At 56.7% G+C, this 57,671-nt stretch carries 48 protein-coding genes and 2 tRNA genes (1 of these 50 only partly in view); 31 read left to right on the forward strand and 19 right to left on the reverse strand.

All coding sequences use genetic code 11. From position 1 onward, the window contains the following. The first annotated feature begins 464 nt into the window (after positions 1 to 464). Both G536_RS32330 and G536_RS0122165 read left to right on the forward strand, forming a co-directional pair. Positions 465 to 857: a hypothetical protein gene (locus G536_RS32330; RefSeq protein ID WP_157530848.1), complete on the forward strand. Its 393-nt coding sequence runs from the start codon at positions 465 to 467 to the stop codon at positions 855 to 857. A gap of 223 nt (positions 858 to 1,080) precedes the next feature. After that, positions 1,081 to 1,992, forward strand: a complete 912-nt coding sequence (locus tag G536_RS0122165) for a YitT family protein (protein WP_022825800.1) — start codon at positions 1,081 to 1,083, stop codon at positions 1,990 to 1,992. Positions 1,993 to 2,249: 257 nt separating this feature from the next. Here G536_RS0122165 and G536_RS0122170 read toward each other — a convergent pair. Further along, a tRNA-Pro gene (locus tag G536_RS0122170) sits at positions 2,250 to 2,323 on the reverse strand. 598 nt (positions 2,324 to 2,921) lie between these two features. Here G536_RS0122170 and G536_RS0122175 point away from each other — a divergent pair. Then, on the forward strand, positions 2,922 to 3,467 hold the full coding sequence (locus tag G536_RS0122175) for a T9SS type A sorting domain-containing protein (RefSeq protein WP_169515143.1): 546 nt from the start codon (positions 2,922 to 2,924) through the stop codon (positions 3,465 to 3,467). A 156-nt stretch (positions 3,468 to 3,623) separates the two neighbouring features. On the opposite strand, the gene G536_RS0122180 is transcribed toward G536_RS0122175, so the two are convergent. After that, positions 3,624 to 5,411 carry an ABC transporter ATP-binding protein gene (locus tag G536_RS0122180; protein ID WP_022825802.1) on the reverse strand — a complete coding sequence of 596 codons (1,788 nt, stop codon included), beginning with the start codon at positions 5,409 to 5,411 and terminating at the stop codon, positions 3,624 to 3,626. Between the two features lie 212 nt (positions 5,412 to 5,623). Here G536_RS0122180 and G536_RS0122185 point away from each other — a divergent pair, with 212 nt between their 5' ends. The 8 genes from G536_RS0122185 (at position 5,624) to coaE (ending at position 12,618) form a co-directional block, all read left to right on the forward strand. After that, positions 5,624 to 6,715: a Glu/Leu/Phe/Val dehydrogenase dimerization domain-containing protein gene (locus G536_RS0122185; RefSeq protein ID WP_022825803.1), complete on the forward strand. Its 1,092-nt coding sequence runs from the start codon at positions 5,624 to 5,626 to the stop codon at positions 6,713 to 6,715. Positions 6,716 to 6,833: 118 nt separating this feature from the next. Further along, positions 6,834 to 8,018 carry a transcription antitermination factor NusB gene (gene nusB / locus G536_RS0122190; protein ID WP_022825804.1) on the forward strand — a complete coding sequence of 395 codons (1,185 nt, stop codon included), beginning with the start codon at positions 6,834 to 6,836 and terminating at the stop codon, positions 8,016 to 8,018. Positions 8,019 to 8,200: 182 nt separating this feature from the next. Beyond that, positions 8,201 to 8,512, forward strand: coding sequence for a YtxH domain-containing protein (locus G536_RS0122195; protein ID WP_022825805.1), 312 nt, complete (start codon positions 8,201 to 8,203; stop codon positions 8,510 to 8,512). Between the two features lie 183 nt (positions 8,513 to 8,695). Continuing rightward, entirely contained in the window at positions 8,696 to 9,700 is a 1,005-nt protein-coding gene (locus tag G536_RS0122200; protein WP_022825806.1) for an isocitrate/isopropylmalate dehydrogenase family protein, read from the forward strand. Positions 9,701 to 9,875: 175 nt separating this feature from the next. Beyond that, entirely contained in the window at positions 9,876 to 10,406 is a 531-nt protein-coding gene (locus G536_RS0122205) for a DUF1573 domain-containing protein (RefSeq protein WP_022825807.1), read from the forward strand. Positions 10,407 to 10,543: 137 nt separating this feature from the next. Then, positions 10,544 to 10,861 (forward strand): preprotein translocase subunit YajC, encoded by a 318-nt coding sequence (gene yajC, locus G536_RS0122210; protein WP_022825808.1) that lies wholly within the window; start codon positions 10,544 to 10,546, stop codon positions 10,859 to 10,861. Between the two features lie 102 nt (positions 10,862 to 10,963). Continuing rightward, on the forward strand, positions 10,964 to 11,926 hold the full coding sequence (locus G536_RS0122215) for a YbbR-like domain-containing protein (RefSeq protein WP_022825809.1): 963 nt from the start codon (positions 10,964 to 10,966) through the stop codon (positions 11,924 to 11,926). A gap of 95 nt (positions 11,927 to 12,021) precedes the next feature. Further along, a complete protein-coding gene (gene coaE, locus G536_RS0122220) occupies positions 12,022 to 12,618 on the forward strand; it encodes a dephospho-CoA kinase (protein WP_022825810.1) in 597 nt (198 codons plus the stop codon). A gap of 86 nt (positions 12,619 to 12,704) precedes the next feature. Here the strand turns inward: coaE and G536_RS0122225 are convergent, their stop codons facing one another. The 3 genes from G536_RS0122225 to G536_RS0122235 form a co-directional block, all read right to left on the reverse strand. Continuing rightward, positions 12,705 to 13,877, reverse strand: coding sequence for a GNAT family N-acetyltransferase (locus G536_RS0122225; RefSeq protein WP_022825811.1), 1,173 nt, complete (start codon positions 13,875 to 13,877; stop codon positions 12,705 to 12,707). Between the two features lie 101 nt (positions 13,878 to 13,978). Beyond that, positions 13,979 to 15,664 carry a glycosyltransferase family 39 protein gene (locus G536_RS0122230; protein WP_157530852.1) on the reverse strand — a complete coding sequence of 562 codons (1,686 nt, stop codon included), beginning with the start codon at positions 15,662 to 15,664 and terminating at the stop codon, positions 13,979 to 13,981. A gap of 117 nt (positions 15,665 to 15,781) precedes the next feature. Further along, positions 15,782 to 15,856: transfer RNA gene (locus tag G536_RS0122235), tRNA-Val, on the reverse strand. Between the two features lie 142 nt (positions 15,857 to 15,998). Here G536_RS0122235 and G536_RS0122240 point away from each other — a divergent pair. Next, positions 15,999 to 18,569 carry an AsmA-like C-terminal region-containing protein gene (locus G536_RS0122240; protein WP_022825813.1) on the forward strand — a complete coding sequence of 857 codons (2,571 nt, stop codon included), beginning with the start codon at positions 15,999 to 16,001 and terminating at the stop codon, positions 18,567 to 18,569. 157 nt (positions 18,570 to 18,726) lie between these two features. After that, a complete protein-coding gene (locus G536_RS0122245) occupies positions 18,727 to 19,617 on the forward strand; it encodes a TerB family tellurite resistance protein (RefSeq protein WP_022825814.1) in 891 nt (296 codons plus the stop codon). Between the two features lie 77 nt (positions 19,618 to 19,694). Here the strand turns inward: G536_RS0122245 and G536_RS0122250 are convergent, their stop codons facing one another. Then, positions 19,695 to 20,828, reverse strand: a complete 1,134-nt coding sequence (locus G536_RS0122250; protein ID WP_022825815.1) for a mechanosensitive ion channel family protein — start codon at positions 20,826 to 20,828, stop codon at positions 19,695 to 19,697. Between the two features lie 193 nt (positions 20,829 to 21,021). Beyond that, positions 21,022 to 22,251, reverse strand: coding sequence for a Glu/Leu/Phe/Val dehydrogenase dimerization domain-containing protein (locus G536_RS0122255; protein WP_022825816.1), 1,230 nt, complete (start codon positions 22,249 to 22,251; stop codon positions 21,022 to 21,024). Positions 22,252 to 22,548: 297 nt separating this feature from the next. Between G536_RS0122255 and G536_RS0122260 the strand changes: the two genes are divergently transcribed. Continuing rightward, complete coding sequence (locus tag G536_RS0122260) at positions 22,549 to 22,803, forward strand: ArsR/SmtB family transcription factor (protein WP_242582784.1); 255 nt, start codon at positions 22,549 to 22,551, stop codon at positions 22,801 to 22,803. 160 nt (positions 22,804 to 22,963) lie between these two features. Here the strand turns inward: G536_RS0122260 and hemA are convergent, their stop codons facing one another. Continuing rightward, positions 22,964 to 24,235 (reverse strand): glutamyl-tRNA reductase, encoded by a 1,272-nt coding sequence (hemA, locus tag G536_RS0122265; protein WP_022825818.1) that lies wholly within the window; start codon positions 24,233 to 24,235, stop codon positions 22,964 to 22,966. A gap of 315 nt (positions 24,236 to 24,550) precedes the next feature. On the opposite strand from hemA, the gene G536_RS0122270 reads away from it, so the two are divergent. Beyond that, on the forward strand, positions 24,551 to 25,729 hold the full coding sequence (locus G536_RS0122270) for an ATP-binding protein (protein WP_022825819.1): 1,179 nt from the start codon (positions 24,551 to 24,553) through the stop codon (positions 25,727 to 25,729). A gap of 88 nt (positions 25,730 to 25,817) precedes the next feature. On the opposite strand, the gene G536_RS0122275 is transcribed toward G536_RS0122270, so the two are convergent. From G536_RS0122275 to G536_RS0122295, 5 genes are all read right to left on the reverse strand, one after another. Continuing rightward, positions 25,818 to 26,933, reverse strand: coding sequence for a lipocalin family protein (locus G536_RS0122275; RefSeq protein WP_022825820.1), 1,116 nt, complete (start codon positions 26,931 to 26,933; stop codon positions 25,818 to 25,820). A gap of 489 nt (positions 26,934 to 27,422) precedes the next feature. Continuing rightward, a complete protein-coding gene (locus tag G536_RS0122280) occupies positions 27,423 to 27,716 on the reverse strand; it encodes a hypothetical protein (RefSeq protein WP_157530856.1) in 294 nt (97 codons plus the stop codon). 89 nt (positions 27,717 to 27,805) lie between these two features. After that, positions 27,806 to 28,474 (reverse strand): peptidase associated/transthyretin-like domain-containing protein, encoded by a 669-nt coding sequence (locus G536_RS0122285; protein ID WP_022825822.1) that lies wholly within the window; start codon positions 28,472 to 28,474, stop codon positions 27,806 to 27,808. 194 nt (positions 28,475 to 28,668) lie between these two features. After that, positions 28,669 to 29,367, reverse strand: coding sequence for a carboxypeptidase-like regulatory domain-containing protein (locus G536_RS0122290; protein ID WP_022825823.1), 699 nt, complete (start codon positions 29,365 to 29,367; stop codon positions 28,669 to 28,671). A gap of 77 nt (positions 29,368 to 29,444) precedes the next feature. Continuing rightward, positions 29,445 to 30,155, reverse strand: coding sequence for a peptidase associated/transthyretin-like domain-containing protein (locus tag G536_RS0122295; RefSeq protein ID WP_022825824.1), 711 nt, complete (start codon positions 30,153 to 30,155; stop codon positions 29,445 to 29,447). A gap of 86 nt (positions 30,156 to 30,241) precedes the next feature. On the opposite strand from G536_RS0122295, the gene G536_RS0122300 reads away from it, so the two are divergent. Both G536_RS0122300 and G536_RS0122305 read left to right on the forward strand, forming a co-directional pair. Further along, positions 30,242 to 32,005: an amino acid permease gene (locus tag G536_RS0122300; protein WP_022825825.1), complete on the forward strand. Its 1,764-nt coding sequence runs from the start codon at positions 30,242 to 30,244 to the stop codon at positions 32,003 to 32,005. A gap of 112 nt (positions 32,006 to 32,117) precedes the next feature. After that, positions 32,118 to 36,935: a DUF3320 domain-containing protein gene (locus tag G536_RS0122305; protein WP_022825826.1), complete on the forward strand. Its 4,818-nt coding sequence runs from the start codon at positions 32,118 to 32,120 to the stop codon at positions 36,933 to 36,935. Between the two features lie 3 nt (positions 36,936 to 36,938). Here G536_RS0122305 and G536_RS0122310 read toward each other — a convergent pair whose 3' ends face one another. Both G536_RS0122310 and dusB read right to left on the reverse strand, forming a co-directional pair. Then, complete coding sequence (locus G536_RS0122310; RefSeq protein WP_022825827.1) at positions 36,939 to 37,898, reverse strand: DMT family transporter; 960 nt, start codon at positions 37,896 to 37,898, stop codon at positions 36,939 to 36,941. A 147-nt stretch (positions 37,899 to 38,045) separates the two neighbouring features. Continuing rightward, a complete protein-coding gene (dusB, locus tag G536_RS0122315) occupies positions 38,046 to 39,035 on the reverse strand; it encodes a tRNA dihydrouridine synthase DusB (protein WP_022825828.1) in 990 nt (329 codons plus the stop codon). Between the two features lie 172 nt (positions 39,036 to 39,207). Between dusB and G536_RS29380 the strand changes: the two genes are divergently transcribed. From G536_RS29380 to G536_RS0122340, 5 genes are all read left to right on the forward strand, one after another. Next, the gene (locus tag G536_RS29380) at positions 39,208 to 40,233 is read left to right on the forward strand and encodes a CPBP family intramembrane glutamic endopeptidase (RefSeq protein ID WP_169515144.1); all 1,026 of its coding nucleotides are present in this window, start codon (positions 39,208 to 39,210) and stop codon (positions 40,231 to 40,233) included. A gap of 75 nt (positions 40,234 to 40,308) precedes the next feature. Then, positions 40,309 to 41,247, forward strand: a complete 939-nt coding sequence (locus G536_RS0122325; RefSeq protein ID WP_157530858.1) for a phosphatidate cytidylyltransferase — start codon at positions 40,309 to 40,311, stop codon at positions 41,245 to 41,247. Positions 41,248 to 41,524: 277 nt separating this feature from the next. Beyond that, positions 41,525 to 42,814: a Glu/Leu/Phe/Val family dehydrogenase gene (locus G536_RS0122330; RefSeq protein ID WP_022825831.1), complete on the forward strand. Its 1,290-nt coding sequence runs from the start codon at positions 41,525 to 41,527 to the stop codon at positions 42,812 to 42,814. A 252-nt stretch (positions 42,815 to 43,066) separates the two neighbouring features. Next, positions 43,067 to 43,747 carry a phosphatidylserine decarboxylase family protein gene (locus tag G536_RS0122335; RefSeq protein WP_026880490.1) on the forward strand — a complete coding sequence of 227 codons (681 nt, stop codon included), beginning with the start codon at positions 43,067 to 43,069 and terminating at the stop codon, positions 43,745 to 43,747. 69 nt (positions 43,748 to 43,816) lie between these two features. Next, positions 43,817 to 44,431 carry a hypothetical protein gene (locus G536_RS0122340; protein WP_022825833.1) on the forward strand — a complete coding sequence of 205 codons (615 nt, stop codon included), beginning with the start codon at positions 43,817 to 43,819 and terminating at the stop codon, positions 44,429 to 44,431. 8 nt (positions 44,432 to 44,439) lie between these two features. On the opposite strand, the gene G536_RS0122345 is transcribed toward G536_RS0122340, so the two are convergent. Beyond that, the gene (locus G536_RS0122345) at positions 44,440 to 44,922 is read right to left on the reverse strand and encodes a GAF domain-containing protein (protein WP_022825834.1); all 483 of its coding nucleotides are present in this window, start codon (positions 44,920 to 44,922) and stop codon (positions 44,440 to 44,442) included. A 117-nt stretch (positions 44,923 to 45,039) separates the two neighbouring features. Continuing rightward, positions 45,040 to 46,089 carry a bifunctional diaminohydroxyphosphoribosylaminopyrimidine deaminase/5-amino-6-(5-phosphoribosylamino)uracil reductase RibD gene (gene ribD, locus G536_RS0122350; protein WP_022825835.1) on the reverse strand — a complete coding sequence of 350 codons (1,050 nt, stop codon included), beginning with the start codon at positions 46,087 to 46,089 and terminating at the stop codon, positions 45,040 to 45,042. A 150-nt stretch (positions 46,090 to 46,239) separates the two neighbouring features. On the opposite strand from ribD, the gene prmC reads away from it, so the two are divergent. The 7 genes from prmC (at position 46,240) to rfbA (ending at position 53,502) form a co-directional block, all read left to right on the forward strand. Further along, positions 46,240 to 47,106 carry a peptide chain release factor N(5)-glutamine methyltransferase gene (prmC, locus tag G536_RS0122355; protein ID WP_022825836.1) on the forward strand — a complete coding sequence of 289 codons (867 nt, stop codon included), beginning with the start codon at positions 46,240 to 46,242 and terminating at the stop codon, positions 47,104 to 47,106. 162 nt (positions 47,107 to 47,268) lie between these two features. Next, positions 47,269 to 47,859, forward strand: a complete 591-nt coding sequence (locus G536_RS0122365; RefSeq protein ID WP_022825837.1) for an acyltransferase — start codon at positions 47,269 to 47,271, stop codon at positions 47,857 to 47,859. A 70-nt stretch (positions 47,860 to 47,929) separates the two neighbouring features. Continuing rightward, complete coding sequence (locus G536_RS0122370; RefSeq protein ID WP_022825838.1) at positions 47,930 to 49,225, forward strand: nucleotide sugar dehydrogenase; 1,296 nt, start codon at positions 47,930 to 47,932, stop codon at positions 49,223 to 49,225. A 116-nt stretch (positions 49,226 to 49,341) separates the two neighbouring features. Beyond that, positions 49,342 to 50,358 (forward strand): UDP-glucose 4-epimerase GalE, encoded by a 1,017-nt coding sequence (gene galE / locus G536_RS0122375; protein ID WP_022825839.1) that lies wholly within the window; start codon positions 49,342 to 49,344, stop codon positions 50,356 to 50,358. Between the two features lie 98 nt (positions 50,359 to 50,456). After that, the gene (gene rfbB, locus G536_RS0122380) at positions 50,457 to 51,512 is read left to right on the forward strand and encodes a dTDP-glucose 4,6-dehydratase (RefSeq protein WP_022825840.1); all 1,056 of its coding nucleotides are present in this window, start codon (positions 50,457 to 50,459) and stop codon (positions 51,510 to 51,512) included. A 22-nt stretch (positions 51,513 to 51,534) separates the two neighbouring features. Further along, positions 51,535 to 52,542, forward strand: a complete 1,008-nt coding sequence (locus G536_RS0122385; protein ID WP_022825841.1) for an SDR family oxidoreductase — start codon at positions 51,535 to 51,537, stop codon at positions 52,540 to 52,542. An 81-nt stretch (positions 52,543 to 52,623) separates the two neighbouring features. Beyond that, positions 52,624 to 53,502 carry a glucose-1-phosphate thymidylyltransferase RfbA gene (gene rfbA, locus G536_RS0122390; protein WP_022825842.1) on the forward strand — a complete coding sequence of 293 codons (879 nt, stop codon included), beginning with the start codon at positions 52,624 to 52,626 and terminating at the stop codon, positions 53,500 to 53,502. Between the two features lie 65 nt (positions 53,503 to 53,567). Here rfbA and chrA read toward each other — a convergent pair whose 3' ends face one another. Both chrA and G536_RS0122400 read right to left on the reverse strand, forming a co-directional pair. Beyond that, positions 53,568 to 54,731: a chromate efflux transporter gene (gene chrA, locus G536_RS0122395; protein ID WP_022825843.1), complete on the reverse strand. Its 1,164-nt coding sequence runs from the start codon at positions 54,729 to 54,731 to the stop codon at positions 53,568 to 53,570. Positions 54,732 to 54,955: 224 nt separating this feature from the next. Continuing rightward, entirely contained in the window at positions 54,956 to 55,933 is a 978-nt protein-coding gene (locus G536_RS0122400) for an isopenicillin N synthase family dioxygenase (protein ID WP_022825844.1), read from the reverse strand. A gap of 151 nt (positions 55,934 to 56,084) precedes the next feature. Here G536_RS0122400 and G536_RS0122405 point away from each other — a divergent pair, with 151 nt between their 5' ends. Then, positions 56,085 to 56,921: a hypothetical protein gene (locus G536_RS0122405; RefSeq protein ID WP_022825845.1), complete on the forward strand. Its 837-nt coding sequence runs from the start codon at positions 56,085 to 56,087 to the stop codon at positions 56,919 to 56,921. Positions 56,922 to 57,072: 151 nt separating this feature from the next. Beyond that, positions 57,073 to 57,671 carry the beginning of a circadian clock protein KaiC gene (gene kaiC / locus G536_RS29385; protein WP_022825846.1) on the forward strand. The gene runs 1,141 nt beyond the window's last position, so only the first 599 of its 1,740 coding nucleotides appear in the window; the start codon lies at positions 57,073 to 57,075; its stop codon lies off the right edge, out of view.

Consider the following 57,671-nt stretch of genomic DNA (forward strand, 5'->3'; position numbering starts at 1 on the left):
CATCCACCAATAAAAGGCAGTAGCCTATAAGTCGGCCTTTCCTGTATCGATAGAAGCAGGGCGCAATTTGTCTTAAGCATTAATAAAGCGGCTACTATATTTCTCGGACTTAGTGAGCAAACAAAGCCCAAGTAAGAAGGCACTCTGTGAGTTGAGAAGTCACTCGATACACACTTAGTAAGTAAAGGATGAATGCCTGTTGCTAGGGCATGAACAAGCCGCTCAAAAAAATAAATCACAATACTTATATATTAACAAAGTAGATAGTGTGTTGTAGCTAATTTTTGGCTTAATATTATGATTTTAAGGTGTTTGAGGATTGAAAATAGCAGAATGCTCTGAAGTGCTACGTGTCCAGCAACACTCTGTAAAACCTGTCTGGTAAGGGTGCCGGGAACATGGCTAGTGCCTAGCCCGTTGAATAAAGACCAGCGCTTTACCATTTTTGCGCTAGCCTTTCCTCTATGTCTCGTTCTGTTTCCTCAGTTGTATCGTCGCACTGGCGCCTTAGTTGGCTGCTGGCGGCACTGCTGTGCGTTATAGAGCTGAAGCCTGCAATGGCTATCATCCGGTATGCTAGCATTAATGCTGTTGAGCGAACTGGTAGCACACGCATTAGTGTAACGCCCGCAACTGAGTTAATAGAGCAGCGCACTACCTGTTGGGAAGCCATTGCTCCTGCCGAAGCGGATGCCGGCAGCTGGCTACCAGTAAGCACAGCGTTGCTACCACAGCTTAATTGGGAGCTTACGAATGCGCTTATATGGCCCATCTGTCTGGATTGGCGGGGTGAGGTGCTGCCAGTCCTGTTTCGGCAGCGTCAGTTTTTAGTTGCTGTATTGCCCAACGCTCCTTAGCTACTGTTGCGGCGCATCATTGGGTCGTAATGAAAGCCCTGAAAGCCGGGTAAACCACCTACTTACTTATTAACAATCTGCTGCTTGTTGCCTATCTGCCAAGCCATTCGGCGTAGCTGAAACCCGCGCAAGCAGCAAACTCACTGTGTTCATGCTTCTTCAACAATCTATACTTCAGCGCCTTCGAGAAATGGTAGGCGCAAGTACTTTATCTTCTTCACCAGTGCCAACTGCAGCCGTTGCGGCTACGGTAGACGAACCAGCCAAGTCCGATGAACGGGAATTTGGCCAATACATCCGCCAGGCAATTTTCATTGTGTTGGGTATCATGTCGGCGGCGCTTGGCTTGAAAGGGTTCTTGCTGCCCAATGAGTTTATTGATGGGGGGGTAACAGGTATCTCATTGCTTACCAGCCAACTGACAGGTATTTCGTTGTCGTTGCTGATTGTGGTTATCAACATTCCGTTTGTGGTGCTGGGCTACTACCAGATGGGCCGCGGCTTTGCCCTCAAAACTCTGATGGCTATTATGGGCTTGGCTCTGGCCTTGCTGGTGGTATCGTTTCCCACGCTTACCCAAGACAAGCTGCTAATTGCTGTTTTCGGCGGTTTCTTTCTTGGGGCCGGTATCGGCCTGACGGTGCGCGGCGGTGCCGTACTCGACGGTACGGAGGTACTGGCCGTATACCTGAGCAAGAAAACGGCCCTCTCCGTCGGCGATGTAATTCTGCTCATCAACTTGGTGATCTTTGGCGCGGCGGCCTACCTGCTATCCATCGAAACCGCGTTGTACTCTATCCTGGCTTACCTGTCGGCTGCCAAGACTATCGACTTCATTATCGAAGGCATTGAGGAATATACCGGTGTAACCATCGTATCGGCGCAGAGCGAGCAAATCCGGCAGATGTTAACCGAGAAACTCGGTCGTGGGGCCACCGTTTACGCGGGCAAGCGCGGCTACGGCTCGCACGGCCACCAGCGCGCCGCCATCGACATCATCTTTACCGTAACCACCCGCCTAGAGGTCACGCAACTGAAAACTGAAATCGAAAAAATTGACCCCCAGGCTTTCGTAGTGATGCATAGCGTGCGCGAAACCAAGGGCGGCATGGTGAAAAAACGACCGTTGCACTAAACTGCTGTTTGGCGCATTTTTAGCGGCAGCCACCAAAAAGCACCATAAAAAAACCGCTGAACGAAGGTTCAGCGGTTTTTTTATGGCTTAGCAGAAAGTTGGGGTAGCAGGGTTCGAACCTTCGTCCTCAACGACGCATGCTACCGGGCTACGCTACCCCTGAAAGGGGCCTTACTTACCTAATAACCGAACGGAAAGAGCCAAAAAAAGCCTCTGGGTGGGGTTCCCAGAGGCTTTTCAGACAATAAATTCTTCAGTCGGAGTGGCAGGATTCGAACCTACGACCTCCAGCACCCCATGCTGGCGCGATACCAGGCTACGCTACACCCCGAGGAATTATGGCACAAAGGTAACCCAGAAATTGAATGTTGCGCAATGTATTGGCAACAAAATTCGGTTGCCTAGTGCCGCTGTATGGCTAACGGAACAAGTTTTCCGCAGATTTTTCCTGCCTTTACGTCACGACTGGTCTCACTATCTGCGTCTTGGCTTTTACCCCATATTCATTGAATTACTTATGCTGCGTGTAGTTGCCAGCAATTGAATTTTGTAGCTACCTAATCAGCAGCGAATAGGTTTCAGCTGAAAGGCGTCGGTAAGGCAAGATAGGGTTGGGCAGATGCAGGCTTCGATTACTTGCGTCTTTCGGTCGCCTCACTGGTCTAGCTATACTGCTAAGCTTCTTGGGATAGTAACTTCTCCTAGCCAAACAGATACCGTACTAGCTTTAGACTGCCCGCTGAGCCAGGTTTGTTGACTCACGTAATTAGCACTGCAACTGGGTTGCGTTTATAGCAGCAAACGGTGATTATGACAATCGGTAGAAGATATTGGGTATTAGTACTTTCTGATGAATTGTGATTTTAGAGGCGTATATTTGAGTAATTTTACAAGAAATCTGGGTAGCTCACGTTGTCATAGATATGCGTATGAAATCTGTACTTTCTCTTGTTGCTGTGCTTTTTACTTTGGGGTTGTTGAATCCTGTGCAGGCCCAAACCAAAGGAGTTGCTCCCAAGCCCGCCGCTAAGGCTCCGGTGAAAGCAGCGGTGCCGGCCGCTAAGAAACCCGCCCCAGCCACGGCGGCTAAGCCAGCTACACCGGTGGCCAAACCCGGAGTGCCATCGGCCAAGCCGGGTACTGCCACTCCGAAGCCTGCTGCTTCTGCGGCGCCGGTGGCCCCCGTAGCCCTCGTTACCGACAAAATGGTGGTGCCGGCTGTGAATACGTCGTTGCTGAAGGTGCAGGCTAGTGCCAACCCTGTAACCGGCCGGCTCACGGTGCGCACTAACTCGCCGAATCCTACTCGCGTGGAAATCAACGGTCCTGATGGCCGTCCGGTTATCACCCGCGACTTAATCAGCAGTTCGGAAACGGCCGTACTCGATGTTCGTAACCTGCCGCCTGGCGCCTATATCGTGCAGTGTACCTCGGGTGAGCGGCGTGGCATTAAGCGCGTGATGGTAGGACAGTAACCACGCTTTAACGCATTATAAAAACGCCCATCTGGTAGGCCAGATGGGCGTTTTGTGTTTTACTAACTACTATTTGCATTAGGTAAGCTAAGTTCAGGTCAAGGTAGAAACAAGATGCCCGAACTAGCTACTCAAGGAAAACACTAGGCTATCAGTCTATGCGGCGTCTTCGCTTTGCAGCTGCCGCTCGTAGAGGGCGCGGTACAGCCCGTCAGCGTCCTGCATTAGCACTTCGTGGGTGCCGTGCTGCACAATTACGCCGTCGTCGAGCACCAGGATTTCGTCGGCTAGCTTCACGGAACTCACGCGGTGTGAGATGATGAGGCTGGTGCGGTTGTGCATGATGCGCTGCAAGGCGTCGAGGATGGCGTTTTCGGTGTTGGTATCTACGGCCGAGAGGGAGTCGTCGAGGATCAGAATTTTCGGCTCTTTCACTAGGGCACGGGCAATGCTGACGCGCTGCTTCTGGCCGCCGGAGAGGGTAATACCCCGCTCGCCGAGCTTGGTATCGAAGCCTTCCGGGAAGCGAATGATGTTGTCGTAGACGTTGGCGTCTTTAGCGGCTTGCTGCATCCGCTCCTCGGTTGGGTTGTTGAGGCCGAAGTTGATGTTGTTGCGGATGGAGTCCGAGAACAGGAACACGTCCTGGGGTACGTACCCGATTTGCTCGCGCAGGGAGTTCAGGGAATAGTCGCGCACGTCCACGCCGTCGATGCGGATGGTGCCGGTCGTCACGTCGAAGAGGCGGCAGAGCAGCACGGCCACGGTGCTTTTGCCCGAGCCAGTGTTACCGATAACCGCCAAGGTCTGGCCCGGCCGGATGTGGAAGCTCACGTTTTTCAGTGCTTGGATGCCGGTATCGGGGTAGGTGAACGAGACGTTGTCGAACACAATGTCGCCGGCCATTTCCTGCTCGATATTCTTCTGCGAAACGATGTCGGTTTTCTGGTCCAAGAACTCGTTGATGCGGGCCTGCGAGGCTTCGGCGCGCTGCACGAGGCTACTGGTCCAGCCCAGCGCCGTTACGGGCCAGGTGAGCAGGTTCACGTAAATCAGGAACTCGGCAATGCTACCCGTGGTGATGGTGCCCCGGATAACCTCCTGCCCGCCCACGTACACCGTAACAATGGTGCTGAGGCCAACCAGAAACATAATCAGCGGGAAAAACAGCGAGTTCACGAAGTTCAAACTCAACGACTTCTCCTTGTACTCATTGGAAGCCACCGCAAACTGCTGGTGCGAATCCTGCTCCCGCACAAACGACTTCAGCACCCGAATCCCCGAAAACGCCTCCTGTACGAACGTGGTCATGCCCGAGAGGCTGCGCTGGATTTCGTCGGACTTCTTCTCAATCAGGTTGTTGACGTAGAAAATGCTGACGCTCAGGATGGGCAGCGGCAGCAGCGTGTAAATCGTCAGCTTCACGTTCACCATGAACATGAGTGGCACGATGAGCACGAATAGCAGCACCAACTGCATGAAATACATGATGGCCGGCCCGAAGTACATGCGCACCCGCCCCACATCCTCACTGATGCGCGACATTAGGTCGCCGGTGCTGTGGCGGCGGTAGAAGGCTAGCGGTAAGCTTTGGTAGTGCTGGTAGATTTCGTTTTTCTGGTCGTTTTCGATGTGCCGGCTCATCACGATGAGCGTTTGGCGCATGAAGAACAGGAAGATTCCCCGCAGCAAGGCCAGTACAATAATCAGGATACCGTACAGCAGCACGTTGCGCCCGAACAGAGAATACACTTCGCCCTGCGACGACGTGCCCGCAAATAAGTGGTACAGGTCGATGCCCTCACTTACCAAATCGAAGGCGTAGCGCACAATCTGGGCCGGGAAAATGGCCAGCAACGTGCTGAGCGCCACGAACAGCACACCGCCGATGAAATGCCATTTGTAGCGAAATAGGTACTTATTGGTAGCAGAAAGAGCGGACACAGGAGAGTGAAGTGGAGACGAGAAAACAGCGGCTTGGCTGGCTCCGTAAAGAGCTTAACCAATGGCCGGAACCGGAAATTGGGTTACTTTTGCACCCGAATTGCGAACCATAACGCCCGATTGCCAGGTGGCGTTGCGGTTTGCAAAGATACAACAAGCAAGTCCCGCTCTTTCCTTTCCCAAATCCCACCCACCCTTTCATCCCTTCCCAAATGGTTGAATTTCACGAGACGACCGATACGTCGGTCTTTGGTCAAATTGCCGAGTTCCAACACGAGCAAGTGGTGTTCTGCCACGACCACGAAACGGGCTTGCGCGCCATTATTGGCATTCACAACACGGTGCTGGGTCCGGCACTGGGGGGAACCCGCATGTGGCACTACGCCTCCGATGCTGATGCCCTGCACGATGTACTGCGTCTTTCGCGCGGCATGAGCTACAAGGCCGCCATTTCGGGTTTGAACCTAGGCGGCGGTAAGGCCGTCATCATCGGGGATGCCCGCACTATGAAGACCGAAGCCCTGTTGCGCAAGTTCGGGCGCTTCGTGCAGAACCTGAATGGTAAGTACATCACCGCCGAAGATGTGAACATGACCACCAAGGACATGGAGTACATTCGAATGGAAACCAAGCACGTAGCAGGCTTGCCTGAAAGCATGGGCGGCTCCGGCGACCCATCACCAGTAACGGCTTACGGCACCTACATGGGCATGAAGGCCGCCGCTAAAAAGGCGTTTGGCTCCGAGAGCCTGGCCGGTAAGCGCATTGCGGTGCAAGGCGTGGGCCACGTAGGCACCTACCTGATGGAGTATTTGCAGAAGGAAGGCGCCAAGCTGGTGCTCACCGACTACTACGAAGACCGCGCGCTGGAAGCCGCTGCCCGTTTCGGGGCGGTAGCCGTGGGCCTCGACGAAATCTACGACCAGGAGGTGGATATCTACTCGCCGTGCGCGCTGGGTGCCACCATCAACGACGATACCATTGAGCGGTTGAAGTGCCGGGTAATTGCCGGTTGCGCCAACAACCAGCTGGAAAATGAGAACGTGCATGGCCCCGCCCTCGTGGACCGTGGCATCGTGTACGCCCCCGATTTTCTGATCAATGCCGGCGGCCTCATCAACGTTTACTCCGAAGTAATTGGGGGCAGCCGCCAGTCAGCCCTCACTCAAACCGAGAAAATTTTCGATTACACCACTCAAGTACTTCTCAAAGCCGACGAGGAGGGCACGCATCCCCAGGCCGCTGCCATCCGGCAAGCCGAGGAGCGCATTGCCGCCATCGGCAAAGTCAAATCCACTTACTAGCGGTGATTTAGTGATTTAGCGACTTAGTGAGTTTGACGTTCTAACAGTGCACGTTGAGCAACCAGAACGTCAAACTCACTAAGTCGCTAAATCACTAAATCACTAAATCACACAAAGAATGCTCAACCGTCGCACGCTTCGCATCAAGGTCATGCAGGCCCTGTACGCCTACCATCAGGCCGTGGGGTCTGATTTTTTATTGGCTAATGACCGGATTGTGGATGCCTTCGCGCCCGACCTGACTTCGCCCGAACCCCAGGACAAACGCCTGCTGAAGGGCCAGCAGAAAATGGCCGAGCTGACCTTCAAGGAATGGCACAAGTCGGGCCAGGAGCCGGAGAAAAGCGACGATGCCGACGTGCAAGACGCCGTGCAGGACGCCATGAAGTACTACCGGAAAGCCGTTGCCAAGGACGCCACGTTCTATGCCGGCCAGATGGTGCACGCCGCCGAAAGCATCCACGACCAATACCTGCACCTGCTCAATATTCCGGAAGTTCTGCTTCAGATTATCGAGGAGGAGAAAACCCGCGAAGCCCGCAAGCACCTGGCTTCCAAGGAGCCCATGCTCGACACCACCCGGCTGGAACAAAACCCCGTGATTGAGAAGCTGCGGAGCAACCTGCAACTGCTCGACCTCACCATTCGCCGCGGCCAGCAGTGGAAAGGCGAAGACGAGCGGGAAGCCCTGCGCCTCGCTTGGCGCAACGAAATGCGCAACGACCCCGAGCTGCACAGCTACCTGGCGGCCCCGGCCGGCAACTACGCCGAGGACCAGGAGATGCTGAAGTATCTCTACAAAACCTACGTGTTCAAGGGCGAGAACCTGCCGCGTTACATCGAGGAAGACGACCTGAACTGGGAAGAAAACCGGCCCATCGTCAAGAACCTCGTGCTGAAAACGGTGAAGATGCTCGACGAAGCTGCCGACGAGAAGTTGGAGTTGATGTCGTTGTCGGCTAACTGGCAGGAGGACAAGGAGTTTGCCGAAAGCCTCTACAAGCAAACCCTCGAAGAAGACGATAAGTACGAGAAGCTCATTGCCGAATCGACCCAGAACTGGGACGTGGAACGCGTGGCCCTCACCGACAAGATTCTGCTGAAAATGGCGCTTTGTGAGATGCACATCTTCCGCGGTATTCCCGTGAAAGTGACCATCAACGAGTACATCGAAATCAGCAAGATTTACAGTACGCCTAAGAGCAAGCAGTTCGTGAACGGGATTCTAGATAAATTGGCCCAGGATCTGACGGCTAGCGGTGCCATCCGCAAGTCGGGCCGCGGCCTGCTGGACAACCAGTAGCAAGTAAGTATCAAGTAATTAGTAGCGAGTAGGTAGTAACAAGATTGGTCACCCGTCATGGTACTACTTACTCAATACCAAATACTCTATACTCCCTTCCTATACCTCAACTGGTAGTTCTGCGTACTAAGGCTCACTTTCCCTGTTCTAATACTCACTAGTTCATACTCACTCTTCATACAATGAGTAGCAAAACTCTCACCGGCATTCTTTGCTTTGCCGGCGGCGCCGTCACCGGAGCCGCTATCGGCCTGTTATACGCCCCCGAAACCGGCCGCGAAACGCGGAGCTGGTTGAGCTATCAGCTGGAGAAATACCGCGAAGCGCTGGCCGACATCACCGAGAACCTGGTAACCAGCCGGTCGGATATCGGCCCATCGTCGGCCAAAAGCGAAGGCCAACGCGTGATTCAGGACGCCAAGAGCAAGGCCGAGCAGCTCCTTGGCGACGTGGACCAGCTCATCAACCAAATCAACTCGCGCAAGACCCTCTAGCGGCCCGCGCGAGCACCGGAAATGTGCTGATGTGCTGATTTGCAGAGGTGTTGCTTCACCGTCGCAAACCAGCACATCAGCACATTTTTCATTATAAGCACATTCTGGCGTGGTACCTTTGCGGCACGATACCTGGCTCCGGCTGGGCCCGTTTCCCCATCCCTTCACTTCATTCACTTCTTGATGCACCTCATCACCCTCATCCCCGGCGACGGCATTGGCCCCGAAATCACGAAAGCGGTAACTGATATTTTTGCGGCGGCGCAGGTACCCGTGCAGTGGGAAGAGCAGAACGCCGGCCAAACCACCTTCGACCAGTCGGGAGAGCTGATTCCGCAGGCGCTCTTGTCGTCGTTGGAGAAAAACCGGGTGGCATTGAAAGGCCCAATTACCACGCCCGTAGGCAAGGGTTTCCGCAGCATCAACGTGACGCTGCGCCAGAAGTACGACCTCTACCAGAACGTGCGCCCCTCCAAAACCACGGAAGGCATCAAAACCCGCTACGAAGGCATTGATTTGGTGCTGTTCCGCGAAAACACCGAGGGCCTGTACTCGGGCTTGGAAGTGTGGGACGAACGTCTTGGCATTGCCGATTCCATTGCCCGCATCACGGTGGCGGGCTCGCGCAAAATATGCCGCGCCGCCTTTGCCTACGCCGCCAAGCATGGCCGCAAGAAAGTAACCCTGGCCCATAAGGCCAATATCATCAAGATGGCCGGTACCGTCATGCTGAACGCCTGTAAGGAAGCCGCTACCGAGTTTCCGCAGATTGTGTTCGAGGATAAGATCATCGACAACATGTGCATGCAGCTCGTAAACAAGCCCGAGCAGTTTGATGTGATTGTGACCACTAATCTGTTTGGCGACCTCCTCTCTGACCTGTGCGCGGGCCTAGTAGGCGGCCTGGGCGTGGTAGCCGGCGCCAACATCGGCGACAACATGGCCATCTTTGAAGCGGTACACGGCTCGGCTCCGGACATTGCCGGCCAAGGCAAAGCCAACCCCACGGCTCTGCTCCGCTCGGCCCTGATGATGCTGCATCACCTTGGTGAGCACCAGTACGCTGATACCATTGAAAAAGCGCTGGAAGCCACCCTCAAAGATCAGGAGAAGTGCACCGGCGACTTAGGCGGCAAAGCTTCTACCAGCGAGTTTGCGCAAGCTATTATCAGCAACCTGAACAAGTAAGCTGCTGAGAAATAGTGCGAAGAAGACCTTTTTACGGCGGAGCGGCAAAACAATGGCCCGTTCTGTCGTAAAAAGGTCTTTGCTATTAAACCGTGCGCCGCGGCCCACGAATAAACCGTAATTTTACGGGAAACTTTTACACCGTACCCGCACGCGTACGGCTCCTGCTACTCATATGAAACGTACTCTTTTTTCCGCTTTCCTGCTGTCCGGCGTACTGCTGACCGGCGCTTGCAACTCCGACAAAACCAGCGAAGTAGGTGCTGAAGGCATGAATGCCGCCGCCACCGAAGCCAGCGAGGCTGCCGCTAACCCAACCGTCGATAACCCGAATGTGGTGTCGGATACGGAAGTGCCTAATCCGAATGCGCCGGTTATGACCTTCGCGCAAACCGAACACGACTTCGGCGACATTCAGCCAGGTGCAGTGGTGAAGCACACCTTCGAGTTCACCAACACTGGCAAGTCGCCGCTGCTGATTGAAAACGCTACCGCTTCATGCGGCTGTACCACTCCCAACTGGACCAAGGAGCCGATTGCACCCGGCGCCAAAGGCACCATCGACGTGCAGTTCGACAGCCACGGTAAGTCGGGCATCCAGAGCAAAGAGGTAGCTGTGCGCGGCAATACGTCGCCAAGCATCACCAAAATCAATATCAAGGCCAACATTTTGCCCGACGGTTCACAAGGCCCAGTAGCGCAATAAGGTGAATTTGCGAAGTGGTGAAATGGTGAGTTGATGACCTCTGGCCGCAGCCTACTTGAGTGTGCTGCCGAGAGTAATGACCTCACCTTTTCACCACTTCAGAATTTCACAATTTCACCACTCCACAACTTCACCATATGTTGCTTACGCTTCTCTTACAAGCCCGCCCGGCTGGCGAAAGCTGGGTTTCCTTTCTGCCGCTGATTGGTATTGCGGTGGTGATGTACTTCTTTATGATCCGGCCGCAGCAGCGCAAAGCCGCCGACGCCAAGAAGTTTCGCGAATCCATTGCTAAAGGCTCTACCATCGTCACGATTGGTGGCCTACATGGCAAAGTGCTGGACCTGAACGACGAATCAGTGACGATTGAAGTGGACAAGGGTACGCGCCTGAAGTTCGACCGCTCGGCCATTGCCCGCGAGGTGAAGCCCGCCAAAGAGGTAGTGAAAGAGTAAGGGCGGAAGGGTAGGGGCTGCGGATAATACAGGAAAGGCGAAGCAGTCTTTAATTGCCTACTTTGTCTTTCGGTTGTGTCCTCTTGTCCTCATTACTGACCCATGTTTTTCAACCGTTCCATCCGTTTGCTGCGCTGGTTTACCAGCCCATTCTACGGGCAGGGACGTAGCTATTGGCAGGCGGTAACGGCTTGTTTCTTGGTAGCGAGCACATTTTGGCTGCTAAATGCGTTGAGCAAAACCTACACCACCCGCATCCTGTACCCGCTGGCGTGGCGCTACAACGAAGCCCGCTACATTCCGGTGCAGCCGCTCCCTACGGAGGTGGCTGTAAACGTAACAGGCCGCGGCTGGAAGCTGCTACGCAAGCAGTTAATGCTGGACGTAAAGCCCGCCGAAATATCCTTGCAGCGCGGCATGCCCGCCACCCGCTACGTAACCGGCGCGGCGGTGCGGCCAGCGTTGCAGACGGCTATGGAGGGCTTGCAGTTCAATTACCTTATCAGCGACACGCTGTGGGTGAGCTTTGATAGGCTTGTGAAGCGGCAACTGCCACTGGCACTTAGTCCTGCTGCCGACGGGTCGGCGCTGCCTTATGCGGCTGTTTTCGAGCCGAAAAGCGTGGTATTCAAGGGGCCGGCCGAACAAGTGGAAGCTCTGGCCGACCCCTACCCAGTGCATCTGCCCCAGGCACCCGCTAGCAGTACCAACGGTACCTTGCGCGTACCGATTGGTGGCCCCGAACTGGTGGTTACCAACGTGCCCGAAGTGAAAGTGCGCCTGCAACCCCGGCCGCTGGTGGTAGTGGCCATGCAAGTGGTGCCCGAGCTGGTAGGGTTTCCAGCCGGCGTAAACTACGAGCTTCAGCCGGCCACAGTGCGCGTGCGGGTGCAGTGCTTTCAGGAGGACACTGCCCGCCTCGACCGGAGCCAAGTGCACGTGCAGCTTCGGTTCGGCTCCTTCATTGGCCCCGATTCCACCCTGCAACCCATCCTGACCGATATGCCCGATGTGGTGCGCGGCAGCCGGGTGGTAACGCCCGCTGTTCGCATCGCCCGGAAATAAGTTTTCGTTATTGGCTGTTCGTTTTTCGATAGTTGGACTGATTGCGAAAACCCGGCCCGAAAAACAAAAACCAATAACGTAAAGCCAACACGAATATGATGCGCATCGGAATTACGGGCGGAATCGGGTCGGGTAAGAGCATCGTTTGCCGCCTGTTCCAGGTGTTGGGTACACCCATCTATGATTCCGACGCGCGAGCCAAGTGGCTGATGGGCCACGACGCGCAGCTGCGCGACCAGCTAACGGCCGCCTTCGGACCCCAGACCTTTAATGAAGGAGGCCAACTCGACCGAGTGTACTTGGCGCGGGTGGCTTTTGCCGAACCTGCTCAACTTGCCCGCCTTAATACCTTGGTGCACCCCGCCGTCGGGCGCGACTTCGAGGTGTGGTCGACGGCCCAGCAAACCGCCGGATACTCGTATATCCTCAAAGAAGCCGCGCTGCTGTACGAGTCAGGCGCGTACCGGCAACTCGACCAAATTATCACCGTGTTTGCGCCCCAAGAGGTGCGCCAAGCCCGCGTGTTGCGCCGCGACCCGCACCGCACCCCCGACGATATCCTGGCCATCATCGGCAAGCAGATGAGCGAGGAGGAAAAAGTGCAGCGTGCCAACCACGTCATTCACAACGACGACCAACACCTACTTATCCCGCAAGTGCTGGCGCTACATGGTGAAATTGTGAAGTGGTGAAATCGTGAGTTTGCTGTTCTAATGTTACCGCTTACATGGATTGCGCAGGTTGAAGATGCAACTCACGATTTCACCACTTCACAATTTCACCTAATGATAGGGCTGCGCTCGAAGGGCCGTTCCCGGTCGAAGAGGAAACGGTAGGTGACGTGCGTTTTGTAGATGCGGGCCCCGATAGAGCGAGTTAGAGCCAGCATCCGTGGGTTGAAGTCGCCAATCCAGTTCATTTCGATTTCCGAATAGCCGGCCTGCATGAATTGGGCGCGGGCGTGCACCATCAGGGCACTTTCTACGCCCTTGCCCTGCCACTCCGGTACCACCCCGAAAATGACGCCGAACAGCTTCTTGTCGGTGCGCTGCTCGTATTTCCGCTTTTCCCACAGAAAGCGCAGCTTGTTCCAGAGGTTGAAATTGCGGCCGACGTGCTTGAAAATTTGGTTTAGCTCGGGCAGGCTCACAAAGAAGGCTACGGGTTCATCGTTGTGGTACGCAAACCAAAGTAGCCGCTCATCTAGCACTGGCTTCATCTGCTTCACCAAATCCCGCGCCTTTTCCAGCGACATAGCCGCAATGCCGCTGTGGTTGGCCCACGCCAGATTGTACACGTGGTGAAAATCACGGGCTAGCTTCTCGGCCTTGCGCTTGTTGGCGTGCCGAAACTGAAAGGTTGGATATTGCTCGGCGTACCGCACCGCCGCGTTGCTGAAGCTAGGGTGCAGTTGCATGGCTACGTCGCGGTGGCAGGTGTACTGCTTGAAATACAGCTGAAACCCGTAGTTCTCGAACAGCTGCTGATAATACGGCGGGTGGTAGAACATACCGTAGTTAGGCTCGGTGAAGCCCGAAACCAGCAAGCCCCAAAACCGGTCCCGCTCCCCAAAATTGATGGGCCCATCCATAGCCTCCATTCCTTGCGCCAGCAGCCAGTTCCGGCAAGCCTCAAACAGCGTGTCGGCGGCCTGTTGGTCGTCAATGCACTCAAAGAAACCCATGCCCCCGGTAGGCAGCGTGGCATCGGCGTGGGCGGTAGCTGGGTTCACGAAAGCCGCCACCCGGCCAATGGTTGCTCCGGTAGCATCGGTCAGAATCCAGCGAATAACGTCACCAGTGGCTAGGTTAGGATTCCGCTTCGGGTCGAATACCACTTCTATTTCGTGGTCGAGGGGCGAAATCCAGTTGGGATGGTTGCGGTAGATGCGCGAGGGCAGGTCCAGGAACTGCCGGACCAGGGCGGGCGTGGTAACTTCGAGCAGAGGCATGAAAGCGGCGAAGAAAAGGGTATGGCTGGCAAACAGAAAAAGCGTCCCAAAGATTACGGTTTTCTACCGGTAAGCCCTGAGTAGCCAGTGTAGGCAGATGCTCACCAGAGTCGATAAGCTGGCGAAACAGTTTGAGGGTCAATGCTATTCACTGGCGGGTGTACGTTGCGAGCAGGCTTATTAGGATCCTGCCTGAATACCGACAGCACCTTCACGCCGCCCGCCCGAATAACGTGCACTTCTGTCCCCAACGAATCGAGGTAGGACTGCGGGTGCCAGCGGTAACCGGCTAGGTAGTAGCGTGCGGTGCTATCAGGAGTATAGCGGAGCCGGGCGCGCTGCTCTGGTTTCAAAATCAGGGTGTTGTTGTAGAGCGGGTAATGCCAGAACGCATTTACCGTTACCGTCGGAGCCGAATCGTGCGCCAGCACCCATTCCAGACCCTGCCGATAGGATAGGCACCAATAGTCGCGCTCAAACAAACGCTCGGCTATCGAGCCCGGCAAAAAGCTGAAATAAACGTTGGCGTGCGGGTGCATTTGGACCATGCGTACGGCCGTGTGAGCTGTTTCGAGTGTCGCCAGCCCCAGCATGGCCAGTGCCAGTACTTGGCGGCCGGGTTGCTGGGCCTGTTGCACCACCAGCTGGCACCCACGTACTGCCCACAGCACCAGCGCCGGATAGATGTAGTAGAGGTGGCGCCAGCCTTCGTACACCACTGTATGCGTGGTCATGACAACGGCCAAGGGCGCCAGTAGCCACAAGGCCAACAGCACATCCAGACGGCCCGCCGCCGTGCGCAGGTAACCGCTAATGCCTGTCCGCCACCACGTACGCAGTGCTGCCAGCAGACCCAGGCCAGCCGCCACCGAGTAAGGCACCGGAATAGTGACCAGCATCCAGACCGGAACGTAATGCCAGGGTAGCTGGATAGTAAGCAGATGCTGGCCCAAGTAGAAATTGGTAAAGCCCCAGGGGTACCGCACCGCATGGGAAGCCACGGCCAGCAGCTCCGGCACGCTCCAGGCCCAAAGATACGGCCAGCCCGCCACCACGCCTACCGCTACCGTGCCGGCATAGATGCTTCCTATCTGCCTGAAACGGCGCCAAGGCAGCACAGTAGCGGCGTTGAAACGCAGTTCCAGCAACAGGCCTATTAGGGTGAACAGCACCAGTTGTAAGCCTTGCACCCGCACGTCCACCGCCAGCGCAGTTGCTAGCCCGTGCAGCACCACACGTTGCCAGCTTGGCTGGGCCAGCAGACGTAGCAGCGTGAGCATAGCCAACGCAAAAAACGCCAGGTACACCACGTCTTTGCCGTTGTAGGAAGCTTCCACGAAGAACCGGGGCGAAAGCACAAGCAGCCCGGCCCCCAGCAAGCCCCAACGCCAGTCCCGGAACCTTTGCGCCCCAATCTGGTACAGCGCCCACACGCCCAGCACGAATATGCTGAATATCAGCGAGTGACGCATTAGGTAGTATGACCGGGAGTCGTGGTCGGTGAAGAGGTAGCTGAGCAGGATAGCCGAAACTTCGAATACCGGGCCGTGGTGCGCATCCGGAAAGTTGCGGATGTCGGGGGTAGTAGCGGCGGCCGGGAAACGCTGCATCTGCTCGGCCGAAAGCACTAGGCTCGCCACGTATTTCAAGTTAACCAAGCCGTTGAGGTGGTTGTTTGGCTCATCCCACGATACGCCGTAGTCCCGCACTAGCAATAGGCCCACCCCAAGTAGCAAGCTAAAGAATACCGCTACGCTGCGCCTGCGAAGTGAGTGAGAAGCGGGCATAGAACGAGCTTAACCGAAAAGGGTAGGAGGGAAAGCAATAGAACTTCCAGCCACGAAGAAACCCGGAAAAGCCAGAAAACAAAAAAGGACAACCGCTAGCGGTTGGCACTATAAAGGTGGGAGATACTGGGTTCGAACCAGTGACCCTCTGCTTGTAAGGCAGATGCTCTGAACCAGCTGAGCTAATCTCCCGAAAAGGCGGCACCGTTTAGGATTGCAAATATGCAGGGTCATTTTCGATTACGCAACTCTTTGTGCGAACTTTACAGTCACAATTTTCTTTGGAGGAGAGATAAATTTGCCCAACTCTTTTAGAGTCAGAAATTTTACCGGATTGAAAAAGCTGCGGCGCTACGTACTTTATTTTTTGCTCGGGGCAGTTTTGCTACTCGGTGGGGCCGTAGCGGGCGTGTGGCTGGGGCAGGACCGCATCATCGCGCTGTTCGTGCAGGAAGTAAATCAGTACCTGCGCACGCCGGTGAAAGTGGGCAAGATGGAAGTGTCGCTGCTCGACCAGTTTCCGCGGGTGTCCATCACGCTGACCAACGTGGTAGTGAGTGGCTCACTGCCCCAGGATACCGTACCGCTGGCTCGCGTCCGGCGCCTCTATTGTGCCTTCGATGCCTGGGACTTGTGGCGCGGACACTACCGCATCCGGGCCGTTACGCTCGCCGACGGTCAAGTATACGTGGGCCACGACCAGCAGGGTCGCCCCAACTACGAGGTGATTCGCTATGACACCACTGCAGCGCCTACTGATAAACCACTGGCGTTCGGGCTTGAAAACATCCGGCTCTCCCGCATCCATACCACTTACCACGACCAGCTTCGGGGGCAGCGCTACACGTTGCAGGTGAAAGACGCGAGGGCGCAGTTAGATGTGAATGACATGCTGGTGGATATCGAAACCCGCGGCGACACGCACATTGAGGCCATTCAGCTGGGGCCAGATGCTTACTTCCGTAACAAGGACCTAGCGCTCAGTACCAAGCTGCGCGTAGACCGCACCGCCCGGCTGGTAACTATTCAGCCCTCGGAGCTAAAAGTGGGGGCGGCGGCCTACAACGTGGCCGGCACTATTAGGTACGCCCAGGACACCAACCTCGACCTGAAGCTGGACGGACGTAATACCGATGCGCAGTCGGTGCTGGCGCTGCTGCCGGCGCGGGTGGTGCGCCGCCTGAGTGCCTACCGCAGCCACGGCGACGTGTACTTTGGCGGCACGGTACGCGGTACGTTGTCCGGGCCAGCCAATCCGCGCCTGGATTTCCGGTTTGGCTGCCGCGACGCTTCGTTTTACCACCCTGACTACAAACAGGCGGTGGAGCATGTATTCCTGACGGGCACATTTAGCAATGGTAGTTTGAAATCGGCGCGTACGTCGCAGCTAGAGCTGCGCGACGTGCGGGGCACCTTGCACGGTAAGCCTTTCAGTGGCAGCCTGCGTTACGCGAACTTCCAAAACCCCGACCTGGCCCTAACCCTACAAGCCGATTTTGACGTGGCGCGGGTATTGCAATTCTATCCGCTGGCGGCCGTGCCCAGTGGCAGTGGTACCGCCCAGCTGCAAGTGTCGTTTGCGGGTAACCTGCGCGAGTTTCAGGCCAGCCCGGCCACGGCCAAGGTGCAGTCGGCGGGCGTGCTGGCGTTGCGGGGCGTGCAGCTCCGTTTCCGCGACGTGGCACAGCCTTTTACCAACCTGAACGGCAGCTTTCAGCTTCGCCGCAACGATGTAGCCATCAACAGTTTCTCCGGGCGGGTTGGAAATTCCGACTTCCGCATGGGCGGCACATTACGCAATGCCTTGGGTTGGCTGCTGGTGCCCCGGCAGCAACTTTTGGTGGAAGCTAGTCTTGACTCCCGACTACTGGACCTCAACCAACTACTTAGTCTCAAGCAGTCGGCTGGTTCGGGTGGGGCTGGCCCGGTCGGCTCTGCTTCTCAAGGATACGCGTTTCGGCTGGCGCCTACGCTGGCTTTGGATGTGCAGGCGCGGGTGCAGCGGGTACGGTTTCGGCGGTTTCGGGGGCAAGAGCTACGGGGTACGTTCCGGTTACGCAATCAGGTGCTGAGTGCGCAGGCGCTGTCGGTGGCGGCGGCGGGCGGGCGAGCTAGTTTCCGTGGCACCCTCGATGCCCGACAGCCTAACCTGCTGCACCTGAGCTCCAGTGCTAGCTGCCAGCAGCTGCCGCTCGACAGCCTGTTTTACGTGTTTGAAAACTTCGGCCAGCAGTTTATCACCAACCGGCACCTGCGCGGTACCCTCACGGCCTCGGCTGAGTCGGATGTGTATTTCACGAAAGCGCTGGACCCGCTCACCGACAAGCTGGAAGCTGAAGTGAAACTGACAGTGCGCAACGGTGAGCTAAACAACTTCATGCCCCTGCAAAAGCTTTCGATGATAGCTGGGCGGGAGCGGCTGCGGCACCTGCGGTTCGCGCAGCTTACTACGCCGGTGTACATCCAGAGCCGCACAGTGTATTTGCCGGAAATGGAAATCCGCTCCAATGTGCGTGCCGCCTCCCTGATTCGCGTCAGTGGCACCCACACCTTCGACCAGCAGATGGACTATCACCTCAGCATCCCGATTCTGCCGGGTTTACTCTCGAAGGTGACACCAGCTGGAAGCACCGGCCCTAGTCTGCTGCTGGCCATCAGGGGGGATGAAGACAACTTCAGCGTAACCTACGACCGGGCCCGGACACAGGTAGCGGGCCCGGCGGCAGGCAACCCGGCTCCCGCCCGGCGGCCGGGCTTACTCGACGGCTTGCTGAACCCAGCTACGGCCGCGCCGGCGGCCCCAAATCGGCCCGCATCCTCGGCGGAGCCACGCAAGCCATTTGAGCTGAAGAAGCCGGAGAAAAAGGCGGCCCAACCCCAGACCGGCGAGTATTTCGAGTTCTGATGGTAACTGGAAACAGCCGGTACGCCACCCCAGGAGCCCGTCCAGCCAATTCGGAATCATGTGGTTGCGGCCGGCCGGACAGTGGTGGCTAACCTAATTGCGGTGGGTGCGTTAAGGTCATCAGCTACGTATTCCCTTCCTTCCAAACCTCTCCACCATGAACGAAAACCAGCTTCTCCAGAACTACTCCGAGCCGGAGAAAACAGCCTACCTGAGCGTAATTGCGAGCTTGGCTTCTGCTGACCGCGAAGCCTCCGCGGCTGAAACGGAGTTTTTGCAAGCCCTTGCGCAACAAGCTGGCCTCTCGGGGGGCGCTACGCAGCAAGTGCTGGCCGCCGCCAAAGACTCGACCAACCAAACCGTGCAAGCCAACCTGGACACCCTGCGCGGCAGTGACCTACGCTTTTCACTGGTTACCGACCTCATCAGCTTTGCCCGCGCCGATGGTGCGTACTCCAACGATGAGGAAGCCATGGTGAACAAAATTTCCACTTATCTGGGTATCAATCAGCAACAGACGCAAGCGCTAGAGCAGGTGGTAGACCAAGCTTCCAAGGTACCGCACGATGCCAGTGACCCAGCCAAACAAGGCTTCCTGGGTGGCGTCACCGACAAGCTCTCAAGTGTAGGTATCCCAAAAGGGGCACTGATGGCTGGCCTGTTAGGTGTAGTGGCCCCTATGGTGATTTCAAAAGTAATGGGTGGCCGCAACCAGAGCAGCGGTGGCGGTATGATGGGTGGCTCGATGGGCGGTCTGCTCGGCGGCGCTATGGGGGGCAATTCGATGGGCGGCCTTCTGGGTGGTCTGCTCGGCGGCGGCTTGCTAAGCGGGGTGCTGGGCGGCGGAAACCAGAGTGCAGCCAATCTGCCGCAGCAAGGCTCCCACATGGGTAGCGGTGGCTTAGGCTCGTTGATGTCGGTGCTGGGCGGCCTGGGTGGTCAGCCCAACTCGGCGCCGCGTAGCGCGGGCGGCGGCGGCCTGGGCAGCTTGCTGGGGGGTAGCGGCTCGATAGGTGGCCTGCTTGGCGGCTTGCTCGGCGGCCGGTAACGGACACCACATACCCGATAAAAAGGAGGAGGCCCCGCAGATGCGGGGCCTCCTCCTTTTTATCGGGTATGTGGTGTTTAGCTAGGATTGGCCGGGTCGAGGCTGTCGGTGGGCGAGGCCAGCTGCACGATGGTGGTGCCGGCATTGGCGAACTGGCCGCCGTGCTGCTCTACCACTTCAATCAGGCGGTAGTTCAGATCCTCTTTCACGTTTAGGTACTCGTCGTAGTTGTTGGTGCTTACAAAGTACTGCACGGTTACTTCTTTGGCCGTGGGCGTAAGGGCCGAGAACTTCACCTCAGCGGCAGAATCCACTAGGTCGTGGGCTTCGATGGCGGTGCGGCTTTCCTGCACAATGGCGCGGAGTTGCTCGCTGGTGGTAGCCTGGCTGAGGCTGAGTGTGAAACTGACCCGACGGGCCGTGCGCAACGAGAGGTTGTCGAGGGGCTTATCAATCATGCTCTTATTGGGCACCGTAACGTAGCTTTTTTCTGCAGTGCGCAGGCGCGTGCTCCGGAATCCCACTTTCTCCACGGTGCCCGTAATGCCACCCACTGTCACTAGCTCGCCCACGGCAAAAGGGCGGTCGAGGAAAATGGTGAACGAGGCAATAAGGTTTTCCAGGCTTTCTTTGGCGGCAAAGGCCACCGCTAATCCCCCAATGCCCAGGCCACCAATCAGGGCCGTTACATTCACGCCAAATACCCGGCTCAGCATTACTAAGAAAGTGAGGGTGATGACCAGCACCTTCAGCAAATCCTTGGCAAACGGAATCAGCTGGTTGTTGAGGTGGGAAGGGGTGGCCTCGGCCCGCCGACGGAACACCGCCACCAGAAAGTCGATGATGCGCAAGGCAATCCAGCCTACCCCCGAAAATACCGCCAATTGATACAGCCGGAAGAAAAACACCTTCAGGGCTGGCTCGTTGCGGGTTATTTCCGAGCTACGTACCGGGTAATCGAGCACCTGGAACGCAAAGTAAGTGGTAACCAAGAAAATAACCACCGACAGCGGCTGAATCAGCAAATCCTGAAAGTGCTGCTCGCCTACGTCTTCGGTCTTGTTGCGGATAAACCGAAACAGAAGCTTGGACAGCAGCTTAGATAGCAGCGTTTTGAAGGCAAAGCCAAACAGCAGAATACCTGCGCACCACAGGTAGGCCTCCACATTGTTGCCCAGAAAACGCTGGTTCAGAAATTCGTTGAAGGTCATTGAGGGGTAGGAGCTTGGAGGCTTGAGAGCTTAAGGTCTTGGTTACCATTCTGATTCTTTCTAACGCGGATTGTGCGGTTTTATGAGAAGCATAGAAAGGCAGGTTTCGCAATGGCAATGAACGAAACCAAGGGTGCATGGTTCAGATAGAACTTCAGCCAAGCTCCCAAGACCCTAAGCCCCCAAGTACCTACTACACTAGCTGCCGCAGCGCCATTTCAAACGACTTCTGCGCCAGCCCAGTGGAGGTGTCGCCTTGTTGGCGGGTGCGGGCTAGAGCTTGCCGAATTACGCGCGAGGTATCGGCGAAGATGGCTTGGTCGGTGATTTCGGCGTTGGTTTCCATGAGGTAGGCAAACACCCGCGCCATGCCGCAGTTGGCAATAAAATCGGGTATTACCGAAGTATGGCTGTCGGCAAACTCGCCAGTGGGGCCGAAAAAGATTTCCGGGTCTTGGAACGGCACGTTGGCCCCGCACGAAATAACCTCTAGGCCGCCGGCAATCAGCTGCTCTACTTGCTCGCGCGTAACCAGCCGCGAAGAAGCCGCCGGAATGAAAATTTCGGCTCCCGAATTCCAGATGCGTTGGTTGATTTCTTCAAACGGCAGCAAGTTACTGGCCATGAGCGTATTGCCTTCCCGTCCCAGAAATAGCGCCCGGATTTCTTCCAGCGTAAAGCCCTCTGGTTTCAGCAAGCCTCCGGCCCGGTCGATAATGCCGGTGATGCGCGCACCTTGGCTGGCTAAGTAGTAAGCTGCCGCTGCGCCCACATTGCCCCAGCCCTGAATGATGGCCCGTTTGCCAGCCACCTGCCGGCTGCCCCATAGCTCGTAGTAGTGGTGCACGGCCTCGGCCACGCCGTAGCCCGTTATTAGGTCGGCCACGGTGTATTTACGGCGCAGGTCGGGCGTGAAGCTGGCGTCTTCCAGCACTTTCACCACGCCTTGGCGCAATTGCCCTAGCTTCTGAATCTTCTGGGGCTCGGTGGCGCGGTAGTGGCCGTTTACAATGCCTTCCTGCGGGTGCCAGAGGCCGTAGTCTTCAGTAATCGGAATGACGTCGTGGATTTCGTCCACGTTCAGGTCGCCGCCGGTGCCGTAGTAGTTTTTCAGCAGCGGAATTACGGCCCGGTACCACCGCTCTAGCACGCCCCGTTTGCGCGGGTCCTGCGGATCGAAGTTGATGCCCGACTTTGCCCCGCCAATAGCTGGCCCTGAAACGGTGAATTTCACTTCCATTGTTTTGGCTAGGCTTTCCACTTCGCGCTTGTCGAGGCCTTTACGCATGCGGGTGCCGCCGCCGGCCGCGCCGCCCCGTAACGAGTTGATAACCACCCAGCCTTCGGCCTCTGTTTCAGCATCTTTCCACTCGAAAACTATTTCCGGACGCTTGTTCTCGAACTTGGCTAGTAGGTCTTTCATGAAAAATCAGGGAGTGAATAAAAGCAATGCGCAATTTTTATGTTCAAATGTAAGCAGCCCCAAGGAAGCTGAGGGGTCTTTCGTCTTCCGACGAATCAATTCGCGTCGCTGGCTCGTTAGAGAGTCTACCAAATTTTTTGCGGGCATTTGCGTTCATAGGAACTCTTTCCATCAGAAATAGCGTATTACCAATATTCCTGACGGAAGTGCATTTTTCTTTTTCAGCCACCGTTGTACATTAGTATGAAACCCTTGCTCTCACGCGTAGAATCCAAGAAAGTAGATAAGGCAGCTGCCATGCTTAAAGTATTAGCTCATCCAAAGCGCCTGGCCATTGTGGACTTGCTGGGCAAAGAGGAGAAGATGACGGTAACCGAAATCTACCGCACCCTCGATTTGCCCCAGGCTATTGCCTCTCAGCACCTGATTACTTTGAAAGACCGGGGCATTCTCTCCTCGTTCAAAGTAGGTACCAAGATTTACTATTCGCTCTCAATTCCAAAGCTGCTCGACGTAATCGACTCGCTGGAAGAGTGCTGCGACACCATGTAAGCACAAGCCCCCAGCTTGTGCCACCCGGAAAAGACCGCCTTTTGACGGTCTTTTTTCGTTTATGCGGCTAATGTGGAGCTTCGCTCTACGGCCTTTGTAAATACAATACGCCCCTGATACATCGTGTATCAGGGGCGTATTGCGTTTGGGCTTTGCAAGCTTAAGCTACTGTCGGCTGGTTTTCCAGGTCGAATAGGTCGGTTAGTACGTCGATGAGGTGGTCAGCTTCGCCACGCTTGCAGGCAGCTTTCAGCTGTACTACCGGGTGCTTCAATACTTTCTGCATCAACGACTTGGTTATTTCGTCCATGCGGCGAGCTTCCTCGGGGCTCATCTTCTTCTGGTAACGGTCCATTTCTTCCTGCCGAATCTGCTCCAAGGCGTTCTTCAGCTTCTGAATGGTAGGCGACACCAACATTTCCTTGCTCCAGTCGTTGAGGCCGGCAATGCTTTCGGCAATGATGGCACGCACCTGCGGCACGGCAGCTAAGCGGCGCTCCAATGCAGCCGAGGCTTTGCTCTGAATGGCGTCGATGTTGTAGACCAGCACGCCTGGTACGGTTTCCACTTCGCCCTCAATGCTACGCGGCACCGACAGGTCGATGAAAAACTTGTAGCTCAGCACATCAAGGTTGGCTACCAGCTCGCGGGTGAAGAATGGGGTAGCCGCGTTGATTGATGAGATGATAATGTCGGCGTCTTTGAGGCCGTGCGCCAGATTCTCGAAGTCCAGCACCTTAAGACCGCACTCCCCGGCTAGCATGGCCGCTTTCGAGCGGGTGCGGTTGCAGATGGTTACGTCGGTGAAGAACTTACTGTCGCCGAAGTGGCGGCAGACATCGGCTCCAATTTCACCCAAGCCCACAATCAGTACGCGCGGGTTGGCTACGTCGGCGGTCAGTTCCTCTACCAGTTCCAGTGCGGCATACGAGGTAGAGGCGGCGCCGTCGCGGAACGAAGTTTCCTGCTGCACGCGCTTGTTGGTGAAGAATACGGTGTGCAGCAGCCGGTGCAAAAACGGTCCGGCCGCATCCTCATCCGCCGACCACTGATAGGCCTGCTTCACCTGGTTGCTGATTTGCAGGTCGCCGACCACTTGCGCATCAAGGCCCATTGCTACCTCGAAAAGGTGCTGTACGGCTTCGTCGGTGGTGGGGAGAATGTCGAAGTAAGGAAAGTACTGGCTGACGTCGGTGAGGTGCTTCATCTCGCCCAGCGCTTCAATAATGGCGGGGCTCTGGTCCTGCTCGGCGGCGTAGTACACCTCAGTCCGGTTGCAGGTGCTGAGCACCAGCAAGTCGCTAAGGTTTAGCTCGTGATGAAGAGTATGCAGGAAGCGGCGGCAGGCGGCTTCGTCCAAGGCAATCAGCTCGCGGATTTCCAGCGGCGCTTTCTTGAAGGACAAACTGACGGCCTTAAACGGGTAGGGCATAGCGTATGGCAACTGCAATTGCAGACGGCAAAATTACGGCACAAATTGGTACCATGAAAACAGTGAATACTACCCTGAGGTTCATCGGTTCCTGAAACTTCGATTCTGGCGTTTCAATGGGCATTATCGAAAGGTAGCCTAACTAAAATCATGCATTATTTAGCCGCTGGCAACCTAGCAAAACAGCTATTTTACCTTGGTAGCCTGGGTAGGCCGTATCTTCGTCGGGCTTAGCTGTTCTATTGCTGCTACTCGTATGAGCGAGCAATTAGGTTGCTTCCACCAGCGTTTAGCTACAAATTCTCTCGCACTGCTTTGATAGGCATCTACGACCAAAAATCCCGCATTAAGCTGCTGATTGTAGCGGTGGCGCTGTTTATTGCGGCGGCTACCGTCATTTATACCAACATCCTGGTACAGCGAGTATCGGAACGGGAGCAGCAACAGATAGCACTGTATGCCAAAACGTTGCGCTACGTAATCAACACCGAGGAGCAGTCCAACGTGTCGTTTCTGATGGATGAAATAATCCAGGCCAACAAAACGATTCCGGTGGTGGTGGTGGATGGCAGCGGCAGCATCGTGGATGCTAAAAACGTGAACCTGCCGAAGGGGCTTTCAGAGAAAGCGGCTACCAGTTTTCTGCGCCGCGAAATTTCGGTGATGAAGCTGCAACATCAGCCCATCGTTATCGACTTAGGCTCTTCGAAAAACTTTATCTACTACAAAGATTCGGCGTTGCTGGCGCAACTGCGGCGCTACCCCTTGGTGCAGCTGGCGGTGGTAGCCAGCTTGGGCATCATTGCATATTTCGCGTTCAGTTACTCGCGGCGCTCCGAGCAGAACCGGGTGTGGGTGGGGCTGGCCAAAGAAACCGCGCACCAGTTGGGCACGCCGCTCAGCAGCCTAATGGCTTGGCAGAGCTACCTGAGTGAAAGTGACCGGTTTAAAGATGAGCCGATTGTGGAGGAATTGGGTAAGGACATCCGGCGCCTCCAGATTATAACTGAGCGGTTTAGCAATATTGGGTCGGTGCCGGTGCTCAAGCACGAGAATATCCTGCGCACCACTCAGAACGCCATTTCGTACCTGCAAAGCCGGGTTTCTAAGAAAGTGGTGTTTGAAATCAAAACCGATTTGCCCACCGACACGCCTGCGCTGGTCAACATCCCGCTGTTCGATTGGGTGATTGAGAACATTTGCAAAAACGCAGTGGACGCCATGGACGGCCGCGGCAGCATCACGCTGCACCTGCGTCGCCCAGTCCGTGACCGAACCTCTATTGCCATTGACATCACCGATACCGGCAAAGGCATCCCCAAGAGCCGCATCGACCGGGTGTTTATGCCGGGCTACACCACCAAAAAACGCGGCTGGGGCCTAGGGTTGGCCTTGGCTAAGCGCATCATCGAGAACTACCACAAGGGCAAACTCTTTGTGAAGTGGAGCGAAGTAGGCCGCGGTACAACGTTCCGGCTGGTACTGAAGGGGTAAGATGGTGAAGTTGTGAAATAATAAGTTTGCTATTCTCATGGCGCTACTTGCGCAGACAAAACACCAAACTCACCACTTCATCATCTCACTAATTCACCTTCTCAGCCGTTACGGTTTCAGCGGCTTCATTTGCTTTCTTCACTTCCTTCTGGTTAGTAAGTTCCACGTAGCTGTTGCCCGTGACGCGCTTGCCGTGGTGAGTACCCTCCACGCGGCACATGCCTTCCCAGTAATGCATTTTGATGCCCGCGAACAGTTTGAGGGTTAGCTCCTGGTCGGGTATAACGGGGGTAATAGTGAGGTCGTAGCCTTGGCTAGGAATACGCAGGCGCCACTTGCTGGGGTAGCGTAGTTTGGATTTTGGACTGGTCCAATAATCCGTGACTTCCAGTTGAAAATCGGACTCGGCGAGGTGGGCATTCTGGTTCTGACTGCCATAGTGCGAACCGCCTCCAATATGCTGACCGGTGGCGCGGTTGTAGAGCTGATAGGCCATGATTTCCTCGCGCGGTTCATCAAGCTGAATGCTGAACCAGTCCCAGCCCATATCCTTGGCCATCACACTGTTGCAGTTCCACTGCCGGTCGTACCACAGCTCGCCTTCCACTTGCCGGGTTTTGCCGCCAATTTCCACGGTGCCAGTGGCTGTGAGGCGGGGGTAGCTGTAGTAGCCTGCTTTGGCGGTGGGGCCGTATTGCTCGTAGCCAGTGCCGCTGTGCATGAGTACCGGCTTAGCAGGCGTGGTTGTGAGGTTGATGGCCTGGTCGGGGTGGGCGGCCATGCGGGCCTGCAAGTGGTACTGCCCTTCCTGGCCGCTCAGAGTCCAGCGCTGAGTTTGCTTGGTGGTAGTAAGGTTGAGGGGCAGGGTAGGAGCTAGTAATTGCGGCAAGCGTTCCACTTTGTAGTCGTAGCGGAACTGCTTGGCTTGCGGATCGGTGAGGGCAAAGTTCACCATCTGCCAGTCCTTCTTACCCGTGACGTTGAAATGGAAAAACACATACTCCACCCCGAACGTCTCGCCGGTGGCTTTGTCACGCAGGTGTCCGGTGAAGTACCACCACTCCAAGGAGTTTTGTTTGTGCACGGCTTCTTCCTGCGGCAGTTGCGCACGCTCGGCAATTACGTCGTGCTTATTGGTTGGTTTGAGTGTGCAACTGGTGGCGGTGAGTAATAGAGCGAGGGTAATGAGCAATAGATTCTTCATACCCTCGAATAAGGATTTCGAGGGTAGAAAGGTTTACACCGCGCCATTTTAGCGGTTGTATTAGCAATTACCGAAACTTACCTCCTACGAAAGAGGACCTTTTAGGCAGCCGCACGAAATAACGGTGCGAAACATGGTTTAGCTGTATGCGTTCGGGGTCATGACCTGCTGAGTAAACACTCATCCGGTAACCTTCTACCTAGCTAGGTACTACTAAAGTGAAGTGACCAAGCGCATTAGTATGCACGGTACGGCCAAGAAACCGGACCCTGGCATTGTGTAGAGGTAGAGGCAAGCCCCACCAAGCCAGCACAGTACCGCGGTAATGCTATCGGTGGGCAGGGCAGCTATGCTGGCAGACAAAGATGACTGTGCCTCCAACTGCGCAAGCTCATCAGTAGCGCAATTTGGGGAGCCGTTGCCTGGCCGTGGAATCTCGGCTACTTCGGAAGCGGCTTTCTGGGCTTGCGCAGTTTGGGCTGCCGCTTCTCATAAGCCTAGCAGCACAGCCGTGGTTGCCAGCCAAGTACGCCAGCGTGGCGCTGGTTCCGGCAGACCACGTAGCGGCCGGTCAAGCTGGGTTTCGGTGAACCGACCACAGGTGACCTCGGGCCGCCGTGCCAGAAAGGTTACTACCTCCGCATCACTCATCTGCGTGAAGTCCACTACCACATCTTGGCAGGCCACACAGTGCCGCTCGGTTGCAGCAACAGGGTTCATCTGGCTCCACGACTCGTGGCAGGGCTGAGGCAGGTGAACAGTAACCGGATTAGGGCGAGACATAAGATAGATAGTAGCTTAATTATTCCGGGAAGTTATGGATTTCTGCTAGATGCCTGACGCACCGCATTCCATAAATCGGTGGCCCGAAACTAGGGTTCGGGGCTCCTGATAATTACTGGTGCTACTGCAAGACCGCCTAGGGTTATGAGTGTAGGTGTTGGCTGAGGTAGTTGATACAGTTGTATGATAAGGGGTTCAGTGGAGCTACTATCGAGTAAGATTGCCATCTGATGCTCCGCGAAACTTGAAGCCGAAACAGTCAAGACCACGGTGGAACTGAGCATGCCCGCCGGGAGGGGCAGTATGAAGCTGCCATCGGGTGCTGTTGTGATGCTGATGGTAGTACCATCAAGGTGTATAAAGGCGTTGGGTACCCCAATAGCATTCCGTTGTCGTACCCAGCCACGCAGTTCCGTGGTGGTAGGTGAGGTCAGTTGCGGCGGTCGGGGCTGCAAGAGCTCAACAGAGCGAGTACCGTCTTTGGTTGTGCTGACCTTGGCCCTTTGTGCCGCAGCGGGTTGAGTGGCTAGCTCTCGTAACCATAGCAGTGTGGCTGCGGCGGCCAGCCACGTACGCCAACGCGGAGTGGGTACTGGCGGCGTCAGCAACGGCCGGCCAAGTTGGTCGGCGCGAAAACGGCCGCAGGGCGCGGTAGTGCGTTTCAGCAGGGCTAGAATTTCAGCGTCTGTTTTCTGGGTGAAGTCCAGGACTACTTTGTCGCAGGCGGCGCAGTGGCGGCCTTGCGCGGCAGGCGTCATGGCGGCCCAGTTTTCGTGACAGGGCTGCGGAACAGCAAGAGTAGTGGGGGTAGCATAGAGTAGTAGCGGTTTTCTACTTGTCTGATGCTACGCCCGGTTGGATTGCATATAGTTGCCAGAAAATATTTTTCTGGCAAGCAAAGCGTGAGGTTCCGCCCGCCGCTCAGCTACGGGCACTACAGGCTGAACCCGTGCTACTTCAGCGGTGGTTTCTGCGGTGGGTCGTGCTGCACAATGCGGCCCATAATCTGCCCACGACCTTCCACCGACTTCAGCCGCACGGTAAGCGCCACGGGAGCGGGCGAAACGGCTACGCTGACAGTTTGCTGCTTGAATACGAACGGGCTACCCTGTACTCGCAAACTGACCGCGCCGTTTTGCACAGCCTCCCATTGCTGCGGCATCGTGAAGCTGAAATTGCCCTGCTCATCCGTGACAGCACCGTACTTGGTGTCGCCAATAAATATTTCAGCTCCCTGTACACCAGTGCCGGTGGAGTCGTCGAGTACCCGGCCTCGAATAGTGACCTGGCCTTTGGGGGCGGAAGCAGTGGCGTCGGCTTGCTCCGTGGCACCAGCGGCTGGGGAATGCTGCGGAGCCGTAGTCTGGCAGGCGGTAAGCACGGGCTCCAACCCAAGCAGCGCCAAGGCAGTTACCAACCAACGGCGCCAACGAGGCTGCGGCACTGGTAGCGTCGGCGCAAACTGCCCGGCACTAAAAAAGCCGCAGATGTTGCCAGTAGCTGGCCGGGCCAGCCACGCTGTTACTTCGGCTTCACTCATGCGCGAGAAGTCCACGACTTCGTGCTGGCAGTTGCCGCAGAAGCGGCCATCAGCGGTGGGCGCCATGGCGGCCCAGGATTTGGGGCAGGGGTCAGGAACGGAGAAGGCCATAAGTGAAATGGGAATGGGGTTGGTCTAGTATGTAGATGCCGGCGCTGGCCGGATTTCACACTGATTCAGAAAGGAATCTACTCAGGCAAAGGATGTGCCGGAGGCGTGAATTTGATGGTTTTCATTTTAGGAGGAAGCGGTTTAGGTCTCCATTCATCTGCTACCAGTGCTACGGGGGCTGGCTCGCCCATCATCATATAGTTGGGGTTTTCACGTAGCCTTATTTCAGTGGCATTAGCCGGTTTGATTCGGCGGCCAATGTATCCTTGCATATTGCCTTGCGGCGAAGTTTCGCCTACCACAAACAACAGAGAATCACGCAAAGCAGCAGGAAGTTGTAGCGTAAAATAACCGTTGGCATCGGTGTGGGTATGATGAGTGCTATCAGCTAAACTGACAATGAGAGCTTGGGGTAACGGCAATCCGTTTTCTTGATCTATAACCCGTCCTTGCACCTTCAGTATTGAAGCTTCCACAGCAGGTGTGCTAGTTCGCAGCCGGACTTGTGCCACATCGGGCGTTCCGCAGCTGCTCAGTGACACGGCCGCGGCCGCCAACCACCGCGCCCAGCTGAAAGGAAATGCCGTGTCAGAAACCACCTGCTCTGGCCGGAATCGGCCGCATACTTTGCCGGGCTGGCGTAGGGTGGCCAGCACGTTGGCCTCAGATAGCGCACTGAAATCCACCACTACCTTGTTGCAGGCGGCACAGTGGCGGCCACCGGGGGCGGGTGCCATGTCGGCCCAGTTGGCGGAGCAAGGCGAGGGGATGGAAATGTGAGAGGCCATAGCTGGAAGATAGGGAGCTGAAGGAGTAACGTGCAGCCGCCCGGCATTATTCTGTATCTTTTGCCCTCTCAATCCTCTCCACTACCTTGTCTACACCTCTGCCTCCTAGCCGCCTGACCGGCCTTTTTCGCCGCAAAAGCCTTGATGATCTACTAGTCAACCCGCCCACTGATGCCGACGGCCACAGCCACGGCGGCGGGCTGGAACGCCACCTCACCGTCCGCGACCTGACGGCCCTGGGCATCGCCGCCGTTATTGGGGCCGGCATCTTCAGCACCATCGGCAATGCCTCGCATGATGGTGGCCCGGCCGTGTCGTTGCTGTTCGTGTTTACGGCTATTGCCTGCGCGTTTTCGGCGCTTTGCTACGCGCAGTTTGCGGCTACCATTCCGGTGAGCGGCTCGGCCTATACCTACGCCTACGCCTCGTTTGGGGAGCTAGCTGCTTGGATTATCGGCTGGGCCCTGATTATGGAATACGCCGTGGGCAACATCGTGGTGGCCATATCGTGGTCGGACTACTTCACTGGGCTCATGGATGGCATTGGGGTGCACATTCCTATCTGGCTGACCATGGGCATGCAGAGCGCCCACAAGTACTACAACGAAGTGCTGGAACTGATGCAGTCCGGTAAGCCCCTGGCCGAAGCCACGCCTACCCAACTGGCGGGTTACAACGCGTGGGCGGCTGCACCGGAGCTGCCCGGCGGCCTGCGGCTGGTGATTGACTTACCGGCGGGCCTTATCACGCTGCTCATTACAGCGGTGGTGTACATCGGCATCAAGGAATCGAAAAACGCCTCCAACCTGCTGGTACTGCTCAAGCTGATTGTGGTAGCCACGGTTATTGGGGTGGGCGTGTTCTACGTGAATCCCGACAACTGGAGCCCCTTCGCGCCGAACGGCATTGGTGGCGTATTGAAAGGCGTGTCGGCGGTGTTCTTCGCGTATATCGGCTTCGACGCTATTTCGACTACTGCCGAGGAATGTAAGAACCCGCAGCGCGACTTGCCCCGGGCTATGATTTACGCCCTCATTATCTGCACTGTCCTCTACGTAATTATCACGCTGGTACTCACCGGAATGGTAAGCTATACCGAGCTGGGCGTGGGCGACCCGCTGGCGTTTGTGTTCCAAAAAGTAGGGCTGAACTGGCTGGCGGGCGTGGTGGCCGTGAGTGCCATTTTTGCCATGGCCTCGGTGCTGCTGGTATTCCAGATTGGCCAGCCCCGCATCTGGATGACCATGAGCCGGGACGGTTTGCTGCCGCCAGTATTCGCCAAAGTGCACCCCAAGTTTCACACGCCGTCGTTCAGTACCATCGTCACGGGCTTCTTTGTAGGCGTGCCCGCCATGCTGCTCAACATGGACTTGGTTATCGACCTGACCAGTATCGGGACGCTGTTTGCCTTTGCGCTGGTGTGCGGCGGCATCCTCATCATCGACCCCTACGGCACGTCGGATGCCCGCTTCAAGGTGCCCTACATCAACGGGCAGTTTCTGGTGCCGCTGCTGATGGTGGTGGGTATCGTGCTGGTATTTACCTACAATCAGGCCGGCATTCAGGAGTTTCAGAAGGCTTTAAGCAGCGGCTACGAAGAAGCCCGCCACTACATTCCGATGCTGGTGTTCTTCCTGTTTTGCATCGCGCTGGCTTGGCAGTCGTTCCGCAAGAAGCTGAGCTTGCTGCCTACGTTGGGCTTGCTCACCAACCTGTATCTGATGACCCAACTCGGCGTGAACAACTGGCTGCTGTTCTTCGGCTGGCTGATTATCGGGTTGGCGCTGTACTTCAACTACGGCTTCAAGCACAGCAAACTTGGCCTAAAGAACCCGGTGGCTGGCCGCTAGATTCTTCTGGTATTTTGCCTCACACAACAAACCCGCTGGCCTGCGTAGGCAGCGGGTTTGTTGTGTGAGGCAAGGTGGTTTTTCTATTTATTGTTCTTGTTGCCTGCTGGTTATGGCTACTGATTCCTTGCTTGCTGCCCGCCTCGAAGCCGCCCGGCACGAGCTGCTGGACTTGGGTATGCGCAACCCGTTGCTCAACTTTCGACCCTCGCCGGCGCGGGGCGTAACCGTGGTGCGGGAGCAGTCGGCGCTGGTGTATGAGGTGCTGGTGCGGCAAAGCAAAACCATGTATTTCCAGGGCGCGCTTGGGGCCAGTAAGAATATAAAATCCCCAGATTCCGTGCAGCCCATGAGTGGCTTCACGCACCTGAAAGCTGCCTGGGCGAGCCATGGTGCTGCCGACGCCAAGGCCCGGCACGAGGAATACGATAAGGCCGCCACACAGCCGGCGCCCACGCCAGCGGAACTTACCGAAGACGAGCAGGCAGCCCTGCTTACCGACAACAAGCTGCAAACCGACGACCCAGTTGATAAGCTGGAACGCCGCCTGCTGAACACGTACTACACGGCCCGCACCAGCCTGGAAGAGCAGGGCGTCAACATCCTGTATCTGGCGCTGGGGCAGCTGGTGTGGTACGAAACCGAAAGTAGCCTGGAGGCCCGCCGCGCCCCGCTGGTTCTGGTGCCGGTGCTGCTGGAGCGCGGTACGGCCGCTGAGCGGTTCAAGCTGCGTTATACCGGCACCGAAATCGAAAGCAACCTTTCCCTGCAAGCCAAGCTGAAAGCCAGCTGCAGGTTGGTGTTGCCGCCGCTCGACGAGGAAGTGCCTATGGCTGAATACTATACGGCCGTGGCTGCTGCGGTAGCCGGCTTGCCGCGTTGGCAAGTGGACGCTGACAGCATTGCGCTAGGCTTTTTCTCCTTCGGGAAGTTCATGCTGTACCACGACTTGGACCCTGCCACTTGGCCCGCCGAAACCGCCCTGCTCGACCACCCGGCCATTGCTGCGCTGCTCGGCCCCGACACGGGCTTCCAGGACCCGGCGCCCACGCTCAACGAAACCACCTTCCTTGACACCGACAGCCCCGCCCACGAGCTGCATCAGGTGCTGGACGCCGACAGTTCTCAGCTGCTGGCGCTGCTGGCCGTGCACGAAGGCCGCAACCTCGTGATTCAGGGGCCGCCCGGCACCGGTAAGTCGCAGACCATTGCCAACCTGTTGGCCGAAGCCATTGGCGCGGGTAAGAAGGTGCTGTTCGTAGCCGAAAAAATGGCCGCGCTGGAAGTGGTGAAACGCCGCCTCGATAGCCTGGGCCTGGGCGCTGCCTGCTTGGAACTGCACAGCCACAAGGCCAACAAAAAAGCCCTGCACGACGAGCTAAAGCAGACGCTAAGCCTGGGCTGGCCCGCCACCGTAGCGCCCGTAGCCGACCAAGTGGCGCAGCTGCCCCGCTACCGCGCCACCCTCAACAACTATGCGCTGGCTGTGAATGCGCCGCTGGGCTACAGCCGCCGCACTGCACAGCAAGTGGCCGGAGAGCTGCTCCGTCTGAACGAGCAACGCGGCCCCGTGGAACTGCCGCGCCTACCTTTTGCCAACCTCGCCCGTTGGACGGACACCGATGCCGCCCGCGCCGAAACGCTGGCCGCTCAGGTGCAGGCTACGTTGCAGAAAGTTGGGGTGCCCAGTTCCCTTCTCTTCTGGGGCAGTGAGCTGACCGTATTGCTGCCCGCCGCGCAAGCTGCTCTGGCTACGCAACTCACTGCTGTCCAGCAAGCCGTAGCAGAGTTGCAAGTCGCCGCCACCGCGCTGGCGCAGCATGTGGGCCTGCCCGTGCCAATGGAGCGCGCCGCCGCCGAGGCATTGCTGCCGGCCGCCCGCCACGCCCAATTAGCCCCCGAGTTGCGTGGTTTGGCGGTGGCTGATACGGCGTGGCTGAACCGAGCAGCTCAGCTCACGGAAGTTGTGCAGGCGGGTGCTGCGTACGTGCACCTGCGCCAGCAGCACGAAGTCTCCGTGCTTCCCGAAGCTTGGAGCCAGCCGTTATTACCCGAGCGCGCCGCCTTTCTGAGTTACGGCGACAAATGGTGGAACTTCCTGAATGGTGACTACCGCCGCGCCAAAAAACGTCTGCAAAGTCTGTGGCGCAACCTATTGCCTCCCGAGCCCGCCGCTGTCATTGCTACCATCGACGCCGTGCTGGAAGCCACCCGGCATGAGCAGTTGCTTACAGAAGCGGCCGGCCTGATGAGCGGCTTGTTCGGAGCCGCTTGGCAGGGCGTCCGTTCCGATTGGAGTGCTCTGGAAAAAGCCCAGCAGTACCTGACGCTCACCCACCAGCGCATCAACCGGGGCGAGCTACCAACTGAACTGCTGGCCTACTTCGCGCATAACCCTCGGCCCGACGAGTTGACATCATTGCTAGCCTCTCTCGAAGCTGCCTTGGCCCGGCACCGCGCCGCCGTGCAAACCGTGGCCGACAGCTTGCAGCTCAATGAAGTACGCCGGTTTGGGCCCGAGGGGCGGTTGCAGTTCCAGCCGTTTACTCAGCAGCTGAGCACCTTAGCCGCCTGGGCTGCCGACCTGCCCGCTTTGCGCCTCACCACCGATTGGAACAACGTGGCCGCCACCGTGCAGGCCGATGGGCTGCCCGAACTGTTGCTGTTAGCTGAGCGGTGGGAGCCAGCCGCTACGCACTTGGTGGCGGCCGTCCGGCAAACGTGGCTGGAGTTTTTGCAGAAGCTGGCCTACGAGCAGCACCCCGCGTTGCGGCAGTTCGAGCGGGCCAGCCACGAGGAAACCGCCGCCCGCTTCCGGCAAGCCGACCTAGACTCGCTTTACCACAACCGGGTGCGCGCCATGCAGCAGCATTTCGAGCAGTTGCCCAACCAACAAGCGGGTGGCCAGATGCTGCTGTTGCGCCACGAGTTTGCCAAAAAAGCCCGCCATCTGCCTTTGCGCAAGCTGATGCAGCAGGCCGGCCGGGCGGTGCAGGCCATCAAGCCGGTGTTTATGATGTCGCCGCTGTCGGTGGCTAGCTACCTGCCGCCGGGCGCCGTGGAGTTCGATTTGGTGGTGTTCGATGAAGCCAGTCAGGTGAAGCCCGTAGAAGCCCTAGGCGCCATTGCCCGCGGCCGGCAGCTGGTAGTAGTCGGCGACTCCAAGCAGCTCCCACCCACCTCGTTCTTCGACTCGCTTACCGGGACCGGGGAAGACACCGACGAGAACAACGTAACGGCTGATATTCAGAGTATTATGGAGCTGTGCAAAGCCCGCCAGATGCCCGAGCGGATGCTCCGCTGGCACTACCGCAGCCAGCACCAGTCCTTAATTGCGGCGTCCAACCACCTGTTCTACAACGATAAGCTGGTGGTGTTTCCCAGCCCCGGCGACCAGGGGCAGTTGGGGTTGGCGTATCATCATCTGCCTGCTACCTATTACGAGCGGGGTACCACGCGCACCAATCCGCTGGAAGCCCAAGCCGTGGCCGAAGCCGTGTTGCACCACGCCCGCACCACGCCGCGCCTCACGCTGGGGGTGGTGGCTTTCAGCACGGCGCAGCGGCAAGCCATTCAGGATGTGCTGGAAAAACTGCGCCGCCAGCACCCCGAAACCGAGGCGTTTTTTAGCAGTTATCCGCACGAGCCGTTCTTCGTGAAGAACCTGGAAAACGTGCAGGGCGACGAGCGGGATGTTATCCTAATCAGCATCGGCTATGGCCGTACCCAGGAAGGCTATTTGGCCATGAGCTTCGGGCCGCTGAACGGGGAAGGTGGAGAACGGCGGCTTAACGTGCTCATTACGCGCGCTAAGCAGCGTTGCGAAGTCTTCACCAATCTCACCGCCGACGACCTGGATTTGAGCCGCACCGCCGCCAAAGGAGTAGCCGCTCTCAAGACCTTTTTGGCTTTTGCCCAGCACGGTCGCCTCAACGAAAACCAGGAAACCGGGCGGGCGATGGAGTCGCCGTTTGAAGAGGCGGTGCACCGCGCCCTCACGGCCCGTGGCCACGTGGTATGCCCCCAGGTCGGCAGCCAAGGGTTCTACATCGATTTAGCCGTAGTGGACCCCGACCAGCCCGGCCGCTACATACTCGGCATCGAGTGCGACGGGGCCATGTACCACAGCGCCCGCTCAGCCCGCGACCGGGACCGGCTGCGGCAGCAAGTGCTGGAAAACGTGGGCTGGCGCCTGCACCGCATCTGGAGCACCGATTGGTTCCGTGACCCCGCCGCCGAAACCGAGCGCGCCGTGCAAGCCATCGAAAACGCCCGCCGCATTGCGGTGCCTAGTACTCCTTATGAGTCAAATTTAGTAGATATAATCAGCAACGCTCCGGCGGGGATACTGCGTGAAGAAACTCCAGCCAGCCCGGTAGCCCTTGCTAGTAGCTACCAGCTGGCGCAGCTACCTGCCGCCATCCGCACCCGCGAGTTGCACCAGCACAACTTGGGGCAACTGGCCGGATGGCTGGCGCAGGTTGTGCGCATCGAAAGCCCAGTGCACATAGAGGAAGTGACGCGCCGGCTGGCTCAGGCCAGCGGAGCAACGCAGGTAGGCGCGCGCATCCGCAAAACCGGCCAGGATGCTGCCCTGCTGGCTATCAACCTGCGCCACTTGCGCCGCCAAGGTGACTTTCTGTGGGAAAACTCCATGCAGCAACCGCCCCTGCGCGACCGAAGTCAACTCCCAGCCATTTCGCGCCGCCTCTCGCTGATAGCACCCGAGGAGCTGGCCCTTGCCCTACGTACCGTGGTGGAACAGAGCTTTGCCCTACCCCGCGACGCCGTTTTTCTGCCAGCCGTACGGCTCCTGGGCTTCACTCGGTTATCAGACGAGATGCGCCAGCATCTAGAGCCGATACTAGCCGGGCTGCTGGAACAAGGCGAAGTAGTAGAAGTGAACGGAGTGCTGAAACCCGCGAAGTAGACCCTACTTGGCCCGGTGAATAATGGCCACGCTGATCAGGATAATGATCATGCCCAAGAAGTGCCAGTAGTTAAAGGCTTCCCCATCGAGCACGCCCCAGGCCAGCGCCACTATCGGAACCAAGTAGGTGTTGGAGGCCGCGAAAAGAGCCGTTGAGCTTTGGATGAGCTTGTTGAACAGCACCATAGCCACGGCCGTGCTCATGGTGGCCAGTAAAGCAATGTAACCGAACGCCGGCCACGCGCCGGGTACTGTGTTCAACTTCAGCAGGAAATCGGTGCCGAACAGCAGAAACGCCAGCGCCGGGCCGCCAATGAAGAGCAGCAGCAGGCTGGTCACGGCCATGGCGGGCATGCCGTGGAAATGGTGCTTGATGATGTTCACGCTCACGCCGTAGCCGAACGTAGCCAGCACAATGTAGAGGCCATACCAGGCATTGCCTTCGCCGGACGGCGTGGCATCACCACCGCTGCCGCCGAGCTGCATTAGCACTACCGTGCCCACCAACCCGAGCAGGATGCCCAGCACCCGCAGCCCCGTGAGCTTCTGTCCGAAAAAGGCCGCCCCTACCACCAACGTAAATACTACGGTAAGCGCATTAAGCACGCCTGCCAGCCCCGAAGCCAGCCTAGTTTCGGCGTAGGCAAATAGGAAAGCCGGAATCAGGGTGCCCACCACGCCGCTCAGAATCAGCCACTTGATTCGGCTGCGCTCCACTTTGCTTACGTGCTTCAGCGCAAACGGTAGCAGCAACAGTGCCGCCACGCTCACCCGCGCCGCGCCCAGCTCCAACGCCGAAAATACCACCAAGCCCTTCTTCATCAAGATAAACGAAGTGCCCCAGATGCTGGCCAGCACCACCAGCAGCCCCCAGGCCGAGGCCGGAATCCGGTGGGGTGGCGGCGCGGCTACGGGCGGAGTGCTAGGTGCCGTGGTAACGGCTGGGGCGGGGGAGGAGGGCATGGGTGGAGAAAGGGGAATTGACTGAACTGAGTTAAAACAGAAGAACGTCATGCTGAGCTTGCCGAAGCATCTTTACCCAACGTCCTGTACGGACAAAGCAGTAGAGATGCTTCGGCAAGCTCAGCATGACGTTCTTCTGGAAAACAATTACCCCACCAAAACGGGTTCGGCGGCAATAATTTCGTTGAGAATGTTATGGACTTCCTCCACCGAGTCGGTTTCGACGAGGCGCATGCGCCACTGTTTGGCACCTTCCAGGCCGCGGAAGTACTGGGCGTAGTGGCGGCGCATCTCAAAAATGCCCACCCGCTGGCCTTTCCACTCGATGCTTTTGTCGAAGTGCATGCGGCACATATTCACGCGTTCCTCCACGGTGGGCGGGGCCAACAGCTCGCCGGTAGCTACGTAGTGCTTCACCTCCCGGAATATCCAGGGGTAGCCAATGCTGGCGCGGCCAATCATCACGCCATCCACGCCGTAGCGGTTTTTGTATTCCACCGCTTTCTGGGGCGAATCAATGTCGCCGTTGCCGAAGATGGGAATCCGGATGCGCGGGTTTTCCTTGATTTTGGCAATCAGGCGCCAGTCGGCGTCGCCTTTGTACATCTGTACGCGGGTGCGGCCGTGTACCGTGAGGGCTTCAATACCAATATCTTGCAGGCGTTCGGCCACGTCCTCCACGTTCTTGGTGGCGTCGTCCCAGCCGAGGCGGGTTTTCACGGTTACGGGCAGATGGGTGGCCTTTACAACGGCCGAGGTCATTTCCACCATCTTCGGCACGTCGCGCAGCAAGGCCGCGCCGGCACCGCGGCAGGCTACCTGCTTCACCGGGCAGCCGTAGTTGATGTCGATGAGGTCGGGGCCGGCCAGGGTGCTGATGCGGGCACACTCGCCCATCGTCTCCACGTCGGAGCCAAACAGCTGAATACCAATAGGCCGCTCGTAGTCGAATACGTCGAGCTTCTTGCGGCTTTTGGCGGCGTCACGAATCAGGCCTTCCGAGGAAATGAACTCGGTGTACATCAAATCGGCTCCGTTGGCTTTACACACGGCCCGAAACGGCGGGTCCGACACGTCCTCCATGGGCGCGAGCAACAACGGGAAATCAGGCAGAGCAAGGTCGCGGATGTATACCACGGATAGAGAAGGTTAGCGGATTTTACGCAAATTTACGACTTCTGGGGTCTTGAGGTCTTAGGAGCCTGAGGTCTTGAATAATCAAGCCTTCAGGCTCGGGCGCAGGAACTTCAGCTAAGTCCCCAAGCCCCCAAGACCCCAACGCGCTATGAAAGGTTTCGTGTCCAGCCGTTTGCATCCTTTTGTCAACTTGCTGCTGCTGGTAGGGTTGCTGCTGCTTTCGTTTTGCTTGGCCAGCTTCGTAATGGCAGTACTGAGCAATTTGTTTTTCGGGGTAAGCCTGCTGCAAATCGGCAACGTAACCAGCAAGCCCGACGCCTACGCCAACGGCTGGCAAGTATCTATGCTAACCCAGGGTATTTTGCTGTTTGTGGGGTTTGGCGGGGCTGCTCTGGCCTTGCCGCTCGTAACTGGCTACACCCTTGCCGATTATTTTACGCCGCGCCGTCCGGTGCCGCTGGGGTGGTTGCTGGCCGCGGGCGGTATCATTTTGCTGAGCATACCGTTTATGTCGGGCTTGGTTGCCTGGAACGCGCACGCGCATTTCCCGGGGTTTCTGCAAGGCTTTGAAAAGGATGCGCGCGAGCTGGAAGACCGAGCGCAGGTGCTCACCAAGTTTCTCACGCAATTTCCTACGTTTCTTCGGTTCACTGTAGGGCTGGTGGTTATTGCCGTGGTGCCCGCCATAGCCGAGGAGCTAATGTTTCGGGGCGTGATTCAGCGCAATCTAGTGCAGTGGTTCAACTCGCGGCACGTGGGCGTATGGCTGGCTGCCGCTATTTTTAGCACCATTCACTTTCAGTTCTTTGGCTTCGTGCCCCGCTTTGTGCTGGGGTTGGTGCTGGGCTACCTCTACGAGTGGAGCGGCAATATTCTGGTGCCTATGGCGGCGCACTTCACCCAGAATGCTTTCCAAGTGATTCTGCTGTATATGCAGCAGCGCGGGCAACTCACCTCCGCCACCTTCGACCCCGATTCCACGCAGGCCCTACCAGTGGTATGGCAGGTTGTGTCCTTTCTGTTGACTGCCGGGCTGCTCTGGCAGCTCTACCGCAACACCCGCCGCCCCACCGCCGACCCTTTGCCTACAGAGCTGCGTACGCTCAGCGGCGGTGGCATTGCCGCCCGTACCATAGAGGCCACGCGCCCAATGGGCCGCACCATCACCCACGACGGCGTAGATACCACTAACATGTAAGTGTCGGCTGTTCGTTGCTGGTTGAAGCTCAACTGGTATGTAACAGTGACTGCCAACCAGAAATCCCCCATTCCTTTGTCTGAATCTCCCGCCGCCCCTGCTCCCGCGCCTGACCCCACCACGCCGGGCAAAAAGCCAATGTCCAACCTCAATCAGCGGCTGCTTTTTGGTGTCCTTGGGGCAGTATTGCTGCTTGGTAGCGTGTGGTACAGTGCGTGGTCATTCGCGCTGTTTTTCGGGGCAGTACAGATGCGAATGCTGTGGGAGTTCTACCGCATGATGCGGCACGCCGGTTACAAGCCAGCCGCCTTGCTTGGCGGCGGCATTAGCGTAGTTATTTTTGGGTCGTTACATATCGTATCCAGCACATTAATTCCCCAGCGTGGAAGGTTTGCAATGTTTGGCGGAAACCTGTTCGATGTTTCCGGATTATTTTTGATCGGCTGTATATTTCTGTTGCCAACCCTGCTCATCCTGCGCGAGATGTATGCGTGGCCGCGTGATAATCAGAATCTTTCACCATTTGCCAATGTAGGTGTGGCCTTGTTAGGCTTGCTCTATGTGAGCCTGCCTATGAGCTTACTGAGCGTCGTGGCTTTCAACGCACAGGGCTATGATTACCGCCGCATATTCGCGTTGCTGTTGCTGGTCTGGTCGTCGGATATCGGGGCATATGCGGCCGGTAAAACGTTCGGCAAAAACAAGCTGGCCCCCAAAATTTCGCCCGGCAAAACCTGGGAAGGCGCTATTGGAGGTTTCCTGCTCACGCTGGCTATGGGCTGGGCGCTGGGCTACTTGCTGCCCGAACTCTCCGTTACCTACCGCCTCGTAGTAGCTGCCGTGGTAGCCGTGTTTGGCCCCCTCGGCGACCTAGCCGAATCCATGCTCAAGCGCAGCGTGGGCGTGAAAGATTCCGGTCGCATCATGCCCGGTCACGGCGGCCTCCTCGACCGGTTCGATGCCTTCCTGTTCATCCTACCGGTGCTGGCTTTGTTGCAGTTGCTAGCGGGGTAGTCTAGAAATTTTTTTTATGATTCTTTGAAGGTTGGGCAGGAATTTGCTCAGTCCGTATAAGCTGCGTTATAGTCGTTCAACATATAGTGCTTGAGCAATGCTTGAAAGTGTATTGCCTCCACATTAGCAAGCTTTTTGCACCGTTTGGCACTCTGTCTCGTATGTGCTAAACCCATTACCTTTGGCACCTCAAAAACTCCGCGCGCGGCCACCAGCTCCCACCGCTAGGGCTGCCGTTTTTTATTTTCCCCACCCCCCAAACAATCCCCTTACACGCATGGCTGCCACCACAGTGTACAAAGAACCGGCTCCTCTTTTGGACCGCGAAAACCCCCTCGAATCTATGATGTCGCGCTTCAACGTGGCCACGGAAATTCTGGGGCTCGATGAAGAAACCTACGAAGTGCTGAAAGCCCCCGACAAGCAGGTTATCGTGCACATCCCCGTCACGATGGACAACGGCAAAGTCCGGGTCTTCGAAGGCTACCGCGTAATTCACAATACGATTCTCGGCCCCTCGAAAGGTGGTATCCGCTACGACAAGAACGTGCACCTCGATGAGGTGAAGGCCCTGGCTGCCTGGATGACTTGGAAGTGCGCCGTGGTGGATTTGCCTTACGGTGGTGCCAAAGGCGGTATCATCTGCGAGCCAGCTACTATGAGTGCCGGCGAAATTGAGCGCCTCACTCGTGGCTACACGCTGGCCATGAAAGATGTATTCGGCCCCGACCGTGACATTCCGGCCCCTGACATGGGCACCGGCCCTCGCGAAATGGCTTGGCTGATGGACGAATTCTCGAAGACGGTAGGCGCTACGTCGCCGGCCGTAGTAACGGGCAAGCCCCTAGTAATGGGTGGCTCCTTAGGCCGCACCGAAGCCACCGGCCGCGGGGTAATGGTGGCTACGCTAGCTGCCCTCAAAAAGCTAGGGCTGGACCCAACCCAAGTATCGGCTGCGGTGCAGGGCTTTGGTAACGTGGGTACTTGGGCTGCTAAGCTACTCAGCGAGCAGGGCGTGCGTATCAAATGCATTTCCGATATCAGCGGTGCCTATTGGAACGAAGCTGGTATTAACATCGATGAGGCCGTAGCCTATAAGAACGCGCATAAAGGCCGCCTCGATGGCTTTACTGGCGCAGTGCTCATGGAAAACGCCGATGACCTACTGACCACCAACGTGGATGTGCTGGTGCCTGCTGCTGTAGAAGACGTAATTACCGAGCACAACGCCCACGAAATCAAGGCCAAACTGATTGTGGAAGGCGCCAACGGCCCCACATCCGCTTCTGCTGATCCCATCATCAACGAGAAAGGCATTATGGTAGTGCCTGATATCTTGGCCAACTCCGGTGGCGTTACTGTTTCCTACTTCGAGTGGGTGCAGAACCGCCAGGGCTTCAAGTGGACCGAAGAAATGGTAACCGAGCGCGCCGACCGGATTATGACCGACGCTTTCGAGAAGGTGTACGCTACGTCACAGAAATACAACGTGCCGATGCGCATTGCCGCCTACGTGGTAGCCATCGACAAAGTAGCCCAAACGTATAAGTTCCGCGGGGGCTTCTAAGGTACTGTCGTTACAGAAATTCTTGTTTGCTGCTTTATTGGCAGCAAGAATTTCATCTTAAATGGAAATGTTTGACGTATGATATGCCCGGACCATTCGGTCCGGGCTATCTTTGTCTGGTAGTTTTCGTTTCTTTTACGACGCAGCAACTTTCGTTGTGTGCTTGCTTGTTTAATTGACTGCGCGCCGGACGCTGTTGGGCTACTTCCAACTCAGCGTTGAATGAGCACGGCCGCAGCCATTTCGTGCTTTATGAAAATTCACAAAGAGGGCCGACGTATTCTGTTTTTTACACTGCTGGGACTGATTGTTGTCAACTTGCTGCTGTTCCGCCTGAATGCGCGACACGTCACGTTCAACCAGATATTCGCGGGCATTTCGGTTATCGTGTTCCTGACGCTGCTCCAGTTTTTCCGCAGCCCGGCGCGCCGCCTGTTCACCCACGAAGATCTGATTACGGCCCCCGCCGACGGAAAAGTGGTGGTAATCGAAAACGTGTTTGAGCCCGAGTTCTTTGATGATGAGCGCAAGCAAATCAGCATTTTCATGTCGCCGATTAACGTGCACATCACCCGTAACCCCATTTCGGGCGTAGTGCGCTACTTCAAATATCACCCTGGCAACTATCTGGTAGCCTGGCACCCCAAAAGCAGCACCAAAAACGAGCGGACCACGGTAGTAGTGGAAAGCGAAGCTGGCCCGCTAGTGCTGTTCCGGCAGATTGCCGGCGCCATGGCCCGCCGCATTGTGTGGTACGTAAATGAAGGCGATGAAGTAAGCCAGGGCGAAGAGTTTGGCTTTATCAAGTTTGGCTCCCGCGTGGATATTTTCGTGCCCCTCGATACCGAAGTGAAAGTGCAGCTAGGAGAGAAGGTGAAAGGCGGTCAAACTATCATCGCCCAACTGAAAACTGAGGCGCCTAGCTTGTTTTAAATAGTTACATCAACACTATAAAAAGCCCGGTCATCCATTATGTGACCGGGCTTTTTATTTTTTTACGCCATGCAAGTAGTTGAAGAATTCTACCGGTTGTTGGCCAAGAAAATGTCAGTTACTGACTTCGAGCAATGGGTATACGCAACGCCCACGCTGGAAACCATAATGAGCGAAGACGACTATCTAGGATTAATTACCCTTAACTATAAGAGCAACTGGGCCTTCTACGAGCTGGAGAAACTACTGAAGCCTTACGTGGACCGTGGTGAAATGCACAAGCGGGAGCTACTCGAGCTACTTCATACGTTAGCAGATGGTGGGAGCTCAGATGATATACTAGCGGCTCTATTGGCCACTTTCAATCTTTTCTGCAAAGGGTATAGCTTTTTTGAGGAACTGGCTCATTACGGAGTGACGGCAGATGATGACTTTGGCTGGGACCCAGAAGGAAAGTGGCACAGGATGACCGACCGGCAGAAACAGTGGTACCTATCCGAGTTTTATCCGGAAGTACAGTTGCTAGCCAACCAATTAATTGAAAATCTAACGTCTGGTGCCATCTTCGTTCAGCCGAGGTTGCCTGCCGGGGCAGCAGTTTTCACTGATACGCGCGACATAGCTGCCCGAAACAAAAGAGTAATGGCTAGTAAAAATGGAGACTGGTGGCAGTTCTGGAAATAACATCCAGCCTAAAACCAAGCCGCCGCCAGCCCCATCAGCTGCTCCAGCGCCTGCTGGTCGGCCTCGTCGAAGTCGTTGAGTTGGTCGCTGTCTACGTCGAGCACGGCTACTACGGTGCCATCTTTAAGCACCGGCACCACAATTTCCGACTTCGACTCGGAGCTACAGGCTATGTGACCAGGGAACTGCTCCACATCGGGCACTAGTAGCGTAGCGGCCTGCGCCCAGCTGCTACCGCACACGCCTTTGCCCTTGCGGATGCGGGTGCAGGCAATGGGCCCCTGGAACGGGCCTAATACTAACTCGTCGCCTTTCACCAAATAGAACCCCACCCAAAAAAAACCGAAAGCCTGCCGTAATGCTGCTGCAGTGTTGGCTAGGTTCGCCACCAGGTCTGGTTCACCCGTGGTTAGGGCTTCAATTTGGGGGAGCAGCTGGCGGTATTGTTCTGCTTTGGTGAGTGTGGTATCGAGGGTGAGTTCTTCGGCCATGAGGAAGGTAGAGAAGTGACAGATGAGCAGGTAACAGGCAGCCGGCAGGAAGGATTTTCGCTGTTGCGCTACCTATTGATAATGAAGCTGTTTGCTTTAGTTAATTCAGTGCGGGAGCTACTTGTTGCTGTTGTTCACGAATACAAGTAGTTCGTCGGCACCAATTTGCCGTTGTTCGCGCAGACCAGCCAAACCGAGCTTGGGCGAACTGACACCGCCACCGAGCTTTTTAGGACTACGCAATACCCGAATTTCATCCCAGAGGCCATCTTTCAGCAACGAGTTCAGCACCGTAGGGCCGCCCTCCACCAGCACCGACTGCACGTTGCGCAGGTGCAGGTTATTGAATATCTGCGGAAACAGGTCCTCGGCCTCCGACAGCACCACGTAGCCCACATTGTCGCGGGTAGCTTTTTCGCGGTACGTGTATACTACGGTTGGCTGCTTGCCATCGAAAAGGTGATGAGTAGGGGGCAAGCTCAGGTTTTTGTCGATGACCACGCGGGTGGGGTTTTGGCCAGGCCACTCGCGCAGGTTAAGGTGCGGGTTGTCGTGGAGCGCAGTGCGGGTGCCCACCAGAATAGCCTGCTCCTCGGCCCGCCACTGATGCACTGCCACGCGCGCTAACTCTCCGCTGATGGCCACCGACTGGAAGTACGGCCCAGCCAAGTAGCCATCGGCCGTTTCGGCCCACTTCAGTACCACGTAAGGCCGCTTCTTCTCCTGAAACGTGAAAAACCGGCGGTTCAGCCAACGTCCTTCCGCTTCTAGCACGCCAATTTCCACCTTGATGCCGGCTTCTTCCAGCTTGGCTATGCCCTTGCCTGCTACCAACGGGTTCGGGTCGAGGTTGCAGACTACCACTTCTGCCACGTTCTTGCTGATGAGCAGGGCGGCGCAGGGCGGGGTTTTGCCGTGGTGGGCACAAGGCTCCAGCGTCACGTACACTCGGCTGTGCGGTAGCAAGGTATGGTCGGCTACGCTGGCCAGGGCATTTACTTCGGCGTGTGGCCCCCCGTATTGCTGGTGCAAGCCTTCCCCAATTACGCGTTCTTCGTGGGTAACTACGCAGCCCACCAAAGGGTTAGGGCGGGCATAGCCTGTGCCTAGCCGGGCCAGGTCGAGGGCGCGGCGCATCATCAAAACATCGAAATCGGAAGCAGGCATGGGCAGGTTGGTTGGGGCAGCAGGACAGAAAAGCGAAAGTAGCGCGGAAATCCGTTCCGCGACGAGCAACGCGAATTCCTACGCGTGTTGTGCGGTACTAGATACTCGCTGTGCTCGTTGCGGAACGAATTTCCGCGCTACTTTCGCTGCATGTCTACGCTCCGCCACCTTACCGCCGACCTTGCCGCTGCCCTGGCTGCCATTTACCCCACGCAGGAAGCGGAAAGCATGGCCGGACTAGTACTGGAGCACCTGCTCGACCTTACCCCGCTGCAACGCCGCGTGCAGGCGCAAGAACCAGTGCCAGAAAACGTGCAAGCCCAACTGCCCGCTTTGCAGGAGCGGCTGCTGCGCCACGAGCCGCTGCAATATGTGCTCGGCGAGGCGTGGTTCCTGGACCTGGTACTGGAAGTAACGCCTGCCACGCTTATCCCGCGGCCCGAAACCGAGGAACTGGTGCAGCTTATTGTGCAAGAGCAGCAAGGGCAAGAAACTGAGCTTTCGGTGCTGGATATTGGCACCGGAAGCGGCTGTATTCCGGTGGCGCTGTGCCGGGCCTTGCAGCCCACTCAGGTAACGGCCGTTGATATTTCGGTGGAAGCTTTGGCTGTAGCTCGCCGCAACGCCGAGCGGTACGGCTGCGAAATTGATTTTCAACAGCTGGACATTCTGTTGGAAACGCCGCAGTTAGGCCCATCCCACACGCTGGATATACTAGTGAGTAACCCGCCTTACGTGCTGGAAAAAGAGCGGGCCCTGATGCGGCCCAACGTGCTGGCCTTCGAGCCGGCCACCGCCCTGTTCGTGCCTGACCACGACCCGTTGCTGTTCTACCGCCGAATTGCCCACCTAGGTAGTACGCTGCTCCGACCGGGTGGCGCGCTGTACTTTGAAGTCAACGAACAATACGCCGCCCAAACCGTGGCCCTTCTAACTGCTCTGGAGTATGAAGCCGTGGAAGCGCGGCCCGACATATTTGGTAAGGCTCGTATGGTGCGAGCTACCTGGCCCCGCTAAGCAGCAGGCAGCAGGTTCTGATTCCTTAATAAGCAATGCTGGAAGCCACCGAAGTATGATACTGGTTGAGCAGGCAGTTAGCCTCGGCGAACGGGCTGGGCCGGGGCATATGGTGCATTGCGAAAAGCCCTACCTTTGTCGGCTGAACGCCAGCGCTAGTCCATGCCCGAACCATCCTATTTTGCGCATCCCACGGCCGTCATCGACGACGGTTGCCGCATTGGGGCTGGCAGCAAGATTTGGCACTTCTGCCACCTGAGCGCCGGTGCCGAGCTAGGCGAAGGGTGCAGCCTGGGGCAAAACGTGTTTATAGCCGACGGCGTGGAGTTGGGCTGCAACGTGAAGGTGCAGAATAATGTGAGCCTCTACAGCGGCGTTAAATGCCACGACGACGTGTTCATTGGGCCTTCCGCGGTATTCACCAATGTGCTGAACCCTCGAGCTGCCGTAGTGCGCAAGCACGAATATCAGCCTACCGTACTAAGCCGCGGCGTCAGTGTTGGGGCCAACGCTACTATTGTGTGCGGGGTGCGTCTAGGCGAATATGCGTTTGTGGGCGCAGGCTCCGTAGTAACCAAAGATGTAGCACCGTACGCGCTGGTGTATGGCAACCCAGCCCGTCCGCGCGGTTGGATGAGCGCCCACGGCCAGCGGCTTACCTTCAACGAAACCGGGTATGCCACCTGCCCGGAAAGCGGAGAAACCTACCAACTTACCAGCGGCCAAGTGTCCCGGAGCACTGCTCCCGTGTAAAGTCTCTGTTAATTTTTAGTTTTCGGCTGATAATTTCAGCCCAAGCCATACGACCCTAATACCTCCCCCTGTGTACGAGCAACTTATTCAGAAACAAGCAAAGCTAGCCGTTATTGGCCTCGGGTATGTGGGCTTGCCCATTGCCCTCGAATTTGCCCGTAAGCTTCAGGTTATTGGATTCGATATCAATGCCAAGCGTGTAGACATGATGCGCAACCACATCGACCCGAGCGGCGAGCTGGATGCGCAAGACTTCGAAGGCTGCGACATTACGTTCACCGATTCGCTGGACGTGCTACGCGAGGCTACCTTCTACATTGTGGCCGTGCCCACGCCCATCGACGAGCACGCCCAACCTGACCTGAAGCCACTGCTGGGCGCTTCTACCTCGGTAGGTAAGGTGCTCAAGAAGGGCGACTATGTGGTGTTTGAAAGCACCGTGTACCCTGGCTGCACCGAAGACGATTGTATTCCAGTAATGGAAAAGCTGTCGGGCCTGAAATTTCCTGAGGATTTCAAGGTCGGCTACTCGCCCGAGCGCATCAATCCCGGCGACAAAGAGCACACGCTTTCTAGCATCATCAAAGTAGTGGCTGGCTGCGACGACGAGTCGTTGGACAACATTGCCAAAACCTACGAGCTGGTGGTGAAAGCCGGCGTACACCGCGCCAGCAGCATCAAGGTAGCCGAAGCTGCCAAAATCATCGAAAACACCCAGCGCGACGTCAACATTGCATTGATGAACGAGTTGTCGATGATTTTCGACCGAATGAACATCAACACCTACGAGGTGCTGGAAGCCGCTGGCACCAAGTGGAACTTCCTGAAGTTCTCGCCCGGTCTGGTAGGTGGCCACTGCATCGGCGTGGATCCTTACTACCTGACCTACAAGGCGAAAGAACTGGGCTATGATGCCAAGGTGATACTGAGCGGCCGGACCACCAACGACAACATGGGGGCCTACATTGCCCGCAAAACCGTGCAGATGATGATCCGGCAGGGCAAGGACGTGGCCCGCAGCCGCGTGCTAGTAATGGGCGCTACGTTCAAGGAAAACGTGGAGGACATCCGCAATTCCAAAGTAGCCGACGTGATTCAGGAGCTAAAGAACTTCTCGGTGAACGTGGACATCGTGGACCCGCACGCCGATTCCGACGAGCTGCACCACGAGTATGGGTTCCGCCTCACGCCGCCCACCGAAGTGCGTGACGATTACGACGCCGTGCTGGTAGCTGTAAGCCACAAGCCCTACCTCGAAAAAGACGAAGCCTACTTCCAGTCGATTACTTCCGAAAAAGCCGTGCTGGTGGATATCAAGGGCTTATTCCGGGGGAAGATTCAAAACATGCAATATTGGAGCCTATAAGGTGAACTTGTGAACTTGTGAAATGGTAAGTTGTCGGACTTTTTGCAATACAGCAATTCAGATAATTACCATTTCGCTTCACAAACTCACAATTTCACAAACTCACAATTTCACAGATGGAGCGCACAAAGATTCTTGTAACAGGAGGGGCGGGATATATCGGCTCACATGCCGTAGTGGAGCTGTACGAGGCTGGTTTTCAGCCGGTAATAGTTGATAATTTCGTTAACTCGCAGGAATCGGCGCTGGCAGGCATCGAGAAGATTCTGGGCGTGAAAGTGCCTGCCCACAACATCGACTGCAACGATGCGGAAGCGCTGCGGGCCGTGTTTGCTGAAGAAGGCAGCTTGCGTGGTGTGATTCACTTTGCTGCCTACAAAGCTGTGGGTGAGTCGATGCAGAAGCCGTTGGAGTACTACCAGAACAACGTGGGCTCTTTGCTGACCTTGTTGCAGGTGATGCGCGAATTTGGTGTGGAAGCCCTGGTGTTTTCGTCGTCGTGCACCGTGTATGGTATTCCGGATGCGCTGCCCGTAACCGAGCAGACGCCCACCAAGAAAGCCAACTCGCCGTATGGCGCTACCAAGCAAATGTGCGAGGACATCCTGCGCGACGTGGTAGGTCTGGGCTCCGATTTCCGCACCATCCTGTTGCGCTACTTCAACCCAATTGGCGCCCACGCTTCGGCCCTCATTGGTGAACTGCCGCTGGGCGTGCCCCAGAACCTGATTCCGTACGTGACGCAAACCGCAGCCGGTATCCGGGAGCAGCTCACCATCTACGGCGACACCTATGACACGCCCGACGGTACCAACATCCGGGACTATGTGCACGTGGTGGACCTAGCTAAAGCCCACGTGGTAGCCGTGCAGCGCTTGCTCGATAAAACCGGCGACAAAGTGGAAACCTTCAATGTGGGTACCGGCCGCGGCAACTCGGTGCTGGAAGTGGTACAGGCTTTCGAGCGCGCTACCGGCGTGAAGGTGAACTACAAAATTGGTGAGCCTCGCCCCGGCGACGTACCCGCCATCTACGCCGACGTAACCAAATCGGTGCAGGAGTTGGGCTTTAGCACTAGTACTTCCCTGGAAGATTCCCTTGCCAGCGCCTGGAAGTGGCAACAGAGCCTATAGGCTTGCTGATGGCTGATAGCTCATGGCTGTTGGCTTTCCTGAAAATTGACTTCACAAAAAGCTAGCAGCCAACAGCTAATAGCTAATAGCTCAAGAAAATGAAAATCATTATTACCGGCGGGGCCGGCTTCATTGGGTCGCACGTGGTGCGCTTGTTCGTAACCAAGTATCCGGAGTACCAGATTCTGAACCTGGACGCGCTGACGTATGCCGGCAACCTGGAAAACCTGCGTGACATTGAAAACGCGCCCAACTACAAGTTGGTCAAAGGCGACATCACCGACCAAGCCTTTATCGACCATCTGTTTGCTACCGAAGAGCCGGACGCCGTGATTCACTTGGCCGCCGAAAGCCACGTGGACCGAAGCATCACCGACCCGTTGGCCTTCGTGAAAACCAACGTAATTGGTACCGTGAACCTGTTGCAGGCCGCCAAAAACCTGTGGAAGCCGTTGGGTTACGAAGGCAAAACCTTCTACCACGTCAGCACCGACGAGGTGTACGGCTCCCTGGATTTCGGCCCCGACATGTTCACCGAGGAAACCAGCTACGACCCCCGCTCGCCGTACTCGGCCAGCAAGGCGGCTTCCGACCATTTCGTGCGGGCTTGGCACCACACTTACGGCTTGCCTATCAAGCTCAGCAACTGCTCCAACAACTACGGCCCCAACCACTTCCCCGAGAAGTTGATTCCGCTGGCCATCCACCGCATTCAGCATGGGCAACCGGTACCCGTGTATGGCAAGGGTGAAAATGTGCGCGACTGGTTGTTCGTGAAAGACCACGCCACTGCCATTGATGCCGTATTCCACAAGGGCACTCTCGGCGAAACCTATAACATCGGCGGCGTGAACGAATGGGCCAACCTGGAGTTGATTCACTTGCTCTGCGACACGCTAGACGAGAAAACCGGCAAGGAAAAAGGTACCTCGCGCAAGCTCATCACCTTCGTGACGGACCGCGCCGGCCACGACCTGCGCTACGCCATCGACTCAAGCAAGATCATGAACGAGCTGGGCTGGAAACCGTCCGTTACGTTCGAGCAGGGCCTCTCTCAGACTGTAGACTGGTACCTGGAAAACGAGGCTTGGCTGCAAAACGTGACCAGCGGCGCTTACCAAGATTATTACCGCACGCAATACGCTAGCCGCTAGGCGTCAATTCTGAATCATTATAATGTACGACATTCCTTTTCACGACCAGCCGCTCGATAACCTGGCTTTTCTGGTGACGGGTGGGGCCGGTTTTATTGGCTCTAATCTGGTTGAGTATCTGTTGAAGTACGGGGCCAAAGAGGTGCGCGTACTCGACAACTATTCCAACGGTTTCCGCAAGAACGTGGCCCTGTTTGAAGGCACCCCCGCCTTGCGCGTTATTGAAGGTGATATCCGGGACCGGCAAACCTGCATCGACGCCTGCAAAGGCATCGATATTGTGTTGCACCAGGCTGCATTGGGTTCCGTACCGCGTTCCATCAACGACCCTATCACCACCAACGACGTGAACGTGGGTGGCTTCGTGAATATGCTGGTAGGCGCTAAAGAGGCTGGCATCAAGCGGTTTGTGTACGCTGCCTCTTCTTCCACTTACGGCGACCATAAGGCCCTGCCCAAGGTGGAAGACCGGATTGGTAAGCCTCTCTCGCCGTACGCCGTAACCAAATATGCCAACGAGCTATATGCTGATGTATTCGGTAAGACTTACGGCATGGAAATCATCGGGCTGCGCTACTTCAACATCTTCGGCCCGCGCCAAGACCCGAATGGCGCCTACGCGGCGGTTATTCCGCTGTTTATTGATGCCGTGCTGGAAGGCAAGCCGCCGCGCATGAACGGCGACGGAGGTCAGACCCGCGACTTCACCTTCGTAGAAAACTGTGTGCAGGCCAACATCAAGGCGGCACTGGTACAGAATCCTGAAGCGGTAAATCAGGTCTACAACATCGCTGTAGCCGACCGTACCTCCCTCAACGACCTATTCAATATCCTCAAAGAGGAAGCTGGCTCCGACATCACGCCTGAGTACGGCCCCGACCGTCCTGGCGACATCCGGGATTCTCTTGCTGACATCACCAAAGCCGAAAATCTACTCGGCTACAATCCGCAAATCCGGATTCGGGAGGGCTTGCAGCAGACGTTGGAGTGGTTCAAGACCAACGAGGAATTTATTGCCGAGCGAAACTAACCTGCCTGTCATATTGAGCTTGCCGAAGCATGTCGGCTTTTATTTAAGTTCTTACTCTTCTAAGACCCTAAGTCCCTACTCATGAAAGGCATTATTCTCGCCGGCGGCTCTGGAACCCGGTTGCACCCACTTACGCTGGCTGTCAGCAAGCAGCTTATGCCCGTCTACGACAAGCCGATGATTTATTATCCGCTGTCGATTCTGATGATGGCAGGTATCAAGGAAATCCTGATTATCACCACTCCCCACGACCAAGCGCAGTTCAAGAAGCTACTCGGTGACGGCGCTAGCCTAGGGTGCCGCTTTGAATACATCGTGCAGGAAGTGCCCAACGGACTGGCGCAGGCTTTCGTGCTAGGCGCTGATTTCATCGGCGACGATAAAGTGGCGCTGGTGCTCGGCGACAACATCTTCCACGGCGAAGGCATGGAAGAGTTGCTAAAAGCCAATAACAACCCCGATGGCGGCGTGGTATATGCCTACCACGTGCACGACCCAGAGCGTTACGGCGTAGTTGAATTTGACGCTGATAAAAAGGCGTTGAGCATTGAAGAGAAACCTGCTAGCCCAAAGAGCAACTACGCGGTGCCAGGCCTCTACTTCTATGACAACGACGTTATCCAAATAGCCAAAGACCTGAAACCCAGTCCCCGCGGCGAGTACGAAATTACTGACGTAAACCAGGAGTATCTGCGCCGCGGCAAGCTGAAAGTGGGCATTCTGGGCCGCGGTACCGCTTGGCTGGATACCGGCACGTTCGAGAGCCTAATGCAGGCCGGCGAGTTTGTGCGGGTGCTGGAGCAGCGCCAGGGGCTGAAGGTAGGATCTATCGAAGAAGTGGCTTACCGCCAAGGCTTTATTGATGCCGACCAGCTGCGCAAAATCGCGCAACCATTGCGAAAGAGCGGCTACGGCGACTACTTGCTGCGTTTGCCGGAGCATCTCATGGTAGGCGAGTAAATCAGAAAGCTAAAAGAAGAAAGAGGCTGGAGGACGTGGTATCGTCTTTCAGCCTTTTTTGATGCTTAAAAAACCACGCCGGCCAATAAGCCCGCCAGCACAATAAGGTAGGACGGAATCTTCTCCCAGAGCAACACCAAGAACGTAGCGCCGATAAGCCCTAGGTTGATAGGAGTGTCAGGGAGGGGATGATAGAGCAGAAATACGGCCGCGCACACTAAACCTGCCGACACGGCATTGACACCTTCTAAGGAGGCCTTTACCACACGGTATTGCTTGAGCTGGTCCCAGAACCGAATCAGGAAGAAGATGAGTAGCGTACCTGGCATGAAGATGCCCGCTGCTGCCACTACCCCGCCCAGAATCTGCCCGCCAATACCGTAGTCCCGCATAGCCAGCGCCCCGATGTAGGACGCAAAGGCGAAGTTGGGACCCGGCAAAGCCTGCGTAAGCCCATAACCCGACAGAAACTCGGGCGCCGAAAGGTAGCTTTTGAACTCCACAAACTCGGCGAACAGCAACGGGGCCAGCACCTGCCCGCCGCCAAACACTAGGGAGCCATTGCGGTAGAAATTCTCGAATAGCAGCACTGGCAGCTCCCGCGTGTAGTGCCCAATGACGGCCGCCCCAATCAACACGCCGAGCCACAGTATGAAGTTAGCCCATTCGATGCGGAGTGGCTGCTTATCGGCAATGGGGGTGAGCTTACGGTAGCGGAAGGTGGTAACCAGCCCGCCCCCCAGCAGCAGCAGCGGTAGTACCGTTGGTAGCTGGAACCGGTAGGCCAGCATGGCCGCCGCTACCATCAGAGCCACCGAGGTTTTGGTATGAATTACCTTCTCGGCAATCTTGTAGGCTGAGTACGCCACAAACCCCACCGCAATAGGCTGAATGTACTGCACCAGCCGCGCCACCTGCTCTTTATCAAAGTAGTTGATGGCTACGCCCGCCGCCGTCATGATGGTAACGGCGGGCAGCATCCAGACCAGCAGCGTGAGATAGGCTAGGTTGGGCCCGCCCAGCCGGAAGCCGATGGCCGTGATGGTTTGAGTGGAGCCGGGACCGGGTAGTAACTGGCACAACGCCATGATTTCCAGTAGCTCCGCCGAGGTAAGGTAGCGGCGTTTATCAACCAGCAGGCGCAGCATCATGGCCGTGTGCGCTTGTGGACCGCCAAAAGCCGTGAAAGCCAGCGCCGCTACGTCCTTAAGAAAAATAATACCCCGCACCCGGCGAGTCCGCTTACCCCGGCCGGGCGGCGGACCAAGCGATACGTTGGATGGAAGGGGAGAGGGCGGCGGAGAGGGCAAGAGCAATAGGAGTGGGAGCGGGCAATAGAACTTAGGACCGAGCTGGCCAGCTACGGTAAGTACGCAAAAAAACGGCTGGCTCCGCATACAGAGCCAGCCGTTTTCACTGGTAATTCGGTCGTGTCAACAGTCGAAAGCAACTACTATTTCTTCTTCAGGCCCAGTTCAATCAGCCGCTCGTTCAGGAATTCGCCGGCCGTAATGTCCGCTTCTTTCTTAGGGTTGTCGGGCGTTACGCAGCTGTTGAGGGCGGCAAGACTCATCTCCGAGCGGGGATGCATAAAGAACGGTACCGAGTAGCGCGACGAGTTCATTTTCTCACGGGCAGGGTTCACCACGCGGTGAATCGTGCTTTTCAACACGCCGTTGGTAAGGCGCTGAAGCATGTCGCCCACGTTCACCACAATCTGGTCGGGGAGGGCCGTAATCGGAATCCATTTGCCGTCGCGGCGCTTCACTTGCAGGCCGTCGGCGCTGGCGCCCATGAGCAGCGTAATCAGGTTGATGTCGCCGTGCTCGGCAGCACGTACGGCGTCGGCTGGTACGGCGTCAGGATCTTCGATGGGGAAATAGTGAATTGGGCGCAGGATGCTGTTGCCGTTACGCACTTTGTCATCAAAGTAATCTTCGGGCAACTCCAGGTACAGCGCAATGGCGCGCAGCACGTCTTTGCCGGCCGCTTCCAGAGTGCGGTACGTAGTAAAGGTGCTCTTCTGGAAGGTGGGTACTTCTTCAGGCCAGATGTTGGCCGGGTACTCCTTGCCAATCGGGTCAGTGTGGTCTTCCACTTCTTGGCCGACGTGGTAGAACTCTTTCAGGTCGCCGGTGTTGCGGCCTTTGGCGTGCTCTTTGCCCTTGCTGATGTAGCCACGCTGACCCGCCAGTTCTGGGTTTTCGTAGCGTTGCTTGCTGTCGTCGGGCAGGGCAAAGAACGATTTCACGTCGGCGTACAGGGCCTGGGTTTGTTCTTCGCTAAGGCCGTGGTTTTTCAGGGCCACAAACCCAATGCTTTGGTAGGCTTTGCCGAGCTGTTGCACGAAGCGAGCTTTGCGTTCTGGGTCGCCGGAGCGAAAGTCAGCGAGGTCGAGGGAGGGAATTTCTTCCAGCAGTTTGTCTTCCATCTTGGAAAATCACTATACTTTTGGACAATGAACAGGTGTCATGCAAGGTACTCAAAAAACGTACGATGTTTCTGCGGGTACGTTGCCTGCATGGCTAGCTAACAGTAACACAACAGTATAATCATCCGTTTTCTTTTTCCGTTTTTTCTATATGCGTATTCCTGCTTTGTTGCTAAGTGGTATCATCTTAATGGGGTTAGCGGCCTGCGACACGGCCAAACAAGCCACCGAAGCCACTTCTTCTACCACACCAACTACTACTACTACCACGGTTTCGGCGGCAGCTATCGAGAAAAACGGCATCCGCCTGACGCCCTTCCTGGATTCGCCGAAGTACCCCACGGCCCAGTTGCGCCTAACCACGCCGGCGGCTGGTTCTACTGTGCCTAGCGGCGCGGTACCGTTCAAATACGAGCTAACCAACTTTCAGCTCACCAAGATGACCGGCGGCATGCATGGCGAGGAAATGGCCAATTCCATGAAGGGCCAGCACATCCACAACATCGTGGACAATGAGCCCTACTCGGCGCACTACGAAACCAACTTCACCAAGAATATTGTGGACGGGCAACACGTGGTGCTATCTTTTCTGTCGCGCTCCTACCACGAGAGCCTCAAGCACCGCGGCGCCTACGATTTGCGCCTAGTAACGGTGGGTAAGCTGCCCTCCAACGCGCCGGCCCCCACCTTCGACCTTAAAGCACCGCACCTGTTCTACAGCCGCCCCAAAGACGTGTACAGCGGCAAAGACGCTCAGAAGGTGATGCTGGATTTCTACCTCGTCAATACCACGCTAGAGCCCGGCGGCACCCAAGTGCGAGCTACTATCAACGGCAGCGAGTTCATGCTCGATCAGTGGGCGCCCTATATGATGGAAGGCCTCCCGATGGGCGAAAACACCGTAAAACTGGAGCTGATTGACTCCGACGGCAAGCTGATACCGGGTCCGTACAATTCGGTTACCCGCACTTTCTCGTTGCAGCCGTAGTTGTCCGCCGCGAATTATGCACCTTTGCTCAAGACCCTGTTGGCTGGTGCGGTGCACAAGGTAACTAGGTGGCCTCGGTTGAATCGGGTAGATTGAAATTTATGCTCCGGTACTTCAACTGAAGCAGCAAACGCCCTCATATCTATAGTTTATGCACGACAATCTTCGCGCTGCTCCGCGGCTTGCTACGCTGCCTAAAGCACCTTCCGGTATCGAAGGCCTCGATGAAATTACCGAAGGCGGCCTGCCGCTGGGGCGCCCCACCCTCATCTGCGGCAGCGCGGGCTGCGGCAAAACCCTGATGGGTGTGGAGTTTCTGGTGCGCGGGGCCTTGGAGTACAACGAGCCTGGTGTACTGATGGCCTTCGAGGAAACCAGCGAGGAACTGGCCGCCAACGTGGCGTCGCTGGGCTTCGACCTGCCGGCTCTGCAAGCTCAGAAGCTGCTGCGCGTCGACCATGTGCACGTTGACCGCTCCGAAATCGAGGAAACCGGAGAGTACGACCTAGAAGGCCTGTTCATTCGGCTGGGCTACGCCATTGATTCCATCAACGCCAAGCGTGTGGTGCTTGATACCATTGAGTCGCTGTTTTCGGGCTTCTCCAACCAGGCCGTGCTGCGCTCGGAAATCCGGCGGCTGTTTCGCTGGCTCAAAGACAAAGGCGTTACCACCATCATCACGGCTGAGCGCGGTGACGGCTCCCTCACTCGGCAGGGCTTGGAAGAGTACGTGTCTGATTGTGTAATCTT

Source organism: Hymenobacter norwichensis DSM 15439 (assembly GCF_000420705.1).
Lineage (GTDB): Bacteria > Bacteroidota > Bacteroidia > Cytophagales > Hymenobacteraceae > Hymenobacter > Hymenobacter norwichensis.

Excerpts from the sequence above, each read along its gene's own strand:
- G536_RS32330 (WP_157530848.1), top strand. The coding sequence starts at position 465 with ATGTCTCGTTCTGTTTCCTCAGTTGTATCGTCGCACTGGCGCCTTAGT.
- G536_RS0122175 (WP_169515143.1), top strand. The coding sequence starts at position 2,922 with ATGAAATCTGTACTTTCTCTTGTTGCTGTGCTTTTTACTTTGGGGTTG.
- G536_RS0122185 (WP_022825803.1), top strand. The coding sequence starts at position 5,624 with ATGGTTGAATTTCACGAGACGACCGATACGTCGGTCTTTGGTCAAATT.
- nusB (WP_022825804.1), top strand. The coding sequence starts at position 6,834 with ATGCTCAACCGTCGCACGCTTCGCATCAAGGTCATGCAGGCCCTGTAC.
- G536_RS0122195 (WP_022825805.1), top strand. The coding sequence starts at position 8,201 with ATGAGTAGCAAAACTCTCACCGGCATTCTTTGCTTTGCCGGCGGCGCC.
- G536_RS0122200 (WP_022825806.1), top strand. The coding sequence starts at position 8,696 with ATGCACCTCATCACCCTCATCCCCGGCGACGGCATTGGCCCCGAAATC.
- G536_RS0122205 (WP_022825807.1), top strand. The coding sequence starts at position 9,876 with ATGAAACGTACTCTTTTTTCCGCTTTCCTGCTGTCCGGCGTACTGCTG.
- yajC (WP_022825808.1), top strand. The coding sequence starts at position 10,544 with ATGTTGCTTACGCTTCTCTTACAAGCCCGCCCGGCTGGCGAAAGCTGG.
- G536_RS0122215 (WP_022825809.1), top strand. The coding sequence starts at position 10,964 with ATGTTTTTCAACCGTTCCATCCGTTTGCTGCGCTGGTTTACCAGCCCA.
- coaE (WP_022825810.1), top strand. The coding sequence starts at position 12,022 with ATGATGCGCATCGGAATTACGGGCGGAATCGGGTCGGGTAAGAGCATC.
- G536_RS0122225 (WP_022825811.1), bottom strand. The coding sequence starts at position 13,877 with ATGCCTCTGCTCGAAGTTACCACGCCCGCCCTGGTCCGGCAGTTCCTG.
- G536_RS0122230 (WP_157530852.1), bottom strand. The coding sequence starts at position 15,664 with ATGCCCGCTTCTCACTCACTTCGCAGGCGCAGCGTAGCGGTATTCTTT.
- G536_RS0122245 (WP_022825814.1), top strand. The coding sequence starts at position 18,727 with ATGAACGAAAACCAGCTTCTCCAGAACTACTCCGAGCCGGAGAAAACA.
- G536_RS0122250 (WP_022825815.1), bottom strand. The coding sequence starts at position 20,828 with ATGACCTTCAACGAATTTCTGAACCAGCGTTTTCTGGGCAACAATGTG.
- G536_RS0122255 (WP_022825816.1), bottom strand. The coding sequence starts at position 22,251 with ATGAAAGACCTACTAGCCAAGTTCGAGAACAAGCGTCCGGAAATAGTT.
- G536_RS0122260 (WP_242582784.1), top strand. The coding sequence starts at position 22,549 with ATGCTTAAAGTATTAGCTCATCCAAAGCGCCTGGCCATTGTGGACTTG.
- hemA (WP_022825818.1), bottom strand. The coding sequence starts at position 24,235 with ATGCCCTACCCGTTTAAGGCCGTCAGTTTGTCCTTCAAGAAAGCGCCG.
- G536_RS0122275 (WP_022825820.1), bottom strand. The coding sequence starts at position 26,933 with ATGAAGAATCTATTGCTCATTACCCTCGCTCTATTACTCACCGCCACC.
- G536_RS0122280 (WP_157530856.1), bottom strand. The coding sequence starts at position 27,716 with ATGTCTCGCCCTAATCCGGTTACTGTTCACCTGCCTCAGCCCTGCCAC.
- G536_RS0122285 (WP_022825822.1), bottom strand. The coding sequence starts at position 28,474 with ATGACGCCTGCCGCGCAAGGCCGCCACTGCGCCGCCTGCGACAAAGTA.
- G536_RS0122290 (WP_022825823.1), bottom strand. The coding sequence starts at position 29,367 with ATGGCCTTCTCCGTTCCTGACCCCTGCCCCAAATCCTGGGCCGCCATG.
- G536_RS0122295 (WP_022825824.1), bottom strand. The coding sequence starts at position 30,155 with ATGGCCTCTCACATTTCCATCCCCTCGCCTTGCTCCGCCAACTGGGCC.
- G536_RS0122305 (WP_022825826.1), top strand. The coding sequence starts at position 32,118 with ATGGCTACTGATTCCTTGCTTGCTGCCCGCCTCGAAGCCGCCCGGCAC.
- G536_RS0122310 (WP_022825827.1), bottom strand. The coding sequence starts at position 37,898 with ATGCCCTCCTCCCCCGCCCCAGCCGTTACCACGGCACCTAGCACTCCG.
- G536_RS0122330 (WP_022825831.1), top strand. The coding sequence starts at position 41,525 with ATGGCTGCCACCACAGTGTACAAAGAACCGGCTCCTCTTTTGGACCGC.
- G536_RS0122335 (WP_026880490.1), top strand. The coding sequence starts at position 43,067 with ATGAAAATTCACAAAGAGGGCCGACGTATTCTGTTTTTTACACTGCTG.
- G536_RS0122340 (WP_022825833.1), top strand. The coding sequence starts at position 43,817 with ATGCAAGTAGTTGAAGAATTCTACCGGTTGTTGGCCAAGAAAATGTCA.
- G536_RS0122345 (WP_022825834.1), bottom strand. The coding sequence starts at position 44,922 with ATGGCCGAAGAACTCACCCTCGATACCACACTCACCAAAGCAGAACAA.
- ribD (WP_022825835.1), bottom strand. The coding sequence starts at position 46,089 with ATGCCTGCTTCCGATTTCGATGTTTTGATGATGCGCCGCGCCCTCGAC.
- prmC (WP_022825836.1), top strand. The coding sequence starts at position 46,240 with ATGTCTACGCTCCGCCACCTTACCGCCGACCTTGCCGCTGCCCTGGCT.
- G536_RS0122365 (WP_022825837.1), top strand. The coding sequence starts at position 47,269 with ATGCCCGAACCATCCTATTTTGCGCATCCCACGGCCGTCATCGACGAC.
- galE (WP_022825839.1), top strand. The coding sequence starts at position 49,342 with ATGGAGCGCACAAAGATTCTTGTAACAGGAGGGGCGGGATATATCGGC.
- rfbB (WP_022825840.1), top strand. The coding sequence starts at position 50,457 with ATGAAAATCATTATTACCGGCGGGGCCGGCTTCATTGGGTCGCACGTG.
- G536_RS0122385 (WP_022825841.1), top strand. The coding sequence starts at position 51,535 with ATGTACGACATTCCTTTTCACGACCAGCCGCTCGATAACCTGGCTTTT.
- rfbA (WP_022825842.1), top strand. The coding sequence starts at position 52,624 with ATGAAAGGCATTATTCTCGCCGGCGGCTCTGGAACCCGGTTGCACCCA.
- G536_RS0122400 (WP_022825844.1), bottom strand. The coding sequence starts at position 55,933 with ATGGAAGACAAACTGCTGGAAGAAATTCCCTCCCTCGACCTCGCTGAC.
- G536_RS0122405 (WP_022825845.1), top strand. The coding sequence starts at position 56,085 with ATGCGTATTCCTGCTTTGTTGCTAAGTGGTATCATCTTAATGGGGTTA.